Source organism: Phycicoccus sp. Soil803, from assembly GCF_001429685.1.
In the GTDB taxonomy this organism is placed as follows: Bacteria; Actinomycetota; Actinomycetes; order Actinomycetales; family Dermatophilaceae; genus Pedococcus.
In genome coordinates this window covers 4,081,193-4,137,667 of record NZ_LMST01000001.1, presented here as the reverse complement: position 1 = coordinate 4,137,667, position 56,475 = coordinate 4,081,193, and the positions used below count along the sequence as shown (strand labels likewise).

The following is a 56,475-nucleotide window of genomic DNA, read 5'->3' as shown; positions in this document are numbered from 1 at the left end:
CGAGGAGTACGCCTGGGACCGCATCGAGGTCGGCGGCACCGGTCACGACCACGCATTCGTGAAGCGGGGTGGCGAGGTACGCACGACCGTCGTCACCCGCGACCGCAGCGGTGCCGAGCCGCGCGCCTGGGTCGTCTCCGGCGTGAAGGACCTCGTCGTCCTCAAGTCCACCGGCTCGGAGTTCAAGGGCTACCTCAAGGACGAGTACACGACGCTGAAGGAGACCGACGACCGGATCCTCGCGACCTCGCTCGTGGCGCGGTGGCGTTACGAGACCAGCGAGGGCGTGGACTGGAACAAGTCGTTCGACGACGTGCGGTCCCTCCTCCTCGAGACGTTCGCGACCACCTACAGCCGCGCGCTGCAGGAGAGCCTCTACGCGATGGGCTCGGCCGTGTTGGCGGCCCACCCGGAGGTCGCCGAGATCAAGTTCTCCGCCCCCAACAAGCACCACTTCCTGGTCGACCTCGCCCCGTTCGGGCTGGACAACCCGGGTGAGGTGTTCATCGCCGCCGACCGTCCCTACGGGCTGATCGAGGCCACCGTCCAGCGCGAGAACGGCTCCGACGCCGGCGACGCCTGGCTCACCGTGCCCGGCTTCTGCTGACGCACCGCACTGAGCACTGACCTACTGACGTAGCACCGCACCCCGTCCTGACCGCCCGCGCCGCGTCACAGCCGCAGGGAACCCGACCGGCCGGTCACGAGGTCCAGCACGCCCTCTCCCGCACGCCCTCCTCCTGCACCCCCCTCCTCCCGGAGCCTCCCGAAAGGTGCCTGTCATGAGCGCAGCCACCGCAACACCCCAGTCCCAGCGCGCCTCCCGCCACCCGGTCGACGAGGTCCTGCCCATCCCGAAGCTCGCGATCTACGGCTTCCAGCACGTGCTGGCGTTCTACGCCGGCGCGGTCATCGTGCCGATCCTCCTGGCCAGCGCCATCGGCCTGTCGACCCAGGAGCTCATCCACCTGATCAACGCCGACCTCTTCACCTGCGGCATCGCCTCGATCATCCAGTCCGTCGGGTTCTGGAAGGTCGGCGTGAAACTGCCTCTCCTGCAAGGGGTCACGTTCACCGCCGTCTCGCCGATGATCGCCATCGGCATGGCCGCCGGGGGCGGCACCGACGGCCTCCTGGTGATCTACGGGGCGGTGATCGTGGCGGGGCTGTTCACCTTCCTCGTGGCTCCCTACTTCAGCCAGCTGATCCGCTACTTCCCGCCGGTGGTCACCGGTTCGGTGATCACGATCATCGGCCTGGCGCTGCTGCCGGTCGCCGCCGCCGATGCGGCTGGTGGCGCGGGCCCGACCCTCGACCCGTCGAGCGGACGGAACCTCGCCTACGCCCTCGGGACGCTGGCCCTCATCGTCGCGATCCAGCGGATCTTCAAGGGCTTCATGGCGACCGTGGCCGTCCTCATCGGACTGGTGGTCGGCACCGTCATCGCGTGGATCCTCGGCGACGCGCACTTCGACTCGGTGTCGGGCTCGGGCTGGGTCGGGGTCACCACGCCGTTCCACTTCGGCTGGCCCAAGTTCTCGGCGGCCGCGATCATCTCGATGATCGTCGTCATGCTCATCACCGCCGTCGAGACCACCGGTGACGTGTTCGCCACCGGAGAGATCGTCGAGAAGCGGGTCGGCAAGGAGGACATCGCCCGGGCCCTGCGCGCCGACGGCCTGGCCACCACGATCGGTGGCGTCTTCAACTCCTTCCCCTATACCTGCTTCGCCGAGAACGTCGGCCTGGTGCGACTGACCCGGGTCAAGAGCCGCTACGTCGTCGCCACCGCCGGGCTGATCATGATCATCATCGGCCTGATCCCCAAGGCCGGTGCCATCGTCGCGGGCATCCCGCACCCGGTGCTCGGCGGCGCCGCGCTGGCGATGTTCGCGACCGTCGCCGTGGTGGGCTTCCAGACCCTGTCGCGGGTCGACTTCCACGACCACCGCAACGTCGTCATCGTGGCGACCGCGGTCGGCCTCGCGATGTACGTCACCGCGCAGCCCGACGTCGCCAAGGCGGTGCCGGACTGGGCCCAGATCATCCTGGGCTCGGGCATCACGCTCGGCTCGATCACGGCCATCGTCCTCAACTTCCTGTTCCACCACGTCGGCTCGAGCCGTGGTCCGGCCGTGGCCGGTGCCCCCGGTGCGCTCGTGCGGCTCAACGAGGTCAACCAGATGTCCCGTGAGGACTTCGCCGACACCTTCGGCAGCCTCTTCCAGGGCCCGCGCTGGGTGGTCGAGCGCGCCTACGACTCGCGGCCGTTCAGCGATACCAGCGACCTGCGGCGGGCCTTCCAGGAGGCGCTGTTCTCGGCGAACGAGGACGAGCAGCGCCAGCTGATCGACTCCTACCCCGACCTCGGCGCCGACAGCGTGGCCGAGGGCGACGAGGGGCCCGACTCCCTGCGTGACCAGTCCTCGCTCGGGCTCACCCGGCTCGACGAGAAGGGCCACGGCGAGCTGGCCGAGCTCACCTCGCAGTACCGCGACCGGTTCGGCTTCCCCCTCGTGACGTGTGTGCGCGACCGCGACTCGTTCGACCAGGTCGTGCGCACGGGGTGGGAGCGGCTCAACAACTCCCAGGCCCAGGAACACGCCTCGGCCCTCGTCGAGATCGCCAAGATCGCCGGCTACCGGTTTGATGACCTCGTGGCCGACGCCAACCCGATCCACTCAGCCCGGACCCGCTTCGTGGAGGGTCGATGACCCTGGAGCGCCTCAACGCGCTGCCCGCGTCCGAGCTGGAGGAGCAGCTGACCGCGTGCCTCCCGGTGCCCAGGTGGGTGGCCGCCGTCCGCGACGGCCGACCGTATGCCGCGTGGCCGGACCTCGAAGCCACCGCTGGCGCCGCCGCCCAGCACCTCGACGACGAGGAGCTGGAGGCGGCGCTGGCCGGCCACCCGCGGATCGGCGAACGCGCCGCCGGCCCGCACCACAACGCGGCCGCCAGCGCGCGGGAGCAGGCCGGGGTGGACCCGGCCGACGCCGAGGTGGCGCAGGCTCTCGCGGCGGGCAACGCGGCATACGAAGCACGTTTCGACCGGGTGTTCCTCATCCGGGCGGCAGGTCGCTCCGCGCCCGAGATCCTCGCCGAGCTCGACCGGCGGCTCGGCAACGACGATGACACCGAGCGTGAAGAGACCGTGACCCAGCTGCGCGAGATCGCGCTGCTCCGACTCCGACAGGTGGCCTCCTGATGGGAACCCTCAGCACGCACGTCCTCGACACCAGTCTCGGGAAGCCGGCCGCCGGCATCACGGTCGTGCTGGAGTCCGTTGCGGGAACGGGCCTCTCGAACGACCTGCTCGGCGACGGCATCACCGACGGGGACGGCCGGGTCGGCAGCATCGGCCCTGAGCGCCTGGAAGCTGGCGACTACCGGCTCAGGTTCGCCTCGGGTGGCTACTTCTCGGCGCGTGGGGTCGAGGCGTTCTACCCCGAGGTGGTCGTGGTGTTCACGATCGCCGACGCCGACCAGCACTACCACGTGCCGGTGCTGCTCAACCCGTTCGGCTACTCCACCTACCGGGGGTCGTGACCATGTCGACCGTCCCCCGCAAGGTCCTGGACGGTTGCACGGTGGTGACGATGGACCCGGCCCGTACGGAGCACGCCGTCGGCCACCTCGTCGTCGAAGGGACGCGCATCGTCGCCGTCGCTGCGGGTCGCTACGTCGACGATGGCAGCGAAGCAGACGTGGTCGATGCCACGGGTTGCCTGGCCACCCCGGGCCTGGTCAACACCCACCACCACCTCTACCAGTGGGCCACGCGCGGGCTGGCGGTCGATGCCACGCTCTTCGGCTGGCTGACGGAGCTCTACCCGGTCTGGGGCGGCATCGACGAGGACGTCGTGGGTGCTGCTGCAGCAGCAGGCCTGGGCTGGCTCGCGCGCACCGGCTGCACGACGTCGATGGACCACCACTACGTCTTCCCCACCCACGGTGGTGACGTCCTGGGGGCCGAGGTGGAGGCTGCGCGGCGAATCGGCCTGCGGTTCCTGGCGACCCGGGGCTCGATGGACCTCGGTCAGAGCCAGGGCGGGCTGCCGCCCGACCACGTGGTCGAGGACCTCGACACGATCCTGGCCGCGACGGCGGCCGCGGTCGACGCCCACCACGACGCGTCACCCGACTCGATGCTGCGAATCGGGGTCGCCCCGTGCTCGCCCTTCTCGGTGACCGCAGACCTTCTCCGCGAGTCGGCGGCGCTGGCCCGCGACCGTGGGGTGCGGCTGCACACCCACCTGGCCGAGACGGTCGACGAGGGGCGCTACTGCGCGGAGCGGTTCGGGCTCAGCCCGCTGGCCTACCTGGAGTCGCTCGGCTGGCTCGGCGACGATGTGTGGCTCGCGCACGGCATCCACTTCGACGACCCGGCGATCGGCACGTTGGCGGCCACCGGCACCGGCGTCGCCCACTGCCCGTCGTCGAACGCCCGCCTCGGCGCCGGCATCGCCCGCACCCGCGACCTGCGTGACGCTGGAGTGCCGGTCGGGCTCGGGGTGGACGGCGCGGCATCGAACGAGGCGTCCTCGCTGGTCGAGGAGGCGCGTCACGCCTTGCTCTTCGCCCGCGCCAGGGGCGGCCCGGAGGCGCTCGGAGTGCGTGACGCACTCGAGCTCGCCACGATCGGTGGCGCCCGGGTGCTCGGCTGGGACGACCAGATCGGCTCCCTGGAGGTCGGCAAGCAGGCCGACATCGCCCTCTGGCGGCTCGACGGCCTGGGTCATGCCGGCATCGTCGACCCGGTGGCTGCCCTCGTGCTCGGCTCGCAGCCCCCACTGGAGCTGTTGCTCGTCGGCGGCAGATCCGTCGTGTCCCGCGACCGGCTCGTCACGGGCGATGAGGAATCGCTTGCGGCACAGGCGGTCTCGGCAGGGGAGCGGTTGCTCGCCCGGCACCGCGACTCGGCCGGATATATCTCCGCCACCCGCTGAGACGCCAGCCTGCCCGGTCTTGACGCCTCGACGGGATGAGTCTTACTCTCTCACTAGTTGGAAAATGACTTCCACAATACGGAATTACATGGAAAGCCAAAAGGAGATCATCGTGACGGACCACGGACTGCGCTACGAGGTGAACTGCTCGATCCTGTTCACCGAGCTGCCGCTCCTCGAGCGGCCCGCCGCCGCGAAGGCCGCAGGCTTCGACGCCGTCGAGTTCTGGTGGCCGTGGCCCGACCAACCGGTGCCCGGTGACCGCGAGCTCGACGCCTTCGCCGGCGCCGTCGAGGACGCCGGGGTGCAGCTGGTCGGCCTGAACTTCTTCGCCGGCGACCTGGCTGGGCCGGACTGTGGAGTCCTCTCCATCCCCGACCGCGTGCAGCAGTTCCGCGACAACGTCGACGTCACCGTGGGCATCGGCGAGCGACTGGGTGCCTCGGCCTTCAACGCCCTCTTCGGCAACCGGGTCGAGGGGGTGTCGGCGCAGGAGCAGGACGAGCTCGGCCGCGAGTCGATCGCGTTCGCCGCCAAGGCAGCCGACCGGATCGGGGCGACCGTCCTCGTCGAGTCGGTCAGCGGCCCCAAGCCCTACCCGTTGCGCACCGCGGCTGACGCCGTGGCTGTCGTCGACGACGTGCGGGCCACGGGAGCGAGCAACGTCGCCTTCCTGCTCGACCTCTACCACCTGGCCGCCAACGGCGACGACCTCGACGCGGCCATCGCGGCATACACCGGCCACACGGCTCACGTGCAGATCGCCGATGCGCCGGGCCGCGGCGAGCCGGGCTCGGGTGACCTCGACCTCCAGCGCCACCTCGGCGCCCTCGCCGCGAGCGGGTATGCCGGGTGGGTGGGTCTGGAGTACAAGCCCACCACCGCGACCACTCCAGAGAGCTTCGGCTGGCTGCCGCGCGAACGCCGCGGCGCCTGACCAAGCCACCACCCCCTCCCACGCGTTCGAGGTAATCAGCTACCGGATTCCGGTCCCCGAACACCTCGAACCGCACCACCAAGGAGCACGACATGACCACCATCGCCTTCATCGGACTCGGCATCATGGGCAGCCCCATGGCCGTCCACCTCCAGGACGCCGGGCACGACGTCATCGGCTACAACCTGCACCCCGACAAGACCCAGCCGCTCGTGGACGCCGGTGGCACCGCAGCCGCATCCGTCGCCGATGCCGTGCGCGACGCCCAGGTGGTCGCGGTCATGGTGCCCGACAGCCCCGACGTGCAGGACGTGCTGCTGGGCGAGGACGGCGTCTTCGCCAACGCCAAGGAGGGCACGCTGGTGATCGACTTCTCCAGCATCCGCCCGGACGTCACGGTCGAGCTCGCGAAGGCCGCGCAGGCCAAGGGGTTCCGGCTCCTCGACGCCCCGGTCTCCGGTGGCGAGGCGGGCGCCAAGAACGCCGCCCTGTCGATCATGGTCGGCGGCTCGGCCGAGGACTTCGCGGAGGCCAAGCCCCTCTTCGACGCGGTCGGCAAGACCATCGTCCACGTGGGTGGCAACGGCGCGGGACAGACCGTCAAGGCCGCCAACCAGCTCATCGTCGCGGCCAACATCCAGGCGCTGGCCGAGGCGGTGGTCTTCCTCGAGGCGTACGGCGTCGACCTCGGACCCGCCCTCGACGTGCTCGGCGGCGGTCTGGCCGGTTCCAAGGTGCTCGACCAGAAGCGCGACAACATGGCCAAGAAGTCGTTCGAGCCGGGGTTCCGGATCGACCTGCACCACAAGGACCTCGGGATCGTGACCAGCGCAGCGCGCGAGGCCGGGGTGGTCGTACCCCTCGGTGGGCTCGTCGCCCAGCTGATGGCCTCGGCCCGGGCGAACGGCGACGGCGGCCTCGACCACTCGGCCCTGCTGCGCGGGGTCCAGCGCCTCTCCGGTCAGACCCCCTGACCCTTCCCGAACTTCCTTTCCACTCCTCCCATTCGATGTAAACCTGCCGGGATTCACCGGCGCGTTTACATCGAACCGGGGACAGCAAACCCAGGAGCACCACCATGGCACGCATGACCGCGGCCCAAGCGGCCGTCGAGATCCTCAAGAAGGAAGGGGTGACGAACGTCTTCGGCCTGCCCGGAGCGGCGATCAACCCCTTCTACAAGGCGATGAAGACCAATGGCGGCCTGCACCACACGCTGGCCCGCCACGTCGAGGGCGCCTCCCACATGGCCGAGGGCTACACCCGAGCCAAGGCCGGCAACATCGGCGTCTGTGTCGGCACGAGCGGTCCCGCCGGCACCGACATGATCACCGGGCTGTACTCGGCCAGCGCCGACTCGATCCCGATCCTGTGCATCACCGGCCAGGCGCCGGTCGCCAAGCTGCACAAGGAGGACTTCCAGGCCGTCGACATCGCCTCGATCGCCAAGCCGCTCACCAAGATGGCGGTCACGGTCCTCGAGCCGGCCCAGGTCCCCGGCACCTTCCAGCAGGCCTTTCACCTGATGCGCTCGGGACGCCCGGGCCCGGTGCTGATCGACCTGCCCATCGACGTCCAGATGGCCGAGATCGAGTTCGACGTCGAGACCTACGAGCCGCTGTCGACCTACAAGCCGGCTGCCACCCGCCCCCAGGTCGAGAAGGCGCTCGACCTGCTGGCCGCCAGCGAGCGACCGCTGATCGTCGCCGGCGGTGGCATCATCAACGCCGACGCGGCTGACCTGCTGGTCGAGCTGGCCGAGCTGACCGGGGTGCCCGTCATCCCGACGCTCATGGGCTGGGGCACCATCCCCGACGACCACGAGCTCAACGCCGGCATGGTCGGACTGCAGACCAGCCACCGCTACGGCAACGCCACCATGCTCGAGTCGGACTTCGTCCTCGGCATCGGCAACCGCTGGGCCAACCGCCACACCGGTGACGTCGAGACCTACACGAAGGGCCGCACGTTCGTGCACGTCGACATCGAGCCGACCCAGATCGGCCGCGTCTTCGCGCCCGACTACGGGATCGTCTCCGACGCGAAGGCAGCCCTCCAGCTCTTCGTCGAGGTCGCCCGCGAGCGGCGCGAGGCCGGCCGCCTGGCCGACCGCACCGCGTGGGCGCAGTCCTGCCGCGACCGCAAGGCGACCATGTGGCGCAAGACCAACTTCGACGTCACACCGGTCAAGCCGCAGCGGGTCTACCAGGAGATGAACCGCGCGTTCGGCAAGGACGTCCGCTACGTCTCGACGATCGGCCTATCCCAGATCCAGGCGGCCCAGCTGCTGCACGTCTACAAGGACCGGCACTGGATCAACGCGGGGCAGGCCGGCCCGCTCGGCTGGACCGTCCCGGCCGCGCTGGGGGTCGCCACGGCGGTCCCGGACGAGACCGTCGTCGCCCTCTCCGGTGACTACGACTTCCAGTTCATGATCGAGGAGCTGGCGGTCGGGGCGCAGTTCAACATCCCTTACATCCACGTCCTGGTGAACAACGCCTACCTCGGCCTGATCCGGCAGTCGCAGCGCGGCTTCGACATGGACTACTGCGTCCAGCTGTCGTTCGACAACCTCACCAGCCCCGAGGTCGGCGGCTACGGCGTGGACCACGTCAAGGTCGTCGAAGGACTGGGCTGCAAGGCGATCCGCGTCTTCGACCCCGAGGAGATCGCGCCCGCGCTGGAGAAGGCCAAGGCCATGGCGCAGGAGTACCGCGTGCCGGTCGTCGTCGAGGTCATCCTCGAGCGGGTCACCAACGTCTCGATGGGCCTGTCCATCGACGGTGTGACCGAGTTCGAGGAGCTGGCCGCCGGCGGCGCCGACGCCCCGACCGCGCTCTTCGCCAACCTGGACTAGGGCCGCCGATGCCCCGCGTCCTGCTCGCCCCCGACAAGTTCAAGGGCACCCTGACGGCCGCTGAGGTCGCGGGGTACCTGTCGGACGGCCTGCGCTCGGTCCGCCCCGACGCCGAGGTGGTCGTCGTCCCCGTCGCCGACGGGGGCGACGGCACCCTCGCCGCGGCAGCGGCTGCCGGGTTCACGCGGGTGCCGGTGCAGGCCACCGGCCCGACGGGTATGCCGTGTGAGTCGGCCTACGGGGTCCGCGGCGCCGGGGCGGTGGTCGAGCTGGCGGAGGTCTCCGGGCTCGCGCAGCTGCCGGGTGGCCGGGCAGCCCCGCTCGAGGCCTCCAGCAGGGGGACCGGCGAGCTGATCGCCGCCGCCCTGGACGCCGGCGCCCGCCGCGTGGTCGTCGCCATCGGCGGGAGCGCGTGCACCGACGGTGGGGCCGGGTTGCTCCAGGCGCTCGGTGCCACCATCCACACCGCGACCGGGAGCGAGGTGCGCCCCGGGGGAGCCGGGCTGCTCGACGCCGCCCGGCTGGACCTGAGCGGGCTCCACCGCGGCCTGGCCGAGGCGGAGCTGGTCGTGGCGTGCGACGTCGACAACCCCCTCACGGGGAGTCGCGGTGCGGCCGCGGTCTACGGCCCGCAGAAGGGCGCCGGCCCCGAGGACGTCGAGCTGCTGGACTCCGCCCTGACCCGGTGGGCCGACCTGGTGGCGCGGGCCACCGGTCGCGACCAGCGCAACGCACCAGGAGCAGGAGCCGCAGGAGGGGTCGGCTTCGCGCTGTTGGCCGTGCTCGGCGCGACGACCCGACCAGGGGCCGAGCTCGTCTTCGAGCTGACCGGCCTCCGTGACGCCCTCGCCGGGGCCGACCTCGTCGTGACCGGCGAGGGATCGCTGGATGCCCAGACCCTGCACGGCAAGGCCCCAGCCGCCGTGGCCGCGCTGGCGCGCGACAAGGGCGTGCCGGCCGTGGCGGTGGCCGGTCAGGTCACGCTCACGCCTGCCGAGCTGGGAGCCGCAGGCCTGCACGCGGCATACGCACTCGTCGACGAAGGGGCCACGCGGCAGGAGGCGCTCGACGCACCGGGACCACTCCTCGAGCGGATCGGCGCGCGCATCGCGCGCGAGCACCTCGGAGGTGCGCTGTGAGGTTCGCCAGGGTCGGTCCACCTGGGGCCGAGAGTCCAGTGGTCGTCGCCGGCGACGGCTCTCTCCTCGACCTGTCCACTGTGACACCCGACATCGACGCCGCCTTCCTCGGCCGGCTCGACACCGTCGATACTGCTGCGCTGCCACGCCTTTCGCGCGGGGAGGACCTGCGGTTCGGTGCGCCCTTCACCCGCCCGGGCAAGGTGGTCGGCATCGGCCTCAACTACCGCGACCACGCTGCCGAGGCGAGGGTGCCGCTGCCCGCCGAGCCGGTCGTGTTCCTCAAGGCGCCGACGGCGGTCTGCGGCCACACCGACGACATCCGGCTGCTGCCCCAGTCGGTCACGACCGACTACGAGGTCGAGCTCGGTGTCGTCCTCGGTGCCCCGCTCACCCACGAGCGCGACCACGACCGCGCGCTGGAGGCGGTTGCCGGCTACGTGCTGGCCCACGACGTCTCCGACCGCGCGCTCCAGCTCGAGCGGGGCGGCACCTGGACCAAGGGCAAGTCGGCCGACACCTTCTGCCCGGTCGGCCCGTGGCTGGTCACGCCCGAGGAGCTGGGCGACCCCGCCGACGTCAGGCTGCGGTTGTCGGTCAACGGCAGCCCGCGCCAGGACGGGTCGACCGGCGACATGCTGTTCTCCGTCGGTGAGCTGCTCTGCTACGTCAGCGGCCTGATGACCCTCGAGCCAGGTGACCTGGTCATCACCGGCACCCCGGCCGGAGTGGCCATGGGCCAGCCCGAGCCGCGCCCCTACCTGCGCCACGGCGACGTCGTGGTCGTCGACGGAGGAGTCCTCGGGAGCCACCGGAGCCGGGTCGTCGACCACGCCCGTTCGGCCACACCGGCAGCGGCGAGCTGAGGCAGGGATTACGGTCATGACAGGTTCGGTGGACGGCTCCGGGAAGAGGTCGGGCGTGACGGCAGAGGTGGTCCTGCGGGCGAGGCGGGCGGTGGTCGACGGTGCAGAGGTCGCGGTCGCAGTCTCCGTCGCGGGCGGACGCATCGTCGCGATCGACCCCTACGACGCCGAGGTGCCCGGCGCCCGCATGGTCGAGCTGGCCGACGACGAGGTGCTGCTCCCCGGCCTCGTCGACGCCCACGTCCACGTGAACGAGCCGGGCCGCACCGACTGGGAGGGCTTCGCCAGCGCCACCCGGGCGGCGGCGGCCGGTGGCGTCACGACGATCATCGACATGCCGCTCAACTCGATCCCGCCGACGGTGAACGTGGCGGCCCTCGAGGAGAAGCGGGCCGTCGCCCGCGACCAGGCCTACGTCGACGTGGGGTTCTGGGGCGGTGCCGTGCCCGGCAACCTGCCCGACCTGCGACCGCTCCACGAGGCCGGCGTCTTCGGGTTCAAGTGCTTCCTGCTCCACTCCGGCGTCGACGAGTTCCCCCACCTGTCGGCGGCCGAGCTGCGCGAGGCGCTCGCCGAGACGGCGACCTTCGACGGCCTCGTCATCGTGCACGCCGAGGACGAGCAGACCATCGAGTCCGCACCGCAACCGCACGGCCAGGGGTATGCCGGGTTCCTGGGTTCACGTCCCAAGGAGGCCGAGGAGCGGGCCATCGCCGAGGTGATCGACGCGACGCGGGAGACCGGTGGCAGGGCGCACATCCTGCACCTGTCCGACGCCGACGCGATCCCGTTGATCGCCAAGGCCCAGGCGGAGGGGTTGCGGCTGTCGGTCGAGACCTGCCCGCACTACCTGACCCTCGACGCCGAGGAGATCCCCGACGGGGCGACGCAGTTCAAGTGCTGCCCGCCGATCCGTGAGCACGACAACCAGGACCGGCTCTGGGCCGGGCTCGAGGACGGCGTGATCCGCACCGTGGTCTCCGACCACTCGCCGTGCACCGAGGACCTCAAGCGGTTCGACTCCGGCGACTTCGGCGAGGCGTGGGGCGGGATCGCCGGCCTCCAGCTCGGCCTCCCGGCGGTCTGGACCGAGGCGCGCGAGCGAGGGCACTCGCTCGTCGACGTCGTGCGCTGGATGGGTGAGGGGCCGGCCGACCAGGTGGGCCTCACCGACCGCGGGCGGATCGCGGTCGGCGCCACAGCCGACCTCGTCGTCTTCGCACCCGACGAGTCGTTCACCGTCGACGTCGCGTCCCTGCGCCACAAGAACCCCGTGTCGGCGTATGCCGGCCGCACGCTCACCGGGGCGGTGCGCCAGACCTGGCTGCACGGCACACCGGTCGACATCGAGGCTGACCCGCGCGGTCGGCTGCTCACGAGAGGACAGCAATGACCACCCCCCGTTACTACGCCCCCGCCGGGGGTCTGCCGCCGCAGACCCAGCTCACCACGGACCGCGCGGTGTTCACCGAGGCGTACGCCGTCCTGCCACGGGGGACGATGACCGACATCGTCACGAGCAACCTGCCGTTCTGGGACGGCACACGGCTGTGGGTCATCGCCCGACCGCTCTCGGGGTTCGCGGAGACGTTCTCGCAGTACATCGTCGAGGTCTCCCCGGGCGGTGGCTCCGACCGGCCCGAGGCGGATCCGGGGGCCGAGGGGGTGCTCTTCGTCGTCGCGGGCGGGCTGACGCTGACGCTGGGGGAGCAGACGCACGAGCTGGCCACCGGCGGCTACGTGTTCCTCCCGCCGGGCCAGGCGTGGACGCTGCACAACCGCGGCGACGCGACCGCGACGTTCCACTGGATCCGCAAGGCCTACCAGGTCGTCGAGGGGGTCGACGTGCCCGAGGCGTTCGTGACCAACGAGTCCGACGTCGAGGGTGGCGAGATGCCGGGCACCGACGGGGTGTGGACCACGCAGCGGTTCGTGGACCCGACCGACGTGCGACACGACATGCACGTCAACATCGTGAACTTCGAGCCGGGCGGGGCGATCCCGTTCCCCGAGACCCACGTGATGGAGCACGGCCTCTACGTCCTCGAGGGCAAGGCGGTCTACCTGCTCAACAACGACTGGGTCGAGGTGCAGGAGGGTGACTTCATGTGGCTGCGGGCCTTCTGCCCGCAGGCCTGCTACGCCGGGGGGCCGGGCCGGTTCCGCTACCTGCTCTACAAGGACGTCAACCGGCACGCGGTCCTCAGCCGCCAGTTCGTGTAGGTGCACCATGGCGCAGCCGCGGCGGCAGTCGGGGATCGTCAGCCTCCTGACGCGTGAGGACGCCTACGTCTCCGGACCGCAGGTGCTCTCCGAGCTGCGCCGTGTCATCGCGTCCGGTGCTGTGCCGCCGGGGAGCCCGATCCCGCTCGACGATGTGGCTGCCTTCTTCGGCGTGAGCCTGATCCCCGTGCGCGAGGCGCTTAAGACCCTGCTGGGCGAAGGACTCCTCGAACACCAGCCGCGACTCGGCTACACCGTCACCGCGCTCTCGCAGGCAGAGCTGGACGAGCTCTACATCGTGCGCGGCGCCCTGGAGGCGGCCGCACTGGAGGCGGCCGTGCGCCAGGCGACTCCCACCGACGACGCCCGCGCCAGGGCCGTCCACCAAGGGCTGGGCGCGGCTGTGGCGGCCCAGGACGCCGCCGGCTTCCAGCGCGCCAGCCGCGAGTTCCACGAGGCCCTGCTCTCGCCGTGCCACATGCCGCGCCTGCTCCACATGCTCGAGATCGCGTGGAACCTCACCGAGCCGGTGCAGACGATGATGCGGGTCAGTGCCGAGGACAGGGCAGAGCTGCGCGCGGACCACGAGGAGATGCTCAACGCGTTCGTCGCTCGTGACGCCGCCTGGCTCACAGCCGTCGCGGCGGCACACCACAGCCGGCTCACCGCCTGCATCTCCAGCCTCAGCGACGACTGACCCGGCCCCCTGTGCGTCTGCATCCGCCACCCGCTGTGCGGGTGGGTCCGCGGCCTGTGCGCACCTGTCGACGTTAACGCAGTGTTGCCGGATATACGCAGATATACGGTTCAGGACATATGCCGGAAACCGTTGTCTCCCTAAGGTTCTCGTAACACAGAAAACTTGGAGGACCGATGGCCGGCATTGACACACCATTGACCGAGGAAGCTGCCGCAGAGGCAGGCTTCGCCACGCACCACGGTGAGCACGACCACGGGGCGGGCACGGGTCTGATCAAACCCAGCTACGACCGGCGGCTGACCAACGAGGACCTTGCGCCCCTGAAGGACCAGACCTGGTCCTGGTACAACATCTTCGCGTTCTGGATGTCCGACGTGCACAGCGTCGGTGGCTACATCACCGCCGGCAGCCTCTTCGCGCTGGGCCTCACCAGCTGGCAGGTGTTCGTGTGCCTGATCGTCGGCATCACGATCGTGCTGTTCTTCTGCAACCTCGTCGCGAAGCCCAGCCAGCGCACCGGCGTCCCCTACCCGGTGATCTGCCGGTCGGTGTTCGGGGTGCTCGGCGCCAACATCCCCGCCATCATCCGCGGGCTGATCGCGGTGGCCTGGTACGGCATCCAGACCTACCTCGCCTCGGCATCTCTCGACATCCTGCTGGTGCGGATGTGGCCCGGGCTCGAGCCGTACGCCGACGTGAGCCAGCACGGGTTCCTCGGCCTGTCGACGCTGGGCTACGCGACGTTCGCGCTGCTCTGGGTGGCGCAGGCGGCGGTCTTCTGGACCGGCATGAACACGATCCGCAAGTTCATCGACTTCGCCGGCCCGGCCGTCTACGTCGTGATGATCGCGCTCTGCGTCTACCTGCTGTCGAAGGCCGGCTGGAGCGTCAACCTCAACCTCTCCGACCACGAGCTGTCCGGCGGCAAGGTCTTCACGACGATGCTCGCGGCGACCGCCCTGGTGGTCTCGTACTTCTCCGGGCCGATGCTGAACTTCGGTGACTTCTCGCGCTACGGCCGCACCTTCCAGGCCGTGAAGAAGGGCAACTTCTGGGGCCTGCCGATCAACTTCGTCTTCTTCTCGCTGCTGACCGTGCTCACCGCCGCGGCCACCCTGCCGGTCTACGGCAAGCTGATCACCGACCCGGTGGAGACCGTCGGTCACATCGACAACACCTTCGCCCTCGTCCTCGCCGCCCTGACCTTCACGACGGCCACGATCGGGATCAACATCGTCGCCAACTTCGTCTCGCCCGCGTTCGACTTCTCCAACGTGAGCCCGCAGAAGATCAGCTGGCGGATGGGCGGCATGATCGCCGCGGTCGGCTCGGTCCTGCTGACGCCGTGGAACCTCTACAAGAGCCCTGAGACGATCCACTACACGCTCGACACCCTGGGCGCCTTCATCGGCCCGTTGTTCGGGGTCCTCATCGCGCACTACTACGTCGTGCACAAGCAGCGGGTGTGCGTCGACGACCTGTTCACCATGGACGAGGGCGGCGCCTACCACTACAAGCGGGGCTACAACCCGCCCGCGATCTGGGCGACCGCGATCGCTGCGGCCGGCGCCGTGGCGGCGGTGTTCGTCCCCGGCATCAACCGGTTCGACGACTACTCGTGGTTCATCGGCTGCGGCCTGGGCTTCGCGGCCTACGCCCTGCTCGCGCCGCGGATGGGTGTCAGCGACAGCCCGCTCGACGCGAAGACGTGTGTGAAGTGACCGTCCGTCTCACCGTCGTCAACCCCAACACCACGGAGTCGATGACCGCGCTCATCGAGGCCGAGGCGCGGCGGGTGGCCGGCCCCGACACCGTCGTCACGGCCCGCACACCGTCGATGGGGCCGGCCTCGATCGAGAGCCACTACGACGAGGCCCTCGCCGTGCCCGGGCTGCTCGAGGTCATCCGCGCAGACCAGCAGGCGGACGCCTTCGTCCTGGCCTGCTTCGGGGACCCCGGTCTGGACGCCGCCCGGGAGGCGGCGTCCAGGCCGGTCATCGGCATCGCCGAGGCGGCGATGAAGACCGCCTCGCTGTTGGGGCGGAGCTTCTCGGTCGTCACCACGATGAGCCGCACGGTGGGTCGCGCCCGGGACCTCACCCGCACCTACGGCCTGGAGCGCCAGTGCGCGGGCGTGCACGCGTGCGACATCCCCGTCCTCGAGCTCGAGGAGGACCGCGACCGCACGTATGCCGTGATCCTCGCCTTCGCGAAGAACGCCCTCGCGGCGGACGGCTCCGACGCGATCGTGCTCGGGTGCGCGGGGATGGCCGGCCTGCCCGAGCTGCTCACCGAGCAGCTGGGCGTGCCGGTCGTCGACGGCGTCGCGGCCGGGACCCTGCTGGCCGAGAGCGTCGTGCGGCTGGGCCTGCACGCCTCGACGCACGGCGAGCTCGCCCCGCCACCCCCGAAGGCCTACACCGGGGTGCTGCAGGGCTTCGGCCGCCGCTAACCAGTGGGTGAAACAGTCGCCCCGAACCCTTGATTCAACAGTTTGTTGAGAAGTATCGTGCTCAGGAACCAACGACAGGGCCGTCGTTCGGCATGGATAACCGGCGGACCCACTCCTGTCAGCAACCATGCCCCCTGGCGGTGACGCCTGGGGGATGATGGTCCCCAAGGACGGGGCGACGGGAGTAGAGATGGCGCCAGCCGACACCCACGCTGTTGACGAGCTTCACGCTATGGGAGAGCACCGGGTCACGGTGAACGGCGCGCCCCGCGCGCTCGACGGCACCGACCCGAGCACGACGACCCTCGACTGGCTCAGGGCCCAGGGCCTGACCGGCGCCAAGGAGGGCTGCGCCGAGGGGGAGTGCGGCGCCTGCTCGATCATGGTGGCTCGTCCCACCGAGGGGTCGGGCACCCAGTGGACGGCCATCAACGCGTGCCTGGTCCCGGTCGCCGCGCTCGACGGCCAGGAGGTCGTGACCTCCGAAGGGCTCGGCCGTCCCGACGCGCTCCACCCGGTGCAGCGCGAGATGGCGGTCCGCGGCGGGTCGCAGTGTGGCTACTGCACGCCGGGCTTCATCTGCAGCATGGCCGCTGAGTACTACCGCGAGGGTCGCTGCGCCGCTACTGCCGCGACTCCGGACCCGTCACAGAACGGCCACGAGCCTGCCGCCACGGCAAACGACCCCGGCAACGCACCGGACCACGAGCACGGACCCAACGGTTTCGACCTGCACGCCCTGTCGGGCAACCTCTGTCGCTGCACGGGCTACCGGCCGATCCGCGACGCCGCCTACGCCCTCGGCGCGCCCGCTGACGACGACCCGTATGCCGCGCGGCTGGCCGCCGCCCCGCCGGTAGCCCGTGCCACCCGGCTCGACGGCGCCACGGGCACCTACGCGCGCCCCGGGGACCTCACCGAGGCGCTCTCCCTCTTGGCCGACCACCCCGACGCCGTCCTCGTGGCCGGCGCCACCGACTGGGGCGTCGAGGTCAACATCCGGGGCGCGCGGACCCCGTTCGCGATCGGCATCGACCGGCTGCCCGAGCTCCGGACACTGTCGGTCGGTGACGACTCCGTCGAGATCGGCGCCGCCCTCAGCCTGAGCGAGGTCGAGCGCGGCCTGGCGGGGCGGGTCCCGTTGCTGGACAAGATGTTCCCGCAGTTCGCCTCTCGACTGATCCGCAATGGCGCGACCATCGGCGGCAACCTCGGCACCGGGTCTCCCATCGGCGACACCCCGCCCGCGCTGCTCGCGCTGGAAGCCCTGGTCGTGCTCGCGTCGGCCGACGGCGAGCGCGAGGTGCCCCTGGCCGACTACTTCACCGGCTACCGCCAGACCGTCAAGCGCGAGGGCGAGCTCATCCGCGCCGTGCGGATCCCGTTGCCGCTCAGTGAGGTCACCGCCTTCCACAAGATCGCCAAGCGCCGGTTCGACGACATCTCCAGCGTGGCGGTCGGCTTCGCGCTCGACCTCCGCGAGGGGGTCGTCACCAAGGCGCGCATCGGCCTCGGCGGCGTCGCCGCCACCCCCATCCGGGCGCTGGCCACCGAGGCCGCGCTCGAGGGCCGGGCGTGGAGCGCTGACGTCGTCCGAGAGGCGGCAGCGGTGATGCGCGCCGAAGGCACGCCCATGGACGACCACCGCGCCAGCGCGGCATACCGCACGGCGACGCTCGGCACCGCGCTCCTGAAGCTCCATGCCGAGACCGCGACGCAGCAGGAGGTCGGAGCATGAGCGCCCTGTCCGAACGCCCAGCCAATCCCGTGGTCGGGCAGGAGATCCCCCACGAGGCCGCGTCGCTGCACGTGACCGGCGAGGCGCTCTACACCGACGACCTCGCGGTCCGCACGCACGGCATCCTGCACGCCCACCCGGTGCAGGCCCCGCACGCCCATGCCCGCATCACGAGGCTCGACCCGTCGCCCGCGCTCGAGGTCCCGGGAGTCGTGCGGGTGCTCACCGCTGAGGACGTCCCCGGCGTGAACGACGCCGGGGTCAAGCACGACGAACCGCTGTTCCCGTCGGAGGTCATGTTCTTCGGTCACGCCGTGTGCTGGGTGCTCGGCGAGACGCTCGAGGCCGCCCGGCTGGGATCGCTCGCGGTCGAGGTCGACTACGAGCCGCTGCCGTCGCTGGTGACGGTGCACGAGGCGATCGAGGCGGGCAGCTTCCAGGGCGGGCAGCCGCACATGGAGCGCGGTGACATCGAGGCCGGGTTCGCCGGTGCGGCGCACGTCTACAGCGGCGAGTTCGAGTTCGCAGGGCAGGAGCACTTCTACCTCGAGACGCACTGCTCGATCGCGCTGGTCGACGAGAACGGCCAGATCTTCGTCCAGAGCTCGACGCAGCACCCGACCGAGACGCAGGACATCGTCGCCCACGTCCTCGGCCTGCACAGCCACGCCGTCACCGTCCAGTGCCTGCGGATGGGCGGCGGCTTCGGGGGCAAGGAGATGCAGCCCCACGGGTATGCCGCGATCGCGGCCCTCGGGTCGACGCTCACCGGGCGTCCGGTGCGGTTGCGGCTCAACCGCACCCAGGACATGACCATGTCGGGCAAGCGGCACGGGTTCCACGCCCAGTGGCGGGTCGCCTTCGACGACACCGGTCGGCTGCAGGCCCTCGATGCCACGCTCACCTCCGACGGTGGCTGGAGCCTCGACCTCTCCGAGCCCGTCCTGGCCCGGGCCCTCTGCCACATCGACAACGCCTACTGGATCCCCAACGTGCGGGTGAACGGCCGGATCGCCAAGACCCACAAGACGTCGCAGACCGCGTTCCGCGGATTCGGCGGGCCGCAGGGCATGCTCGTCATCGAGGACATCCTCGGCCGGTGCGCGCCCCAGCTGGGCATCGACCCGATCGAGCTGCGGTCCCGCAACTTCTACGTCGACGGGCAGTCGACTCCCTACGGCCAGCCGGTCCGCCACCCCGAGCGGGTCGCGATCTGCTGGGAGCAGGTGCTCACGACCGGTGACGTCGCGACGCGCAAGGCCGACATCGCGGCATACAACGCCTCGCACGAGCACTCCAAGCGCGCCCTGGCGATGACGCCCGTGAAGTTCGGGATCTCGTTCAACTTCACGTCGTTCAACCAGGCCGGCGCACTCGTCCACGTCTACAAGGACGGGTCGGTGCTGATCACCCACGGTGGCACCGAGATGGGCCAGGGGCTGCACACCAAGATGCTCCAGGTCGCGGCCACCACCCTGGGGGTGCCGCTGTCGACCGTCCGGCTCGCACCGACCCGCACCGACAAGGTCCCGAACACCTCGGCCACCGCGGCCAGCTCCGGGGCCGACCTCAACGGTGGGGCAGTCAAGGACGCCTGCGAGCAGATCATCGAGCGGCTGCGGGCTGTCGCCGCCGGTCGGCTCGGGGTGCACCCGGCCGACGTGCGGTTCAGCGACGGCCACGTCGGCAAGGTCGGCGGTGGCGCCACCGTGCCGTGGGCCGACCTCGTCAACCAGGCCTACTTCCAGCGGATCCAGCTGTGGGCGGCCGGCTTCTACCGCACGGAGGGACTGCACTGGGACTCGTCGGCCATGCACGGGTCGCCGTTCAAGTACTTCTCCTACGGCGTGGCAGCCAGCGAGGTCGAGGTCGACGAGTTCACCGGCGCCTACCGGCTGCGGCGGGTCGACATCGTGCACGACGTCGGCGACTCGCTCTCGCCGCTGGTCGACATCGGCCAGGTCGAGGGCGCGTTCGTCCAGGGTGCCGGCTGGCTGACGCTGGAGGACCTGCGCTGGGACGAGTCGGACCGGCCGTCGCGTGGTCGGCTGGCCACCCAGGCGGCGAGCACCTACAAGCTGCCGAGCTTCTCCGAGATGCCCGAGGTCTTCAACGTGGCGCTGCTGGAGCGGGCCCACGAGGACGGCGCGGTCTACGGCTCCAAGGCGGTGGGCGAGCCGCCGCTGATGCTGGCGTTCTCGGTGCGCGAGGCGTTGCGCGAGGCCGCGGCCGCGTTCGGTCCGGCCGGGACGTCCGTCGACCTGGCCTCGCCGGCGACCCCGGAGGCGGTCTTCTGGGCCGTCCAGGAGGCGCGGGGCGGCGCCGAACCGCCGCACATGACCGCCATGGTCGAAGGTGCCCCTGGCGTCGTGCCCGACCAGCCCGGCGCCGACGCCGCGCCCTTGCGACCGCGCTCCGAGCAGGCCGCCCAGCCGGCGAGGGCGGGGACGTGACCATGGAGTGGCTGTCTGCCGTCGAGCGGTTGCGCCGTGAGCGCCGACCCGGTGTCCTGGTGACGCTGACGTCGGTGCGAGGGCACTCGCCGCGCGAGGCGGGGGCCAAGATGGTCGTCGGCGTGGGTGCGACGTGGGGCAGCATCGGCGGGGGCAACCTCGAGGCCACCGCGGTCACCAGAGCTCGCGCGATGCTCGCCGAGGGGGCGGCCGCGCCCGAGCAGATCTCGTTGTCCCTCAACGACAAGGCGCCGGCCGAGCACGGCCAACAGTGCTGCGGCGGCGAGGTGCAGATCCTGCTCGAACCGCTCGCGGTGGTGCCTGCGGTCGCGATCTTCGGGATCGGCCACGTCGGTCTCGAGCTCGCCCGCATCCTCGCCCGTCACGACCTCGAGCTCCACCTGGTCGACTCCCGCGCCGACCAGCTGGGTCACGACCGGCTCGGCGTGCTCGACGACTCGACGGCCCGGGTGCACGTCCACCACGCGCCGGTCCCCGAGCTCGTCCTCGGCCAGGTGCCCCAGGGCACGCACGTCCTGGTGATGACGCACGACCACGCGGAAGATGCGGCCCTGTGCGACGGCGCCCTGCGCTGCGCGCACCTCGGGTCGATCGGGCTCATCGGCTCGTCAGCCAAGTGGTCGCGTTTCCGTCAGCGCCTTGCGGCAGAGGGACATTCGGACGCCGACCTCTCGCGCATCCAGACCCCCATCGGGCTCCCCGACCTCACTGGCAAGGACCCGGCCACGATCGCGCTGGGTGTCGCTGCCGACCTGGTCCGCGTGTTCGAGTCGGAGACGTCGAAGGTCGCCCGATGACGCTCTTCCGGGCCACCGTGCTCGACACCCCGGACGACCCCTTCGAGGGTGGGTCGCTCCGGGCCCAGGACGACTGCGGGCTGCTCGTCGAGCGTGGCGTGATCGTCGCTCGCGGCGACTTCGTGACGCTACGGGCAGAGCACCCCGACGAGGACGTCCTCGACCTGCGTGAGGGCATGGTCCTGCCCGGACTGGTCGACACCCACGTCCACTTCCCGCAGGTGCGGGTCATCGGTGGCCTCGGGATGCCGCTGCTCGACTGGCTCGACCAGTGCGCCCTCCCCGAGGAGATGCGGCTGGCCGACGTCGACATGGCCCGTGGAGTGGCCCGGGACTTCGTCACCGGGCTCGTCGACGCAGGCACCACCACGGCCCTCGTGTTCGGGTCGCACTTCGCCTCCGCGGTCGACGTGATGTTCGAGGCGGCCGACCTGTGGGGTCTGCGGGTCACCACCGGGCTGGTCACCTCCGACCGGATCCTGCCCGAGCCGCTGCTCACCACACCCGAGCGGGCCTACCAGGAGTCCCGTGACCTCGCCTCACGCTGGCACGGCAAGGGTCGCCTCCGGTATGCCGTGACACCTCGCTTCTCGTTGTCTGCGAGCGACGCGATCCTCGAGTCCTGCGCCGCGACGTTCGGCGAGGTCGACGGCTCCTGGTTCACCTCCCACGTCAACGAGAACACCGCCGAGGTGAAGGAGGTCGCCGAGCTGTTCGGCGGCGCCTCCTACGTCGACACCTACGACCGCCACGGACTCGTGACGCCGCGCTCGGTGCTGGCCCACAACGTGCACCCGACCGACCCCGAGCTGGCCACCCTCGCCGCGCGAGGGGCCTCCGTCGCGCACTGCCCGACCAGCAACTCCGCCCTCGGCAGCGGGCTCTTCCCCCTGCGCCGTCACGTCGAGGCGGGCGTGCAGGTCGCCATGGGGTCGGATGTCGGTGCGGGCACCGGTTTCTCGATGCTCAAGGAGGGTCTGCAGGCCTACTTCATGCAGCGCCTGCTGGGTGACGAAGGACTGCCCCTCACCTCGGCGCACCTGCTCTGGCTGTGCACCTCGGCCGGGGCTCGTGCGCTCGGGCTCGACCACGAGGTGGGCGACCTGTCGGTGGGCAAGCAGTTCGACGCGATCTGGCTGCTGCCCGAGGCCGGCGACCCGCTGGCCGTCGGGCTCGGGAACGCCAAGTCGGCCGACGACGCGCTCTCGAAGGTCTTCGCGCTCGGCACCACCTCCGACATCGGCGGCGTGTGGGTCGGGGGCGACCAGATCGCCGCCGGTCGCTGGCGGATGCCCCGCCGCACCTGACGATCCTGCTTCCCGTTCGATGTGAACACGCCGGGGAACCCCGGCGTGTTCACATCGAACCGGTCAGGCGCGCTCGGCCTTGAGGACCTCGGCGTAGGCCGGGAGCGTCAGGAAGTCGGGGAAGTCGGGGTCCAACGCGCACTCGACGAACAGCCGCCGCGCCGTCTCCAACGCACCCCGAACGGTCTCGTCGTCGCCGACGGCCTCGACCAGGGCGGCATACTCGCTCTCGACCACCTCGTCGACGAGCTCGCGGGTGACGGTCTCGCCCGTGGCGAGGGTGGCTCCGGAGTTGAGCCACTGCCAGATCTGGCTGCGCGAGATCTCAGCCGTCGCAGCGTCCTCCATGAGGTTGTGGATCGCGACCGCGCCATTGCCGAGCAGCCACGCCTGGAGGTACTGGATGCCGACGGAGACGTTGCCCCGCAAGCCATCCAGCGTCCGGTCGCCCGGCGTCGAGGCCGCGTCGAGCAGGTCGTCGCCGCTGACCGAGACCTCGTCGCGCTGCTTGGCGAGCTGGTTGGGGGAGTCACCGAGGACGCCGGTGAAGATCTCCTTGCACAGGTCGACCATGCCGGGGTGCGCGACCCACGACCCGTCGAACCCGGCACCCACCTCGCGCTCCTTGTCGGCCCGCACCTTGGCGAAGGCGGCCTCGTTGACCGCCGGGTCCTTGCTCGGGATGAACGCCGCCATGCCGCCGATCGCGAACGCCCCGCGCTTGTGGCAGGTCTGCACCAGCAGGTCGCTGTAGGCCTTCATCATCGGCGCGTTCATCGTCACGGCGTTGCGGTCGGGGAGGGTGAACGACGGCCCGGAGTCCCGGAAGTACTTGATGATCGAGAACAGGTAGTCCCAGCGCCCGGCGTTGAGCCCGGCCGCGTGGTCGCGCAGCTCGTAGAGGATCTCGTCCATCTCGAAGGCTGCGGGGATCGTCTCGATCAGCACCGTCGCGCGGACCGTGCCGTGCGGGATGCCCAACGACTCCTGCGCGAACGTGAAGACGTCGTTCCAGAGCCGGGCCTCGAGGTGGGACTCCATCTTGGGGAGGTAGAAGTAGGGGCCACTGCCGCGCGCGATGAGCTCGGCGGCGTTGTGGAAGACGTAGAGGCCGAAGTCGACCAGGGCGCCGACCAGCGGCCGCCCGTCGAGGGTCAGGTGCTCCTCGTCGAAGTGCCAGCCGCGGGGTCGCGGCACGATGACGGGTATGCCGCCCGGGTCCTTGAGCTCGTAGTGCTTGCCGTTCGGGGCGGTGAGCTCGATGGTGCGGCGGACCGCGTCGTATAGGCTGACCTGGCCGCCGATCACGTTGTCCCAGTGGGGGGTGTTGGCGTCCTCGAGGTCGGCGAGCCACACCTTGGCGCCGGAGTTGAGGGCGTTGATCGCCATCTTGCGCTCGGTCGGCCCGGTGATCTCCACCCGGCGGTCGGCGAAGTCGGCGGGCGCCGGGGCGACGGTCCAGTCACCCTCGCGCACCGCGCGGGTCTCCTCGAGGAAGTCGAGCCGTCCGGTCCGGGACACCTCCGCGCGACGCGACCGCCGGGCCTGGAGCAGCTCGTCGCGGCGGGGCCCGAACCGCACCTGCAGCTCACCGAGGAAGGCCAGCGCCTCCGGACTCAGGATGTAAGCGCTCCGCTCGACCTCGTGGGGGGCGTCGACGACGACGCTGGGCGCGGACTGCCTGGTGGGCGTGCTGGACTCGGACATGCGCATCCTCGGGAGAAGTCAGTGGTGTCGCGTGCCGCGGTGGCGGCTCACGGACTAGGATTGTTCCATGATACGAAATCTTCTTCTCATTCGGGAAGGACTGGGGAGAGATATATGAGCACCGAACCGACCGTCGAGGACGCCTCGACGCCTGCCCCCAGGACCGGCGGTGGCGTCCAGTCGCTCGAGCGCGCGTTCGCCATCCTCGAGACGATGGCCGACGCCGGCGGCGTCATCAGCCTGTCGCAGCTCGCGAACGACGCGCAGCTGCCCCTGCCGACCATCCACCGCCTCGTGCGGACCCTCGTCGACCTCGGTTACGTCCGGCAGGAGGCCTCGCGCCAGTACTCGCTCGGACCGCGCCTGATCCGCCTCGGGGAGACGACCTCGCGGATGGTCAGCCGGTGGGCGCGGCCCCACATGGAGCGGCTGGCCCACGAGCTCGGTGAGTCGGTCAACCTCGCGATGCTCGACGGTGACCAGGTGGTCTACATCGGCCAGGTGATGGCCAGCCGCAACTCGATGCGCATGTTCACCGAGGTCGGTCGCCGGGTGCTGCCGCACTCCACCGGGGTCGGCAAGGCGATCATGGCCGGCATGGACCCTGAGGCGGTGCAGGCGATCCTCGCCCGCACCGGTATGCCGGCCCGTACCGAGCACACGATCACCGACCCCGAGGCCTTCGCGGCCGAGCTGGGGCGCACCCGCGAGCGCGGCTATGCCCTCGACGAGGGCGAGCAGGAGGTCGGCGTGCGCTGCGTCGCCGTCGCCATCCCGGGCTCGCCGCAGCCGTTGGCCCTGTCGGTGTCCGGTCCGCTGCCGCGGATGACCGACTCGTTCGTCGAGGGCGCGGCCGGCCCGATGCACGCCGTGGCGGCAGCGATCTCGGCGGAGATGCGGGGCGCGACGGCCTAGCCCCGACCGCTCCCGCCCTGTTGGTAGCGAAACACCCGGATTTCGGGAAGTTTCGCTACCAACAGGGCGGTCGGTGACCGGAGGTCAGCATCGGGCGAACGGTTGCCTTCCGTGGGGTGAACAGTGGTGCCAGAGGCCGTTTTCCGCGCTTCTGGCCTCCCGCACCCGGCACGCTGGTGTCATGGCCTACGGCTCCGAGCTCGGACCCATCGCCCTCGCCCACCGCGGAGGTGCCGCCCTCGCGCCCGAGAACACGCTGACCGCCTTTGGTCTGGCGACCGCCCTCGGCATCCGCTACCTCGAGACCGACGTCCGCATCACCGCCGACGGTCAGCTCGCCTGCTTCCACGACGCGACCCTCGACCGGGTCACGGACGGACGTGGCCCGGTCGCGCGGCATACCCTCGCGCAGCTGCGGCAGCTGCGCGTCCTGGAGCGCGAACCGATCCCGACGCTGACCGAGGCCCTCGAAGCCTTCCCCGACGCCAGGTTCACGGTCGACCTCAAGGAGCGGTCCGCCGTTGGCGCACTCACGAAGGTGTTGCAGCACAAGGACTTCCGTGAGCGGGTCTGCATTGCGGGCGCCTGGGACGGCTGCCTCGACGTCGTGCGCGCGCAGGTGCCGGGCGTGCGGACCGCCCTGGGCTGGCGCGCGCTGGCCGCAGTGGTCACCTGCGCGCGTGCCGGTATGCCGCCCGCTCGCCGGTTCGCGACCGCAGAGTTCCTGCACGTGCCGGACCGGCTGGGGCGGGTGCAGGTGTTCGTCGAACGCCTGGTGACGGGCGCGCACGGGATCGGGGTCAAGGTCGTGGTCTGGACGGTCAACGACCAGCCCTCGATGGTGCGGCTCCTCGATGCCGGGGTGGACGGGATCATCACCGACCGACCGGACCTGCTGCGCGAGGTGCTCGTCGCGCGCGGCGAGTGGATCCCGATGCCGGTCTCACCCACCACCTCCGCCGCCCGGGGCTCGCTGGCCGGCTGAGGCCGCAACGCCCGAGCGCCCGTCCCACTGGTGGGACGAGCGCTCGGAGCAATGCTGGACCTCGCTCAGGTCAGGCGCTGGAGGGCCTTGACCTCGTCGCGCGCGGTCACGATCGCCGCGTGCTGCTGCTGGACCACGGCGCGGAAGCCGTCGCTGAGGTCGTCCTCCGCGAGCGCCTTCTCGTACTCCGACACTGCGTGGTCCTCGCCCGTGACAGCGGCCCCGAGGACGCCGGAGGCATCGTCGCCGGTCAGCGCGTCCTTGAGTGCGAGCCACCCACGGTGCAGGGTGCCGGCAACCGAGCCGCTCTCGTCGACGTCCTCACCGTAGGCGTGACCCATGGCCACGATGTCGCGGGCGAAGGCGGCGCGCTGCTCGGAGAGACGCTCCAACGTCGCGGCGACCTCGGGGCTGTCGCTGTCACGCAGCTTCTCGGCTGCGGACGCGAAGCCCTTCCGGCCGTCCTTGAGGGTCTCCACGAGGTCCTTGGCGACCTTCTCGTCAGCAGACATGGTTCGTTCTCCTTTGATCGGTGATGGCACTTCACCGGGGGCCTACCCGCACCGTCCCCTCCCAAACCCCACGGGGCAGGGACGCGACGGGCGCGGAGCCGATCAGGACGGGGATCGTCCGCAACCGCCGGTAGCGTGCGAGGCATGGCCATCGCACGCTTCCCCAGCATCGTCCTCGACTGTCCCGACCCGTTGGCGCTCGCCACCTTCTACGGAGCGATGCTCGACTGGGCGGTCGACACCGCCAACTTCGACGCGTCGGACGGGTGGATCGACGTGAAGGCCGACTACGGCCAGTGCCTGTCGTTCCAGGGCGTCGAGGACTACAAGGCGCCGATCTGGCCGGGTCAGGACGTGCCGCAGCAGATGCACCTCGACGTCGTCGTCGACGACCTCGACACCGCCGAGGCGGCCGTGATCGCCCTCGGCGCGACGAAGCACGCGCAGCAGCCGGGCACGACCTTCCGGGTCATGCTCGACCCGGCCGGCCACCCGTTCTGCCTCTGCACCAGCTGACGGCCGCACCCGAGCCGACGGCCGCCTGCCGCCTGCCGCCGAACGATCAGCTCGGTCGGTCAGGCGCCAGGGCCGTGCTCACCGCCGCCGGACGACGCGCGACCTGATCGTCCGGCGGTCAGCAGCTAGTCCTCCTTGGCGGTGGACATGCCCTCCTTGATGAGGTTCATGACCGAGGAGTCGGCCAGCGTCGTGACGTCGCCGACCTCGCGGTTCTCGGCGACGTCGCGCAGCAGGCGGCGCATGATCTTGCCCGAGCGGGTCTTGGGCAGCTCGGAGACCACCATGATCGAGCGCGGCTTGGCGATCGGCCCGATCTCCTTGGCCACGTGGTTGCGCAGCTCCTGCACTGTGTCGTCGCCGTGGTCCTCGGCGCCCCCGCGCAGGATGACGAAGGCCACGACGGCCTGGCCGGTGGTCTCGTCGGTGGCGCCCACGACGGCCGCCTCGGCCACCGTCGGGTGGNGAGGGCGGACTCGATCTCGGCGGTGGAGAGCCGGTGGCCGGAGACGTTCATGACGTCGTCGACGCGGCCCAGCAGCCAGATGTTGCCCTTGGCGTCGTACTTCGCGCCGTCGCCGGCGAAGTAGTACTTCTCGCCGAACCGGCTCCAGTAGGTTTCCTTGTAGCGCTCCGGGTCGCCCCAGATGCCGCGCAGCATGCCCGGCCACGGCTTGGTCAGCACGAGGTAGCCGACCGCCTCGGGGTCGTGCAGCGGCTGNCTCGAGGTCGGTGACGCCGGGCAGCGGGCTGATCATGATGCCGCCGGTCTCGGTCTGCCACCACGTGTCGACGATCGGGGCGCTGCCGCCGCCGATGTTCTTGCGGTACCAGAGCCACGCCTCGGGGTTGATCGGCTCGCCGACCGAGCCGAGCAGCCGCAGCGACGACAGGTCGAACTTCGCGGGGATGTCGTCGCCCCACTTCATGAAGGTCCGGATCGCGGTGGGTGCGGTGTAGAGGATCGAGACCTTGTATTTCTCGACGATCTCCCACCAGCGGCCCTGGTGCGGGGTGTCGGGAGTGCCTTCGTAGATGACCTGGGTCGCGCCGTTGGCCAAGGGTCCGTAGACGATGTAGGAGTGCCCGGTCACCCAGCCGATGTCGGCGGTGCACCAGTAGACGTCGGTCTCGGGGTGCACGTCGTGCACGACCGAGTTCGTGTAGGCCGCCTGCGTCAGGTAGCCGCCGGTCGTGTGGAAGATGCCCTTCGGCTTCCCCGTGGTCCCCGAGGTGTAGAGGATGAACAGCGGGTGCTCGCTCTCGTGGGCGACGGCCTCGTGCTGGTCGCTGGCCGAGTCGACGACGTCGTGCCACCAGACGTCGCGGTCGTCGTTCCAGTCGACTGCGTCCTTGGTCCGCTGCACGACCAGGACCTTCTCCACGGTGGTCTCGCCCTCGACCGCGGCGTCGACCGCGGGCTTGAGCGGGGCGCTCTTGCCGCGACGGAACTGACCGTCGGCGGTGATGACGACCTTGGCCTCCGCATCGGCGATGCGGGTGCGCAGGGCGTCGGCCGAGAACCCGCCGAACACCACTGAGTGCGGTGCACCGATCCGGGCGCAGGCCAGCATCGCCGCGACCGCCTCGGGGATCATCGGCAGGTAGATGGCGACCCGGTCGCCCTTGGCGACCCCGAGGGACTCCAGCGCGTTGGCGGCCTTGGCGACGTCACGCTGCAGGTCGGCATACGTGACCGTGCGGGTGTCGCCACCCTCGCCCTCGAAGTGGATCGCGACCCGGTCGCCGTTCCCGGCCTCGACGTGTCGGTCGACGCAGTTGTAGGCCGCGTTGACCTCGCCGCCGACGAACCACTTGGCGAACGGCGCCCCGCTCCAGTCCAGCGTCTGGTCGAAGTCCTTGGCCCAGCTCAGGCGCTGCCGGGCCTGGTCGGCCCAGAACCCCTCGAAGTCGGCGGCGGCCGCGTCGTAGAGGTCGGCCTTGCCGTTGGCCTGTGCGGCGAACTCGGGGGTGGGGGCGAGGTCCAGACCCTCGGTGTGGCTCGTCGTCGTGGGCTCGGACACGGTGGTTCCTCCTGGCGGCATCGGCAGGCAACTCTCGCGGCAGTGCGTTCGAGGTCGCGGTGACCACCCCAGCCAACCTGCATCCGGCCCGCGCATCAAGGGGAGTGGTCGCGATGATCGGTCGGCGGACGCTGCGAGCGGCCAACGGCTAGCCTTGGGCGCCGTGAGCACCCCCACGAGCGCCACCCCGGCTGCCGGTTCCGGCGCCCCGTCCCAGCACCCCCTCGACCGGGGGCGGGCCCTGGCCGGCAAGGTCTGGCCCGAGGTGGCGCTGCTGCTCGCGGCCCTGCTTTGGTGGCCGGTCGGGTTCGCGGGAGTGACCTCGTGGCTGCACCTGCCGCTCAGCGTCTTCGACGGTGACGTGCTCTTCCTGGGCGCGACCGCTGCGGCAGCCTCGGTCTCGCTGTTGGTGCGCTCGCCGTGGCCCCGCTTCGCGATCGTGGTCGTGCTCAGCGGTCTCGGGTGGTTGCTCGACGCCCCGGCGGCTGACGAGTACCCGCACGAGAGGGTGGTCCTCGCGGTGCTGCTCGGGGCAGCCGCGTTCCTCGGCGTCGTGCTCGGCGCTCGTGGGTCCAAAGGCCCCGTGGCTGCTGCCACCGTGCTGGTCGTGGTCGCTGGCCTGTCGCCGGCCTCCTGGCCGACCGAGGCGGCCGTCGCCGTGGCGCTCGCCCTTCCCTTCGCCGTCGCCACGTGGCAGCGGGTCGCCCCCACCATCCTCTCGGTGGCCCGGCTGGTCGTGACCTGGCTGCTCTTCGCCCTGCTCGCCCGTGCCCTGCAGCACGGCTGGGACGTGCTCCGCCCCGGGACCGGCGGTGGGCTGACCCTGCGCGAGCAGGCCAGGCGCGTCGCCGAACCTGCCTGGGACTTCGTCCGCACCCAGTGGTGGACCTACTCCCAGGCGCGGCTGCAGGACCTGCTGCCCTGGCTCTGGCTCGCCTTGGGGGTGGCGGTCGTGCTCGTCGTCGTGCGGGTCGTGACCGCCCGTCTCGTGGCCGACCGCAAGCGGAAGGCCGCGGCACTGGACGAGGAGCGGATCGCCCGCCGGAGCTGACCGGCCGGCCCGCGTGGGTGTCCAACCGATCGACGTGGCTGAGCGGCCGGACCCGTTCGGACCCGACCGCTCACCCCGCTCGGCTCACCAGTGGTGGGCCACGTCGATGACGAGTCGGCTCGTCGTGGCGTCCTGGATCGTGAAGACGCGGAAGGGGAGCCGCGCCCGGACGCCCAGGCCCAGGCTGGTGTAGCCCTCGAAGCTGCTGTCCCACTTGACCTGGCGGAAGGTGGTGTAGCCCGTGACGTTGACCATCTCGTTCGGGTTCCGCGGGGTGTAGGTAGGAGCCCCGGTGGCCGGGTTGTAGGCGGGGGAGTTGACCGTGACCTGCAGCTTGCCGGCGCCGCGCAGCGAGATCGGCAGCCCGGACGCCTGCCCGGTGAACGTCTTGACGTACCTGACGGTGTAGCCGGGCGACTTGCCCTTGAGGTCGATGACCAGGCGGTCGAAGCAGGCGTGCCGGCCGGAGCGGACGCCCGTGACGGAGCCTGTCGGGGCCAACGCCTTCGTCTTGGCGAGCGAACCCCAGGTGATGCCGCAGTACGGAGCGGCCTGCGCCGAGGTGGTGGCCGTGGTGGCCGGGACGGCCCCGACGAGTGCGGCGACGAGGAGCGATCGGACGATCGCGGTGCGGGTGATGTTCATGGCGTCCTCCTTCCGGACACCGCACTGACGTGCACCGCGACCGCCGGGTTGACCTCGGCCGTGAACGTGACCGTGTCGTCACGAAAGGTCGGCTGTGTCACCGAAAAGCCCGCGCCACACGAATTGCTCCCGGGCCGGAACGGCACGGTGCCGTGCCCCCTCCTGCAGGGACACGGCACCGTGGTTCCGGGGTATGCCGGGTGGTGGCCTAGTGCGCGACCGCCTTCTCGGCGCCGTGGCCGGTCAGCGACCGCACCTCCATCTCGGCGTACTTGGCGGCGTTGAACTCCTTGCTCGTCACGGTGCCCAGCCAGCCGAGGATGAAGGCCAGCGGGATCGAGATGATGCCGGGGTTGTCCAACGGGAACCAGTGGAAGTCGGTGCCCTGCAGCATCGACAGCGACTTGCCGGTGGCCGGGTCGACCGGCTTGCCGGAGACGACCGGGCTGAAGACGATCAACGTCAGCGCCGTGATGAGCCCGCCGTAGATGGACCACAGCGCACCGCGGGTGTTGAACCGCTTCCAGAACAACGAGTAGAGGATCGTCGGGAGGTTCGCCGACGCCGCGATGGCGAAGGCGAGGGCGACGAGGAACGCGATGTTCTGCCCGTTGGCGAGGATGCCACCGAGGATGGCGAAGATGCCGATCACGACCGCAGTGATGCGGGCGACCCGGACCTCGTCCTCCGGGGAGGCGGTGCCCTCCTTGATGACGGAGTTGTAGATGTCGTGCGAGAGGCTGGCGCTCGCCGTGATGGTGAGGCCGGCGACGACCGCGAGGATCGTCGCGAACGCCACCGCCGAGATGAGTCCCAGCAGCAGCTCTCCGCCGAGCTCATAGGCGAGCAGTGGTGCAGCGGAGTTGGCCTTGCCGGGGGCGGCGGCGATCACCTTGGGTCCGACGAGGGCGGCGGCGCCGTAGCCGAGGACCAGGGTGAAGAGGTAGAAGATGCCGATCAGCCAGATGGCCCACTCGACCGACTTCCGGGCCTCCTTCGACGACGGCACCGTGTAGAACCGCATCAGCACGTGCGGCAGGCCGGCGGTGCCGAGCACCAGGGCCAGCGACAGCGAGATGAAGTCGATCTTGGTGGTGCCGGTCTTGCCGTACTGCAGCCCGGGGTCGAGCACCTTCTTGCCACCCGAGGCCTCGACGGCGTCACCGAGCAGCGAGCTGAGGTTGAGCCCGAACTTGCCGAGCACCCACAGGAACATCACGCCGGCCCCGAGGATGAGCAGGACGGCCTTGATGATCTGCACCCAGGTGGTGCCCTTCATGCCACCGATGAGCACGTAGGTGATCATGATGACGCCGACGACGGCGATGACGACGGACTGCCCGGCCTTGTCGTCGATCCCCAGCAGCAGGGCCACCAGGCCACCGGCTCCGGCCATCTGAGCCAGCAGGTAGAAGAAGCAGACCGCGAGGGTCGAGATGGCGGCAGCCATGCGGACCGGGCGTTGCTTCAGCCGGAACGACAGGACGTCGGCCATCGTGTACTTGCCGGCGTTGCGCAGCAGCTCGGCGACCAGGAGCAGCGCCACCAGCCAGGCGACGAGGAACCCGATCGAGTAGAGGAAGCCGTCATAGCCGTTGAGCGCGATGGCTCCGGCGATGCCGAGGAAGCTGGCCGCCGAGAGGTAGTCACCGGCGATGGCGATGCCGTTCTGGCGTCCGGTGAAGGCGCGGCCACCGGCGTAGAAGTCGGCGGCGCTGCGGTTGTTGCGCGACGCCCGGATGACGATCGCGAGCGTGATCAGGACGAAGACGCCGAAGATGCTGATGTTGAGCGCCGGGCTGCCGACCTCGGTGGCAGCGGGGGCGAGGGTGGGCAGGCTCATCGGTGGTCCTCCCCGATCGTCGTGGCGAGTGCGGCGGCGCGCGGGTCGAACTCACGGTCGGCCCAGCGCACGTAGATGATCGTGATGACGAAGGTCGACACGAACTGGCCGAGGCCGAGCAGGAGGCCGATGTTGATGTTGCCGAACACCTTGGTGCTCATGAAGTCCGAGGCGTAGACGGACAGCAGCACGTAGAGGAAGTACCAGGCGAGGAAGAGGCCGGTCATCGGGAAGACGAACCTGCGGAACCGGGACCTGAGGTCTGCGAAGTCCGCGGAGTCTTGGAGTGCGACGTACGGGTCGTGCTCCGTGCGAGCGTCGTTGCTCACGGGACACCTCCAGTGATGGCGCGGGCTTGTCCCGCGGTCGTCGCCACTGTGCTCCCGCAGCCCCCTGAGCAGCAGGTATGCCGCGTGGTCGCGCGCCGTGTGGAGGGGTGCGGTCGCCGGGTGGCCGGGTTTGCTGCGGTGAACGGTCGCCCTCGTGCGCCCAGCGGCAGTCGCCCCACCAGAGGCCCTTCCGGCCACTGGTATCGGACTGGTATCATCGTGGCCATGGCTCTGACACTTCGCACGGACAGCGAGCTCGAGAAGGCCCTCGATGCCCTGGTTGCCGCTGAGGGCGCCTCCCGTCAGGAGGTCATTCGCCGTGCTGTGATCGATCGCTACCACCGACAGGAGCACGTCGAGCTCGTCGCGAGTAGCAGCGCGAAGCTGCGTGAGCGCTGGGGTGACGTCCTCGACCGCCTCGGTTCGGTGTGATGGCGGATCCGCGCTTCCTCGACGTCGAGGACCTCTTGGCGTTGATCCGTGATCTTGGCGCAGGCCCGGTCCGCGACCTCGGTCTGCTCGATGCTGCGGCCGCGCGCCCCCGGGCCTCCCTCTACGGCGAGGACGCCTACGGCCCCCTTGAGCTCAAGGGGGCCGCGTTGCTGCAGTCCCTGGTGCGCAACCACGCCCTGGTCGACGGCAACAAGCGCATCGGGTTCCTCGCCTGCTTGGTCCTCCTCGACATCAACGGCGTGGAGGTCGACGTCACTGACGACGAGGCCTTCGCCCTGGTGATGGACGTCGCGACGGGCGATGCTGACCTCGCGGAGATCGTCGAACGGCTCGGGCTGGAGTCCGGCTAGCTCCGGTCGAGGGCGAGGTCCTCGGGCGTGTGCAGCCGGACCATGGTGCGGGCCGTGTGCCGCGGGATCCGGCCGGGCGTGGCCAGGGACACGAGGACCGCCGTGGCGAACGAGATCGGGATCGTCCACGCCGCCGGCTGGCCGAGCAGCGCCCCCGGCCACCCGGGGATCGGGCCGGCGAAGATCGTCAAGGCGACCGCGGTGGCCGCGAGGCCGCCGCCGACCACGAGCCCGGCGGCCGCGCCGACGGTGCTCAGTCCGCGCCACCACGACCCCAGCACCAGCAGCGGGCAGAACGTCGACGCGGCGACCGCGAAGGCCAGGCTCACCATCGTCGCGAGGCCGACGGGCTCGATGAGTCTCGACGCGGCATACGGGACGATCACGGACAGCACGGTCGCGAGCCGGAAGCCTTGCGCCACGGTGAAGTCGTCACCGGTCATCCGGCCCAGCCGACGGCGCAGCAGGTCCTGGTCGATGACCCCTGCCACCGACATGGTGAGCCCGGAGGCCGTCGACAGGAAGGCGGCGAAGGCACCACCCGCGAGCACCGCCGACAGCGTCTCGCCGAGCTGGTCCGGCACCATGGCGCCGGGCAGCCTGAGCACGAGCGTGTCGGCGGTTCCGCTCGCCAGGTCGGGCAGGTAGACGCGGCCGAGCACGCCGTAGACGGGCGGGAAGAGGTAGAAGGCGCCGAGCAGGGCGACGACGGTGACGGTCGTCCGCCGGGCAGCCCTGCCGTCAGGGTTCGTGTAGAAGCGGACCAGCACGTGGGGCAGGCCCATCGTGCCGAGGCCGAGGGCGAGCAGCAGGCTGTAGGTGGCGTAGACCGGATGTCCTTGTCCCGCCAGTCCGTTCAGCGGCTCGATCCACTTGGTCTCCTGGGCGGCGGCCGGGCCCGGAGCGCCGTCGCCGACCCACGCGCCGAGCAGGACGAAGGCGGGGACGGCGATGGCGGTGAGCTTCACCCAGTACTGCACGGACTGCACCAGGGTGATCGAACGCATCCCGCCGGCGGCGACGTTCGCGACGACCACCACCGCCACGATCAGCCCACCGACCCACGTCGGCGCCCCGGTCACCGTGCCCAGGGCCAGACCCGCGCCCTGCAGCTGGGGGAGGAGGTAGAGCCACCCGATGCCGACCACGAGCACCGAGCAGAGCCGCCGGATCACGGTGCTCTCGAGCCTCGCCTCCGCGAAGTCGGGCAGCGTGTAGGCGCCGGAGCGCCGCAGTGGCGCGGCGACCAGGACCAGCAGGACGACGTAGCCGACGGTGTAGCCCACCGGGAACCACAGCATGTCCAGGCCGTTGGTGTAGACCAGCCCCGCGATGCCGAGAAAGCTTGCGGCGGAAAGGTACTCACCGCCGATGGCGCTGGCGTTGCGGTAGGGGGTGACCGTGCGCCCGGCCACGTAGAAGTCGCTGGTCGTGCGTGACAGCCGGAGCCCGAACGCGCCGATCGCGAGCGTCACCGTGCAGACCAGGACGATGGCGACGACGCCGTAGGCCGGGTTCACCGGCGACGCACCGTGTCGGAGAACTTGGCCTCGATCCGCTCGGAGGCCCGGACGTAGACGCGCGCCACGATGATCGCGACCGGGTAGACGACCACGGCGAGCACGATCCACGGGAGCGGGAACCGCCCGATCTCCATCGTCCGCGTGGCGGGCACCAGCAGGAACAGCAGCGGCAGTCCGCCCAGACCCACGGCCCCGAAGGCGAGCACCCGCAGGGCGAGTCGCAGCTGGGCGGACATCAACCCCGCCATGTAGACCTCGCCGAGCGTGCTCTGCTCGTCGAGGTCACGGGTGAGCGGGCGCAGGTCGCGCCGGGTGGCGGCATCACGGCGGGTGCTCGTGACCCTGACCCGCGAAGGGACCGGCGGCGTGGGTTCGTGCGGCTCGCCGGGCGGGCCGGTGCCGGAGCTCACCACGTCGAGCTCACGACGAGGTGCGCAGGGTCGCGCGCAGCAGGCGGTCGCGCAGCTCCCGGGTGTGGCGTCGGCTCACCTGGAGCTCGGTGTCGTCGAGCATGACACTGCACCGACCGTGCTCCATGCGCACCTCCCTGACGTGCGTGAGCGACACCAGCGTGCTCCGGTGGATCCGCACGAATCCCGCTGCGGCCCACCGTTCTTCGAGGGTGCTGAGCGGGATGCGGACGAGGTGGCTGCCGGTGGCCGTGTGCAGCCGTGCGTAGTCGCCCTGGGCCTGGGCGTAGCGGACCTGGCTGCGCGTGATGAACCGCGTGACGCCGGCGAGCTCCACCGGGATCGTCTCGTCCTCGGGCTCTCCCGCCGCCTGCGGCGCGGCCCCTCCCGGCTCCACGGCGGCGACCACCCTGCGCACCGCCTCAGCGAGGCGGTCCTTGCGCACCGGCTTCATCACGTAGTCGGTGGCGTCGACGGCGAACGCGTCGACGGCGTGCTGGTCGTGGGCGGTCACGAAGACGACCTGGGGGCGCTCCACGAAGCGGGCGATGACGCGGGCCAGCTCCATGCCGTCGAGGCCGGGCATCGAGATGTCCGAGAAGACGACGTCGATGTCGCCGCTGTCGAGCGACCGCAGGGCGTCTGCGCCGCTCGACGCCGTCACGACCTCCGCGATCCGCTCGTCCTGGCGCAGCAGCCAGCTGAGCTCCTCGAGGGCCGGCGCCTCGTCGTCCACGACGAGGGCACGCAGGGCTGCACCCGTGGAGCCGCCGGTGGCGTCCTGCGGGCGGCGGTGCTCCGGGTCGCCGGAGAGGGCGCCAGCCATGGGGGAGAGACTACGTCGTCGCGTGGACGCCGGGGGCGTACTTGGGCACCCGGAAAGTCACCCTGGTGCCCGCCCCGGGAGCGGTCTCGACGACCAGCCCGAAGTCGTCGCCGTAGACCTGGCGGAGCCGGGCGTCGACATTGCCGAGGCCGACGTTGTCGCCGTCGGCATGGCCGTCGAGGATGGTGCGGATCGCGGCGGGGTCCGACCCGACCCCGTCGTCCTCGACCGTGATCACGGCTTCGGCCCCTTCGTCGCTGGCGGTGATGCTCACGTGGCCACCGCCCTCCTTGGTCGCCAGCCCGTGCCGGACGGCGTTCTCGACCAGGGGCTGGATGGCCAGGTAGGGGACCGTGACCGGCAGGACCTCCGGCGCGATGAGGAGAGAGATCTGCAGCCGGTCGCCGAACCGCGCCTGCTCGAGCACGAGGTAGCGCTCGACGTTGCGGAGCTCCTCGGCCAAGGTCGTGAAGACCCCGCCGCGGCGCAGCGCGTAGCGGGTGAAGTCCGCGAACTCCAGGAGCAGGTCGCGGGCCCGGTCGGGGTCGGTGCGCACGAACGAGGCGATGGCGGCCAGGGAGTTGTAGATGAAGTGCGGGCTGATCTGCGCGCGCAGGGCGCGCAGCTCGGCCTCCATCGTGCGGGTGCGCTGGTGGCCGAGGTCGGCGAGCTCGGCCTGGGTGGCCATCCACCCCGCGACCTCCTCCGTCGCGCGGGCGAGCCCCGCCGAGGCGTTGGGACCGTATGCCGCGAGCGCCGCGACCACGCGGTCATCGGTCACCACCGGGGCGATCACCACCGAGCGGACCGGGCAGTCGGGGTCCGGGCACTGGACCTGACCAGCGCGCAGGACGATCGTCCGCCCCGTGCGCAGCACCTCCTGGGCGTGCCCGGGGGCATCCGCCGCGTGGTGGTCGGCCGCGCCGTCCCAGGCGAGCAGCCCGCCCCCGTCGCAGATCGCCACCGCCGACGAGCCGAGCAGCTCGCGCAGGTGCTTGGCGGCCCGGGCCGTGCCGTCCTCGGTCAGCCCGTCCTGGAGGTGCCGGGCCGCGAGCGACGCGGTGTGGAGCGTGGCGTGCGTGGCCTGGTCGACCTCGGAGACGAAGCCTCGCGAGGCGCTGCGACCGTGCCGGACCAGCCGGACGAGGGCATAGAGGAGTCCCAGGGACCCCGCGACCAGGATCGCGGTGGGGAGGTGGAAGCTGCCCGACACAGGGCGAACTCTAGGCTGCACTGCGTGGTCGACGTCATCGCTTCGCTGAGCGCCCTTGCCGAGCTGCCGGGCGTGCCCGAGCGGATCGCCGCCGCCCGCGATGCGTGCGAGCAGCTGCGCTGGCACGAGGCGTTGCGCCGCCGCATCCCCGAGGCGTCCGCGGAGTCCCGGGTGCGGGGTGCGCAGGCGAGCGCCGCCCTCGAGGGGGCGACGGTCCCCCTCGACCTGGTCCGCGACGTGATGCGCGGGGCTGCCGAGTGGCCCTTGCAACCCGACCCGGTCGAGCTCGTCGCGCGGGGAGCCGTCACGGCCACGGCCGAGAGCGAGCACGTCAGGGGTCTCGTGACGAAGGCTCCCCTGCAGGCGCTGGCGCGGCTGCACGTGGCCGCCGCCGCCGAGCTGCTGCCGGCCGAGCAGGTCGGGCGACCCAGGGTGGCCGGCGAGACCAGCGCCGAGTTCCGCGACCTCGGCGAGGCCCCGGTGTCGGACGCCCTGCGCGAGCGGCTCGACCTCCTGGTCACCGTGATGACCGCGGGCTCTGCCGTGCCCGGCCTCGTCGTGGCTGCCGTGGCGCACGCCGAGATCGCGACGGCCCGGCCCTTCGTGCGGGCCAACGGGGTGGTCGCGCGAGCTGTCGAGCGGGCCCTGGTGCAGGCCATCGGGCTCGACCCGACGGGGGTCGTGGTGACCGAGGCCGGGCACGCCACCCAGGGTGGGCCGGCCTACCTCGGCGCGCTCGCGGCATACGGGACGGGCACGCCCGAAGGGCTGGGGCTCTGGATCGGGCACTGTGCCGACGCGGTGGTCGCGGGCGCGGCGCAGGGGGTCCAGATCTGCGACGCGGTGCGTGCCGGCCGGCTCACCTGACCCAATCTCCTCCAGGTGTCGAGGGAAACGCCGGACGCCCACCTGCGGCTCAAAGTCAAGGGTTTCCTTTGCTCCCGAGCGGGGGTAGACATGGGGGCAAGTCGACGTACGAGAGTCCGACGGCCACCGTGACCCCATCGGGCACCCACGCGCGGGCAGTCCACTGGTGGACCGATCGTGACGGGCTTGTCCCGGTGCGACAACTACAGAATGCACGCCTGGTAACCCGTGGCGGATCACGGCCGATGGCACCCCGCAACGCGGGGTGCCATCCCCCTGCGGCGGCGGTTTGTCCGGAATGGACGGCCATGTCCGCGGAAATACTCGAATCTCGTGGGCAAAACGCGTCACGAACGAGTTGCGGTTGAACACTTAATGGTCCACGATGAAGGCGTCCGCTCCCCCTTGTGGGTAGAGCGGATCGGCGCACCGGCTCCTCCCCCCCGGAGCTTGGCGCGTCGACGGCCCCGGTTGTCCCCCCGACCGGGGCCGTCCCCTTTCTCCAGCCAGGTTCTCGTGGCTGCTCCCCCGGTTCGAGGTATTCGGCGACCGGATCCTGGTAGGCGAATACCTCGACCCGCCGTTCCCGCATCGCCGTCGTGCCGCACTGGTCCCGATGCGGTGTCCGTCGTCCACAGCTCCGTGATCGGCTGACCCCGCTCCACAGGCGTGGCGTCGGCCGCTCGCCCAGCGCCGTGGGCCACCGCAGGCTTGGCGGCATGGACCATCGCGTGCTGGGAGTGATCGGGGCGTCGGGCGGCCTGGGGGTGTCGACCCTCGCCGTCGCCCTCGCCGTGCGCGCCGTGGGCCGGGTGGGCGCCACGGTGGCGGTCGACGGCGCGCCTGGCGGGGGCGCGCTCGACGTCACGGCCTGCGTCGAGCACGTCACGGGGCTGCGCTGGGCGGACCTGGTCGAGGCCGAGGGCAACATCGACGGTGCGGCGCTGCTCCGGGAGCTTCCCGCCGAAGGCTCGGCACGGGTCCTGGCCGGACGAGGGCCGGCGCCTCCGGACGAGGTCGTGCGTGCGGCCGTGTCCGGGTTGTCCAGGGTGTGTGGGCTGACCGTCGTCGACCTGGGGTGTTCGACGTGGTTGGCGGAGCAGTGCAGCGACCTGCTGCTCGTGGTCGGGTCGAGCGCCCGCCAGCTGGCCGACGGCGCCGGGGCGGCTGAGCGTCTCCACGACCTCGGGGTGCCGGCCGCCCTCGTGCTGCGCCCCCACCGGGGCGACGCACTGGGTCCGGAGGAGGTCGCTGCGCACCTCGACCTCCCACTGGCCGGCATCATGCGCGACGACCCCCGGGTGCCCGTCGACGCGGACCGTGGGCGACCACCGGGCAGCCGTGGGTCGGGGGCCCTGGCCGGGGCTGTCGACTCGCTGCTGTCCGCACCGCCGCCGTGGCTGGTCCGACGATGAGGCGCGACGCCCTCATCGTCGACCGGATCCGCCGGGGCGAGGCGCCCGATCCCGGCGCGGTGCGGGAGATCGCGGCTGCCGACGCCGCTCGGCTCGGGGAGGCCGGCGTCGAGTCGGCCCGCGCCCTCCTGGCCTCAGAGGTGCTCGGGCTGGGTCCGCTCGAGCCGTGTGTGCGCGACCCGCGGGTGACCGACGTCCTGGTCAACGGCGACGGGTCCGTCTGGGTGGACCGCGGCGAGGGAGCGCTGGCTCCGGGCGGCCTCGCCTTGGAGCCGTCGGAGGCGCGACGACTGGCGGTCCGGTTGGCGGCTCTGGCCGGCCGCCGGCTCGACGAGAGCCAGGCCTGGGTGGACGGGCTGCTCCCCGGGGGGATCCGGCTCCACGCGATCCTTCCCCCGTTGGTCGACGGCGGTGCCCACCTGAGCCTTCGGGTCCCTCGGGCTGTCGGCACCGGGCTGGCCGGGCTGGGGTCCCGGGGGATGTTCGGACCGAGGGTCGAGGAGCTGCTCCGCGCGTTGGTGCGTCGCCGCCGCTCGTTCGTGGTCACCGGTGGCACGGGCACCGGCAAGACGACCCTGCTCGCGGCAATGCTGTCCGAGGTGACGGGCGGCGAGCGCATCGTCGTCGTGGAGGACGTTCGCGAGCTCGCCATCGACCATCCCCACGTGGTTCGACTGCAGGGCAGGGGCGCCAACGTGGAGGGTCAGGGAGCTGTCGGGCTGGTCGACCTCGTCCGTCAGGCGCTTCGCATGCGGCCCGACCGGCTCGTCGTCGGCGAGGTGCGTGGCGCCGAGGTCCGCGAGATGCTCGCGGCGCTCAACACCGGGCACGACGGTGGCTGCGGCACGCTCCACGCGAATGCGCCTGCCGACGTGCCCCGCCGGTTCGACGCGCTGGGCGCCCTGGCCGGGCTGCCTCGCGACGCGATCCAGACCCAGCTGGCCAGTGCCGTCGAAGCCGTCGTGCACCTCGGGCGCGAGGGCGGGGGGCGGCGGGTGGCCTCGATCTCGGTGCTGCGGTGGACCGGTTCCGAGACCGCCTGCGACCTCGCCCTCGACGCTGCCGCCGACATCGTCGGCCCGGGCTGGCCGGCGCTCACTGCCCTGGCCGGGGTCGACCAGTGACGCTTGCCGGCCCGCCGACCTCTGCGGCCCTGCTCGTCGCGGTGCTGGTCCTGGTGGTGGCGGCCGCGGCCCTGTGGCCAGCGGGCACTGAACGGCTGCCCGGTGCCGGCGGTGGCTCGGTCTCCGCTCGGCCGGTGGGTCGGGTGCGGGACGGCGCCGGCTCACGGCCCACGGTCGCGCCGCGACGTACGGTGGGCGCCTCCGGACGACGAGCGGCTCGCGAGCGCGCTCTCGCCGACCTGGTTGCGGCACTCGCCGCACCGCTTCGAGCCGGGGTGCCGCCAGCCGTCGCGGTGGCTGCGGCTGCGCCGATGTTTCCTGCCGACCAGGCGCTCGGTCCGCTCCTCGACGACCTCTCGGCGGCTGCCGTTCGCGGTGCTCCGCTCGCCGACGTGTGGCGCTGGCACGCCCGGATCCACGAGAGTCCCGATCTGTCCTTCGTGGCCCAGGCGTGGGCCCTGAGCGAGCTGACCGGCGCGCCCCTGGCCGACGCCCTGGCCTGTGGTGAGCAGGTGCTGCGCGACCGGGCCAGGTCGCGCGAGCGGTTGTCGGCGGCAGCGGCTGGCCCCAAGGCGTCGATGGCGGTCCTGTGCCTCCTGCCGGCCTCGGGCCCTGTCGTGGGGACCCTGATGGGTGTGGACCCGGTGACGCTCTACCTCTCCTCGTCCGTGGCCACTGCCAGCCTCGTCCTGGGCATCGGTCTCGGGCTGAGCGCGTGGCTGTGGAGCTGGCGCATCCTCCGGAGGGCCGCGTGACGACCCTGCTGGTCTGCATGCTGGCGGGTCTGGTCCCCGTCCTGTGGCCGGCCAGGGTGCCACCCGGGCCGATGCTCGTTCGCCCTGGAAGGACCCGAGCGTGGGGGAGGGCCCTGGGTGGCTGGGTGCCTTGGCGTGGCCGTCGGCAGGACCAGGCAGCCGATGGTGACGTCGCCGATGCCCTCGTCCTCGTCGCACTCTGCCTTCGTGCCGGGTTGCCGCTGACCACCGCGCTGCACCACGTCCAGTCGGGGGCCACCGGCGTGGTGCGCGACGACCTCGCGTCCGTCGTGGCTGCCCTGCGGTGGGGGTTGTCGGCGCAGGAGGCCTGGGCCCATGCGGGTGCCCGGTGGCGGCAGGCGGCGACCGCGACCCACCTGTCCGAGCAGACCGGTGCGGCGGCGGCCGAGCTCCTCGAGGGTGCGGCGGCCCGGATGCGTGAGCAGGGTGAGCGAGCCCGCGAACGCGCTGCCGCGCGGGCTGGGGTGCTGCTGGTGCTGCCGCTGGGGTTGGGCTTCCTCCCGGCCTTCGCCTGCACCGCGGTCGTACCGGTGGTGGTCACCCTCGCCTCGGGGATCCTCGCGGGGGCTTCGTGAGCCGTAAGGCTCGTCGGGAGGGTCGCCTGGCTGCGTCAACGGCGGCTACCGGCTGTTGAACCTCACAACAGGGGCCACCGTCCTGCCGTGGGGGCGGACCGCATCCGCACCACGATCCCGGCCGCCCAGCTCGGTAAAAATTCGGTGTGCGGGGCCGCGACACCCGGTTCGACGTGCGCAGCTCCGACTTCGCCGTGCTGAATCAGGCCTTCACCGGGGCGGCCAACGAGCTGGACCTGACCGGCGGCCGGTTCACTCCGGTCCATGCCAGCAAGGTGCCCGACTACCGCGGCCTGAGGCTGAGCAGTGGGGTCGCCGTGGCGCTGAAGGAGGAGGTCTTGAGCCTGCAGCGCACAGAACCAGGTGCAGGGACGTCTGGCCACCCTCGGCTTTCCCTTCCCGGTGCCAGCCGGAAGTCGGTTGACCCCGCGCACGTCCCCCTGACCGTGCGCTGACCGGGCTCGGGCCCTCACCATTCCCTCAGGTGAGGGCCCGAGTTCTGTGTGGGCGGCGGGTGCGTTGCCGGAACCGCCCACGCAGGCTGGCCCTTCGTCCACACGCACCCCCTGCCTCCGTGGTCGTCCACAGGCCGGCCGGAGTGGCATGGCGACCCCGCGCGAGGTCCGGTGGACTCAGGGGCGAACCGGGCCGAGCGCCCGTCACCCATTCGAGGAGCACAGCGTGAAATGCACACTGGTCACAAGGTTTTCGACGATCCGACGCAGGGCCGAGGCCGGCATGACGACAGCGGAGTATGCCGTGGGCACGCTGGCCGCGTGCGCGTTCGCCGCCGTCCTGCTCACCATCGTCCGGTCCGGCACCGTCAAGTCGGCACTGGCGTCCGTCATCACCGCCGCGCTGGGCTCGGTCGGCTAGCCGGCGAGGGCGGGATGGCGACGGCGGAGCTCGCCGTCGCCATCCCCACGCTGGTCCTGGTGCTGTTCGTGGCCCTGTCGGCGGTCGCGACCGTCACCGACCAGGTGCGCTGCGTCGACGCTGCGAGGGCGACGGCCCGGGCCCTGGCTCGAGGCGACGACCAGGCGTCGGCCCTGGCCGTAGGCAAGCCGCTGGCACCACCGGGCGCCGCGTTCGCGGTCTCGGCCGCCGGATCAGGCTCGGGGGTGGAGGTCACGGTAGTGGTGCGAGGGCGGCCGGCGCCGGGGCTCGGGTGGCTCGGGTCGCGGGCGACTCCGACAGGTCGCGCGGTGGCCGCCATGGAGACGGTGGGATCCGGTGACCCGGCGCGGTGACAGAGGGGCGGCGACAGTGCTGGTGCTGGCGGCGCTCGGAGTGCTGCTCGTGGTCCTCGTCGCGGGCCTGGCCCTGGGCAGCGCCGTGGTCGCGACCCACCGGGCCCGGTCAGCGGCGGACCTCGCTGCCCTCGCTGCGGCCCAAGCCCTCCAACGGGGCGTCGACCCGACCGCGGCGTCCGCGTCAGGCGTCTCGGTGGCCTCGCGGAACGGCGCTGAGTCCGCTCGGTGCGCCGTGGGGCAAGACGGTTCGGTGACGTGCCGGGCGGTGGCGCGGCCGTCGTTCATCCTGCCGGGGACCGGGCGTCGGACCACAACGGCGACGGCCCGAGCCGGGCCGTCGCCGTGATGGAGCTGCTGCCGAGCGAGTCGGCGCCAGCGGTTCAGTCGCGGGTCACTCGCGGACGGAGCGGTCGCCCCGTTCGGTCCGGTCGGCCTCGACGTCATCGACACCGTCGGTGCGGTCGCCCGTGCCAGCCGTCTCGGGGTCGTCGGTCGCGTCGCCAGAGTCGGCAGAGCCAGCGGGGTCGCGACCCATGATCTTGTCGGCAACGGTCCGGTAGCCCGGGTGGTTCGGGTCGTCAGAGGCGTCGCCGTCGGTCGGGGTGGCCGAGTCGTCAGCCGCCATCACGCGGGTCGAGTCACCGGTGGTCGCGCCGTCAGAGGCGCCGTCGGAGGCGTCGTCGGTGGTCGCGTCGTCCGTGGTCGCCGAGTCGTCAGCGGTGGTCGTGCCAGCGGTGGCGCCGGAGTCGGCTGGTGCGTCCGCTGAGTGGCGAGCGGCAAAGTCGTCTCCGGTCGCGTGGCGCTCGTCGGTGTCGTCGCCCTGGCTGGCGGCGATCCCGGCTCCGGCCCCTGCTCCCGCGCCGACGGCGGCAGCGGTCGCAGTCTCGCCCGAGGTCGAGCGTCGGGCTGCGTACTCCCCCTCGAGCCGGCTGCGCTCGTAGGCGCGGGCCCGCTCCTCGGCCTCCTGCTGCCGCGTGGCGAACTCGGTCTCGCGCTCGCGGTCGCGCTCGGCCTGGCGGGCCTCGAACTCCTCGTCACGCACCCGGTCGCGCTCGGCCAGGGCGCTGTGGTGCGACTCCTCGGCGCGGGCGCGCTCGTCGGCGCGGATGCTCTCCTCGATCTTGGCCTGGCGCTCGGCCTCTTTGGCCTCGCGGGCCGGGCGCCGTCGGCGCTTGGCCGAGCCGCGGATCATCGCCAGCCCGAGCCACAGGATCAGCAGCACGGCGGCACCGGTGATGAGCAGGGCGAGCGGGGTCATTCCCCAGCTGTAGCCGGCGAACTCGAGGTCGACCGGCGTGGTGAGCGAATCAGTGGTGAGGAACAGGATGACACCTGCTCCCACGGCGAGCAGGACGAGAATCAGGCCGAGCACGATCACGGAAGAAACCTCCGACGATGAGGGGTGCGTGGTGCACCGTCCGCCTTCGACCCTAGCCGCTGGCCTGCGCGTTTGCCCCATTCGTCACCATCGGAAACGGCGACGGACCCGTGGGTGTCGCCGCACCGGCGGGCTGGTGCGGAGCACCCGCGAGCACCGCTCGCAGCAGCCGGATCGCGCCCGATTTGTCCAGCGGCTCGTTCCCGTTGCCGCACTTGGGTGACTGCACGCACGCCGGGCAGCCGCTCTCGCAGCGACAGGCCCCCACCGTCTCCAGCGTCGAGCGCAGCCACTCCTCGAACGACTCGTAGGCCCGCTCGGCGAAGCCGGCGCCGCCGGGGTGGCCGTCGTAGACCATGATCGTGGGCAGCCCGGTGTCGGGGTGCAGCGCCGTCGACACGCCGCCGATGTCCCACCGGTCGCACGTCGCCACCAGCGGTAGCATGCCGATCCCCGCGTGCTCGGCCGCGTGGGCCGAGCCGGGGATGTCGACCTCCGCCACGCCGGCCGCCGCCAGCCAATCCACCGGCATGGTCCACCAGACGGCCCGCGTGTTCAGCGTGCGCTGGGGGAGGTCGAGCGGGTGCGTGCCGATCACCTCGCCGCTGGGCAGCCGTCGCAGGAAGGACGTGACCTGGGTGTGCACGTGGACCGTCCCGAACGACACCTGCACCGGCCCCCAGGCCATGCTGCGCTGCGCCCCGATGATGTCGAACGCGCTCACCGACTGCGCGAACGTGCTCCATCCGGGGTCACCGCGCACGGCTGTCGCGGTGCCGTGCTCGAGGTCGAGCTCGGTCACCACGTAGGTGTCGCCCTGGTGGACGTGCACCGCACCGGTGTGGACCTGGGTGTGCGCCGACGCCTCGTCGATGGTGCCCAGCACCCGTCCGGTCCGCTGCTCCACGATGCCGACGACCTCACCGGCGCCGCGGAGCGAGACGTGGTCGGAGGCTCGGTCGGTGCGCGCCCAGTACCACCCGGTCGGCCGGCGTCGCAGGATCCCGCGGGCGACCAGGGCGTCGACGAGCGGGCGGGCCTGGTCACCGAACAGCGCGAGGTCGTCCTCCTTCAGCGGCAGCTCGGCCGCCGCGGCGGCCAGGTGCGGGCCCAGCACGTGGGGGTTGTCCGGGTCGAGCACGGTGGCCTCGACGGGCTGCCCGAAGACCACCTCGGGGTGGTGCACGACGTAGGTGTCGAGCGGGTCGTCCGCCGCGACGAACACCGCCAGCGACCGCGTGCCGGCACGACCCGCGCGGCCGGCCTGCTGCCACAACGAGGCACGGGTGCCCGGCCAGCCGGCCAGCAGCACCGCATCGAGCCCGCTGATGTCGATGCCCAGCTCGAGGGCGTTGGTGGCCGCCAGCCCGATGATCGACCCGGCCCTCAGGGAGCGTTCGAGCTCGCGGCGCTCCTCGGGCAGATAACCGCCCCGGTATGCCGCGACGGCACCGGCCAGCCCCGGCGACACCTCGGTGAGCGTGCGGCGAGCGCTGGTGGCCAGGGCCTCGACCCCGGCGCGCGACTTGGCGAAGGCCACCGTCTGGACGCGCTGGGTGACCAGCTCGGCCAGCAGGTCGGCCGCCTCGGACGTGGCCGAGCGACGGCCGTCGCCCTCCCCGAGCAGGCCCGGCTCCCACATCGCGAAGGTCATCGCCTCCCGAGGCGAGCCGTCGTCGGTGACCGGCACGACCGGCATACCGACGAGGCGGGCGGCGTGCAGGCCCGGGTCGCGCACGGTCGCAGAGGCGAGGATGAAGGTCGGGTGTGCGCCGTAGCGGGCGCAGACTCGGCGCAGGCGGCGCAGCAGCGCCGCGAGGTGCGAGCCGAACACGCCACGGTAGGTGTGGCACTCGTCGATGACCACGTAGCGCAGCGCCCGCAGGAACGGTGCCCACCGCTCGTGCAGGGGCAGCAGCGAGTGGTGGACCAGCTCCGGGTTGGTGAGGATCAGCTGGGCGTGGTCGCGGATCCAGCGGCGTTCCTCGGTGGCCGTGTCGCCGTCGTAGGTCGCCGCCCGCACGCCCGGCACGGCCATCGCCTGCACCCGGGCCAGCTGGTCGGCCGCCAAGGCCTTCGTCGGGGACAGGTAGAGGGCTGTCGCGCCGCGGCCGGAGGGGGCGGCGGACCCCTCCACGAGGGCCGACAGCACCGGCAGGAGGTAGCCGAGGCTCTTGCCCGACGCGGTGCCGGTGGCCATCACCACGTGTGACCCGTCGTGGGCGAGGTCGGCTGCCGCGCGCTGGTGGGACCACAGGGAGGTGACCCCGGCACCGGCACACGCGGCATACACGGTCGGATCGACCCAGGTGGGCCACGGGACGAGCGCCGCAGCGCGGGCCGGCACCTCGTGGACGTGCAACAGCCGCTCGCTCCTGGTCCCCGTTGCGAGGCCCGCCAGCGCCGTGACCGGGTCGAACGCGACGCGGCGAGACCCCGCGGAACCGGGTGGGGTGGGGCCGGAGGTGGACATTGCCGCTACCGTAATCCCGAGAGCAGACGGTCCGACCGCCTGCTCACCGGTGTACGCAGGTGAAAGGGTGGACGTGGACCTCTCGGTCTCCAGCAGTGAGCAGGGTGCGGTGACGATCGTGCACGTCGCGGGCGAGATCGACGTCTACACCGCCCCGTTGCTGCGCGAGGTCCTCGACAAGCAGGTGGCCGCAGGCCGGACCGACCTCGTCGTCGACCTCGAGAAAGTCACCTTCATGGACTCGACCGGTCTGGGCGTGCTCGTGGGCCGCCTCAAGCTGGTGCGCGGCCAGAACGGCACGCTGCGCATCGTCAGCGCCCAGGAGCGGATCCTCAAGGTCTTCAAGATCACCGGCCTGGACAAGGTGTTCCACATCTACCCCACGGTCGACGAGGCTGCTGCAGCATCGAACGCCTGACGAATTCTCTGTGACGATCCTCACCCGGCGTCACAAACCCTGTGACGTGCATTACCCTCGCACGCAACGTCCCCTCTGCGGTGCGCCATCGTGGCGCGCCCGTGGGCGGTCCTGAATGTTTCCCCATCGAGGAGGATGGAATGTCGCGCCTCGCGCCTGCCGCCACAGCTGCTGACCTGCAGCTGGACGGCACCAATCTCACCCTGGTCTATGCGGTGCTGGCCATTGCCATCATCGCGCTGGTCATGGGTGCGTTCTTCCGCCGGGAGGTCCTGGCGGCCGACCCCGGCACCGACAAGATGCAGGAGATCGGCGCTGCCGTCGAAGAGGGCGCCCAGGCCTACCTCGCTCGGCAGTTCAAGACGCTCGGCGTCTTCGTCGTGCTGGTCTTCGGCCTGCTCCTCCTGCTCCCGGCCGACACCACCGAGGTCCGCTGGGGGCGGTCCGCCTTCTTCGTCGTCGGCGCGCTGTTCTCCGCCGCGATCGGCTACTTCGGCATGAGCCTGGCCGTGAAGGCCAACGTCCGCGTGGCGTCCGCCGCGCGCGGCGGTGACCGTGACCTCGGCATGCGGATCGCGTTCCGCACCGGTGGCACCGTCGGCATGGCGACCGTGGGCCTCGGCCTGCTCGGCGCCTCCGTCGTCGTCCTGCTCTACAAGGGCGACGCTCCGAAGGTGCTCGAGGGCTTCGGCTTCGGCGCTGCGCTGCTCGCGATGTTCATGCGTGTCGGTGGCGGCATCTTCACCAAGGCCGCCGACGTCGGCGCCGACCTCGTCGGCAAGGTCGAGGCCGGCATCCCCGAGGACGACCCGCGCAACGCCGCGACGATCGCCGACAACGTGGGCGACAACGTCGGCGACTGCGCCGGCATGGCCGCCGACCTCTTCGAGTCGTATGCCGTGATGCTGGTGGCCGCGCTGATCCTCGGCTCCGCCGCGTTCGGCGAGTACGGCCTGGTGTTCCCGCTGATCGTCCCGGCCATCGGTGCGGTGACCGCGCTGATCGGTGTCTTCATCACCCGGGTCAAGCCCGGCGAGAACGCGCTGTCCGCCATCAACCGCGGCTTCTACATCTCGGCCGGCATCGCGGCCGTCCTCTCCGGCGTGGCCGCGTACGTCTACCTGCCCGACACCTTCGCGGCCCTCAAGTCGACCGACGCGGGCATCACCGCCCTGTCGGGCGACCCGCGCCGCGTCGCCGTGCTGGCGGTCATCATCGGCATCGTGCTGGCTGCGGTCATCCTCTGGCTGACCGGCTACTTCACCGGCACCGACAAGCGCCCGACCAAGGACGTCGCCCGCACGTCGCTCACCGGTGCGGCGACCGTCGTGCTCTCGGGCATCGGCGTCGGCCTCGAGTCGGCCGTCTACACCGCGGTCATCATCGGCGCGGCCGTCTACGCGGCGTTCCTGCTCGGTGGCGGCTCAGTGATCCTGTCGCTCTTCCTCATCGCGCTGGCCGGCTGTGGCCTGCTGACCACGGTGGGCGTCATCGTGGCGATGGACACCTTCGGCCCGGTCTCCGACAACGCCCAGGGCATCGCCGAGATGTCCGGCGACGTCGACGGCGAGGGCGCGCAGATCCTCACCGACCTCGACGCGGTGGGCAACACCACCAAGGCGATCACCAAGGGCATCGCGATCGCGACGGCCGTCCTCGCGGCGACCGCGCTGTTCGGCTCCTACTCCGACGCGTGGAAGGCGAAGTTCGAGCCGATCATCCAGGCTCTGGCCAAGTCCACCGAGGCGGACCTGGTGGCCAAGATCCAGAGCGGCAGCCTGACGCAGGAGGCGGCGCAGGCGCAGTACACCGCGATCCTGCAGAAGGCCAACGCGCCGTTCGACCTCCAGATCGTCACGCCGAGCGTGCTCGTCGGACTGCTGCTGGGTGCGGCCGTGGTCTTCCTGTTCTCCGGTCTGGCCATCAACGCGGTGACCCGCGCGGCCGGCGCCATCGTCTTCGAGGTGCGTCGCCAGTTCCGCGAGCACCCCGGGATCATGGACTACACCGAGAAGCCCGAGTACGGCCGCGTGGTCGACATCTGCACCAAGGACTCGCTGCGTGAGCTCGCGACGCCTGGTCTGCTGGCCGCCCTCACCCCGGTCGCCGTCGGCTTCGGCCTCGGCATCGGTCCGCTCGCAGGCTTCCTCGCCGGCGCCATCGGCACGGGCTGCCTGATGGCGGTGTTCCTCGCCAACTCCGGTGGCTCGTGGGACAACGCCAAGAAGATCGTCGAGGACGGCACCCACGGTGGCAAGGGCAGTGAGGCCCACGCCGCGACCGTCATCGGTGACACCGTCGGTGACCCGTTCAAGGACACCGCCGGCCCGGCCATCAACCCGCTGATCAAGGTGATGAACCTCGTCTCGGTGCTCATCGCCCCGGCGATCGTGACCCTGTCGATCGGTGGCGACAAGAACAACGTCGCCCGCTACGGCATCGCTGCCGCAGCGATCATCATCGTGATCGCCGCGGTCGCCGTCTCCAAGGCGCGTGACCTGGCCATCGGTGGCGACGAGGACGGCCAGAGCGCAGCTCGCGTGGACGCGGTCGCGCCCGACGCCGGCGAGGCCGAGACCGCCCCCGGTCAGGCCGTCGACGAGGCGACCGACGTCGTCGAGGAGCCCGTGNCGGGCCGGCTCACCCACACGGGTGAGCCGGCCCGCTCCGCGTTCGGGGGTATGCCGCGGCCCCCACCTCCGCGCGTAGGGTCACGCCATGGGCGATGCGGCGGTGAAGGTCACGCGGGTCACGGCGGACGACCTGCCGGACCTGCTGGTCCTGATGCGGGCCTACTGCACGTTCTACGACAGCGACCCGGCTGACGACGAGCTCCGTGCCCTGGCGACCGCGTTCCTCGACGAGGGGTCGGGCGGCACGCAGCTGATCGCCCGGGACGACTCCGGACGGGCCCTCGGCCACGCGACCCTGCTCTCGAGCTGGGACACCACCCTGGGCCAGCGGCTGGCCGTGATGGAGGACCTCTTCGTCACGGAGGCCGCCCGTGGACGGGGCGTGGGTGCGGCGCTGGTCGAGGCCTGCCGGCAGCTGGCGGCCGAGCGCGGCATCGAGGCGCTGGCCTGGGAGACCGCGCCGGACAACGAGACCGCCCAGCGGCTGTACGACGGGCTGGCCGACCGGGCCGGGACCTGGTTGGCCTATCGCCTGCCCACCGGTGGCCCGGCGACCTAGGCTGGAGCCATGCAGAGTCCGCTCTTTGACCAGGCCAACCTCGAAGTCCAGGCGCAGCAGCGGTTCGCGCTGCAGAACCCGCAGATGCTCCGCGTCCACCTCGGCGGCGACGTGCTGGCCGTCAAGGGCGCGATGGTCTCCTACCAGGGCCAGATCCGCTTCGACCACGAGAAGGCCGGCAGTGTCGGCAAGCTCTTCAAGAAGGTCGTGACGGGTGAGGACGTCTCGCTGATGCGGGTCTCCGGCGAGGGCGACGTCTTCTTCGCGTCCGAGGCCGGGTTCGTCTTCCTCGTCGAGCTGACCGGCGACGCCCTGAGCGTCAACGCCCGCAACCTGCTGGCCTTCGACTCCACCATCGACTGGGACATCAAGCGGGTGCAGGGCGCCGGCATGCTCAGCGGCGGCCTGTTCAACACGACCCTGCAGGGCACCGGCACCGTCGCGATCCACACCGTCGGGCAGCCGGTGATCCTCGACTGCAGCCAGCAGCCCACCTACGTCGACGTGCAGGCCTGCGTGGGCTGGTCGGCCAACCTCGTACCCCAGGTGGTGTCGAGCATGAACGTCCGGTCGATGCTCCGCGGCGGCTCGGGCGAGGCTTTCCAGTACGCCTTCTCCGGCCCCGGTTTCGTCATCGTCCAGCCCAGTGAGTGGACCCCGCCGGCCGCGGGTGGCAGTGGCGGCGGGGGTGGCGGCTTCAACCTCGGCGGCCTGCTCGACGGATGAGTGCTCCCACCCCGGCAGCCGACCCCGAGCTCGTCGCCCGCCTGCGCGCGGACCTCGAGGCCGCGGCATACACGGTCGAGGCGGTGGCTGCGCTCCTCGGACCCCTGGCCGCTGCGGCGCTCGGCCGCGAGCAGGTGATCCCGGCCCAGCGCGTGACGGCCGGCGCCGACGGGCCGCTGGCCACCCTGGTGCGGCTGTTCGGACTCGGCGACGCGGTCGACACGGAGGAGGCGGCGGCCGCGCTGCCCACCCTCGGCCTCGACGGCGCCAGTGCGCTGCGGCTCGTGCGCGAGCAGGGCCCCGGCGTGGTCGCGACCTGCGACCTGCGCCCCTACGGCGAGGAGGGCCACGCCTGGTGGGTCGCCTCCGACCTCACCGAGCTCGCCACCCGTGCACCCCTGCGCGAGGACCACGTCCTCGGCATCGGCGGGGCGTCGACCACGCTGGCCTCGTGGACGCCGCGCCCGGCCGTCGAGCGAGCCCTCGACGTCGGCACCGGCTGCGGGGTGCAGGCGCTGCACCTGGGTGCCCACGCCAAGCACGTCACGGTCACCGACATCTCGACGCGGGCCCTTGATTTCGCCCGGTTCAACGCCGCCCTCAACGGCCTCGAATGGGAGGTGGTGGAGGGGTCGATGCTGGATCCCGTTGCGGGACAACAGTTCGGGCTGATCGTGAGCAACCCGCCCTTCGTCATCACGCCACGCACCCCCGATGTCCCGCTCTTCGAGTACCGCGACGGCGGACAGGCGGGCGACAGCATCGTCGCCGACCTCGTGCGGTCGATCGGCGACCACCTCGAGCCGGGTGGCGTGGCCCAGTTCCTCGGCAACTGGGAGGTCGTCGGCGACCGCGACTGGCGCGAGCGGGTGCGCGGCTGGGTGGCCGGCACCGGCCTCGACGCCTGGATCGTGCAGCGCGACCTGCAGGACCCTGCCGAGTACGCCGAGACCTGGTCGCGCGACGGCGGTCACCACAGTGCGACGACCGAGTTCACGACGATGTATGCCGCGTGGCTCGACGACTTCGCGTCGCGCGGCGTGAGCGCGATCGGGTTCGGGGTGATCACCCTCCAGAAGCCGGTGGGGGAGCGGGAGCCCTTCGTCGACCTCACCGAGGTGACCGGTCCGGTCACGGCACCGATGGGGCCGCACGTGCTGTCGGGACTGCGCGCCCGGACCTGGCTGGCCGAGCACGACGACGCCGAGCTGCTCGCGGTGGCCTGGCGGTGTGCCGACGACGTGGTGGAGGAGCGACACGGGCGACCGGGTGACGAAGAGCCTGCCGTGATCCAGCTGCGCCAGGGCGTGGGCCTGGGACGCACGATCCGGCTCGACACGGTCGGCGCCGCGCTGGTCAGCGTGTGCGACGGGACGCTGCCTGCAGGGCTGGCCCTGGATGCGATCGCGGAGCTGCTAGGCGAGGACGCGGCGGCCGTCCGCGACTCGGCCGTTCCGCTGCTCCGGGGACTGGTGGCCGACGGCCTGCTCGTCTGAGTCGTCTTCTCCATCCGGTTCGATGTAAACCCGCCGGCGAATCCCGGCGGGTTTACATCGAACCGAGTGGGGTGGCGGCCTCGAACCGAGTGAGTGACCGCCGGGACATCTGTCATGAGTGGGTCCGTTTGTGCAGGTGGAAAACGTGGTTGTGAGTGAGTGCTCACTCACTCATACTGATTCCCATGTCACCCCGCGCTCCCGCGATGGCCCCCGACGACCGGCGGGCCTCGATCATCGCCGCCACGATCCCGCTGCTGCGGGACAAGGGCCGCGGCATCAGCACCAAGGAGATCGCCAAGGCGGCCGGCATCGCCGAGGGCACGATCTTCCGGGTGTTCGACAGCAAGGACGAGATCATCCACGCCTGCGTCCACGAGGCGTTCGACACCGCGGCGGTCAAGGCCGAGCTGGCGGCCGTGGACCGCGACCTGCCGCTGCGTGACCGCCTGGCTGCGGCGGTCACCGTGATGCAGAAGCACCTCCAGGGGATCTTCGCGCTGATGAGCGTGCTGCAGTCGTCCGGCCAGCCGTTGCACCGTCCGATGGACGCCAAGGCGCTGCGCCGTCGCCAGGAGGGGACCGCCGAGCTCGACCAGGCCTTCACCGACCTGATCGGCGACGACGCGCAGCGGCTGCGGATCCCGGTGCTCAACTTCATCGGCTACCTGCGGATGCTCACGCTCTCCAGCGTGCACCCCATGCTCGACGGCCAGGACTCGACGGCCTCCGAGCTCGTCGACGTCGTGCTCGAGGGCGCGCTGGCCCGACCAACCACCACGAGGGGGAAGAACTAGTGCTCATCCGGATCATCCGCGACTACCTCAGGCCATACAGCGGTCTGGTCGCCGTGCTCGTCGGGCTGCAGCTCATCGGGACGATGGCCTCGCTCTACCTGCCCAGCCTGAACGGCACAATCATCGACGAGGGCGTGGCCAAGGGCGACACCGGCTTCATCGTGCGCACCGGCGGGTGGATGCTCGCGGTGTCGCTCGTGCAGATCGTCGCCACCGTCGCCGCCACCTACCTCGGGGCCAAGTCGGCTGCCGGCCTGGGCCGCGACCTGCGGGCCGGCATCTTCGCGCGGGTCGGCGACTTCTCCGCGCAGGAGGTCTCGAGGTTCGGGGCCCCCACCCTGATCTCCCGCAACACCAACGACGTCACCCAGGTGCAGACGGTCGTCTTCATGGGCGCGGCGATGATGGTGTCGGCGCCGATCATGATGGTCGGCGGCATCATCATGGCGCTGCGCGAGGACGTCGGGCTGTCCTGGCTCGTGGCCGTCGCCGTGCCCGCGCTGGCGCTGTCGGTCGCGCTGGTGATCCGCAAGATGATCCCGCAGTTCCGGCTCATGCAGGAGTCGGTCGACTGGGTGAACCGCGTGCTGCGGGAGCAGATCACCGGCATCCGCGTCGTGCGCGCCTTCGTCCGCGAGGAGCACGAGCAGGATCGCTTCGCCGAGGCCAACACGCAGTACACCGGCACCGCGCTGGCCGTCGGCCGGCTGATGGCGATGATCTTCCCGATCGTCATGCTGATCTTCAACGCCTCGACCGTGGCCGTGCTGTGGTTCGGCTCGCACCGCGTGGAGAACGGTCAGATGCAGATCGGCGAGCTCACCGCCTTCATGAGCTACCTGATGCAGATCCTCATGTCGGTCATGATGGCGACCTTCATGTCGATGATGATCCCGCGCGCGACGGTTTCCGCCGGGCGGATCACCGAGGTTCTCGACACCGACTCCACGGTCGTCCAGCCGTCTGCGCCCGTGGCGATCCCGCGCACCGGCACCACGGTGGAGCTGCGTGACGTCGAGTTCTGCTACCCGGGGGCGGACGTGCCTGTCCTGCAAGGGGTTTCGATGACCGCCGAGCCGGGCCGCACCACCGCCATCATCGGAAGCACGGGCGCAGGCAAGTCCACGCTGGTGTCCCTCATCCCGCGCCTCTACGACGTGACCGGCGGGTCGGTGCGCCTGGGCGGGGTGGACGTGCGCGATGCGGCCCTCGAGGACGTCTGGTCGCGGATCGGGCTGGTGCCGCAGAAGCCCTACCTGTTCACCGGCACGGTCGCGTCCAACCTGAGGTACGGCGACTCCGAGGCGACCGACGACGAGCTCTGGGACGCCCTGCGGATCGCGCAGGCCGAGGACTTCGTGCGCGCCATGCCGCTGGGCCTCGACTCGCCCATCGCCCAGGGTGGCACCAACGTCTCGGGCGGTCAGCGGCAAAGGCTCGCCATCGCCCGAGCCCTGGTGGCCAAGCCCGAGGTGTTCCTCTTCGACGACAGCTTCTCGGCCCTCGACCTGTCCACGGACGCGAGGCTCCGGTCCGCGCTGCGGCCGGTCACGCGGCATACCGCAGTCATCGTCGTGGCCCAACGGGTCTCGACGATCATCGACGCCGACCACATCGTCGTCCTCGACGACGGCAAGGTGGTCGGCGCAGGCCGCCACGACGAGCTGCTGGAGACGTGTCCGACGTATGTCGAGATCGTCGAGTCGCAGCGATCTGCAGAGGAGGCCGCGGCATGACTGCCGAAGGTGTGAAGACCGAGGAGGAGAAGGCCGCCGAGGCCCGTCGTGGCCCGGGTGCGAATGCTGCCCAGCGGCGCGGTCCGATGTCGCTGGGCATGCCGACCGAGAAGTCGCAGAACTTCGGGCCGTCGGCCAAGCGGCTGCTCTCGCTGCTCCAGCCCGAGCGGACGTCGCTGTATGCCGTGCTGTCACTGGCCGTGGCCAGCGTCGCCCTCAACGCCGTGGGGCCCAAGATCCTGGGGCGGGCGACCGACCTGATCTTCGCCGGGTTCGTCGGGAAGCAGCTGCCGTCCACCGCCACGCGTGACCAGGTCGTCCAGGGACTGCGCGCCCAGGGGCAGGACAAGCAGGCCGACCTGATCGCGAAGATGGACCACCTCAGGCCCGGTTTCGGCATCGACTTCGGTGCCGTGGGGCGGGTGCTGCTGTTCGTGCTCGCCCTCTACGCCGTCGCGAGCGTGCTGTCGTGGGCGATGGGCTGGATCCTCACCGGCGCCGTCAACCGCAC

General features: G+C 71.3%; 52 protein-coding genes and 4 pseudogenes (2 of these 56 only partly in view). 42 read left to right on the top strand and 14 right to left on the bottom strand.

Translation table 11 applies throughout. The features are described from left to right. From pucL to ASG95_RS19125, 19 genes and pseudogenes are all read left to right on the top strand, one after another. Positions 1 to 607, top strand: the 3' portion of a protein-coding gene (gene pucL / locus ASG95_RS19215) for a factor-independent urate hydroxylase (protein WP_057378486.1). 302 nt of this gene lie to the left of the window's left edge; the window shows 607 of its 909 coding nt (coding positions 303–909); its start codon lies off the left edge, out of view; its stop codon occupies positions 605 to 607. Between the two features lie 175 nt (positions 608 to 782). After that, positions 783 to 2,714 (top strand): 2-oxo-4-hydroxy-4-carboxy-5-ureidoimidazoline decarboxylase, encoded by a 1,932-nt coding sequence (gene uraD / locus ASG95_RS19210; protein WP_057378485.1) that lies wholly within the window; start codon positions 783 to 785, stop codon positions 2,712 to 2,714. After that, positions 2,711 to 3,205, top strand: coding sequence for a 2-oxo-4-hydroxy-4-carboxy-5-ureidoimidazoline decarboxylase (uraD, locus tag ASG95_RS19205; protein WP_057378484.1), 495 nt, complete (start codon positions 2,711 to 2,713; stop codon positions 3,203 to 3,205). Before uraD (ASG95_RS19210) ends, uraD (ASG95_RS19205) begins: the two co-directional genes overlap by 4 nt. Then, positions 3,205 to 3,546: a hydroxyisourate hydrolase gene (gene uraH, locus ASG95_RS19200; protein ID WP_057378483.1), complete on the top strand. Its 342-nt coding sequence runs from the start codon at positions 3,205 to 3,207 to the stop codon at positions 3,544 to 3,546. Before uraD (ASG95_RS19205) ends, uraH begins: the two co-directional genes overlap by 1 nt. Before the next feature lie 2 nt (positions 3,547 to 3,548). Beyond that, entirely contained in the window at positions 3,549 to 4,946 is a 1,398-nt protein-coding gene (locus ASG95_RS19195) for an 8-oxoguanine deaminase (RefSeq protein WP_057378482.1), read from the top strand. A gap of 127 nt (positions 4,947 to 5,073) precedes the next feature. Next, positions 5,074 to 5,883, top strand: coding sequence for a hydroxypyruvate isomerase family protein (locus ASG95_RS19190; RefSeq protein ID WP_200962015.1), 810 nt, complete (start codon positions 5,074 to 5,076; stop codon positions 5,881 to 5,883). An 80-nt stretch (positions 5,884 to 5,963) separates the two neighbouring features. Then, positions 5,964 to 6,857: pseudogene (locus ASG95_RS19185) on the top strand (2-hydroxy-3-oxopropionate reductase); the annotation flags it as partial. 104 nt (positions 6,858 to 6,961) lie between these two features. Then, positions 6,962 to 8,740 (top strand): glyoxylate carboligase, encoded by a 1,779-nt coding sequence (gcl, locus tag ASG95_RS19180; RefSeq protein WP_057378479.1) that lies wholly within the window; start codon positions 6,962 to 6,964, stop codon positions 8,738 to 8,740. Positions 8,741 to 8,748: 8 nt separating this feature from the next. Next, positions 8,749 to 9,879, top strand: coding sequence for a glycerate kinase (locus ASG95_RS19175; protein WP_057378478.1), 1,131 nt, complete (start codon positions 8,749 to 8,751; stop codon positions 9,877 to 9,879). Positions 9,880 to 9,917: 38 nt separating this feature from the next. Then, positions 9,918 to 10,745 (top strand): fumarylacetoacetate hydrolase family protein, encoded by an 828-nt coding sequence (locus tag ASG95_RS19170; protein WP_235544058.1) that lies wholly within the window; start codon positions 9,918 to 9,920, stop codon positions 10,743 to 10,745. Positions 10,746 to 10,761: 16 nt separating this feature from the next. Then, complete coding sequence (gene allB, locus ASG95_RS19165) at positions 10,762 to 12,138, top strand: allantoinase AllB (protein WP_057378476.1); 1,377 nt, start codon at positions 10,762 to 10,764, stop codon at positions 12,136 to 12,138. Further along, positions 12,135 to 12,968, top strand: coding sequence for a bifunctional allantoicase/(S)-ureidoglycine aminohydrolase (locus ASG95_RS19160; protein ID WP_057378475.1), 834 nt, complete (start codon positions 12,135 to 12,137; stop codon positions 12,966 to 12,968). Before allB ends, ASG95_RS19160 begins: the two co-directional genes overlap by 4 nt. Before the next feature lie 7 nt (positions 12,969 to 12,975). Further along, positions 12,976 to 13,665, top strand: a complete 690-nt coding sequence (locus ASG95_RS19155) for a GntR family transcriptional regulator (protein ID WP_057378474.1) — start codon at positions 12,976 to 12,978, stop codon at positions 13,663 to 13,665. A gap of 176 nt (positions 13,666 to 13,841) precedes the next feature. Beyond that, positions 13,842 to 15,389: an NCS1 family nucleobase:cation symporter-1 gene (locus tag ASG95_RS19150; protein WP_082592888.1), complete on the top strand. Its 1,548-nt coding sequence runs from the start codon at positions 13,842 to 13,844 to the stop codon at positions 15,387 to 15,389. Then, on the top strand, positions 15,386 to 16,120 hold the full coding sequence (locus ASG95_RS19145; protein ID WP_235544056.1) for an aspartate/glutamate racemase family protein: 735 nt from the start codon (positions 15,386 to 15,388) through the stop codon (positions 16,118 to 16,120). Before ASG95_RS19150 ends, ASG95_RS19145 begins: the two co-directional genes overlap by 4 nt. Before the next feature lie 232 nt (positions 16,121 to 16,352). Then, a complete protein-coding gene (locus ASG95_RS19140; protein ID WP_057378473.1) occupies positions 16,353 to 17,858 on the top strand; it encodes a xanthine dehydrogenase small subunit in 1,506 nt (501 codons plus the stop codon). Further along, entirely contained in the window at positions 17,855 to 20,311 is a 2,457-nt protein-coding gene (xdhB, locus tag ASG95_RS19135) for a xanthine dehydrogenase molybdopterin binding subunit (RefSeq protein WP_057378472.1), read from the top strand. The genes ASG95_RS19140 and xdhB overlap by 4 nt, the downstream gene beginning before the upstream one ends. A gap of 2 nt (positions 20,312 to 20,313) precedes the next feature. Beyond that, positions 20,314 to 21,129 carry a xanthine dehydrogenase accessory protein XdhC gene (gene xdhC, locus ASG95_RS19130; RefSeq protein WP_056921826.1) on the top strand — a complete coding sequence of 272 codons (816 nt, stop codon included), beginning with the start codon at positions 20,314 to 20,316 and terminating at the stop codon, positions 21,127 to 21,129. Next, positions 21,126 to 22,436, top strand: a complete 1,311-nt coding sequence (locus tag ASG95_RS19125; protein ID WP_056921668.1) for a guanine deaminase — start codon at positions 21,126 to 21,128, stop codon at positions 22,434 to 22,436. The genes xdhC and ASG95_RS19125 overlap by 4 nt, the downstream gene beginning before the upstream one ends. A 63-nt stretch (positions 22,437 to 22,499) precedes the next feature. Here the strand turns inward: ASG95_RS19125 and aceB are convergent, their stop codons facing one another. Continuing rightward, positions 22,500 to 24,149 carry a malate synthase A gene (gene aceB, locus ASG95_RS19120; protein WP_369820400.1) on the bottom strand — a complete coding sequence of 550 codons (1,650 nt, stop codon included), beginning with the start codon at positions 24,147 to 24,149 and terminating at the stop codon, positions 22,500 to 22,502. A gap of 108 nt (positions 24,150 to 24,257) precedes the next feature. Here aceB and ASG95_RS19115 point away from each other — a divergent pair, with 108 nt between their 5' ends. Both ASG95_RS19115 and ASG95_RS19110 read left to right on the top strand, forming a co-directional pair. Continuing rightward, complete coding sequence (locus tag ASG95_RS19115; RefSeq protein ID WP_056921669.1) at positions 24,258 to 25,058, top strand: IclR family transcriptional regulator; 801 nt, start codon at positions 24,258 to 24,260, stop codon at positions 25,056 to 25,058. A 181-nt stretch (positions 25,059 to 25,239) separates the two neighbouring features. Then, positions 25,240 to 26,043: a glycerophosphodiester phosphodiesterase family protein gene (locus ASG95_RS19110; RefSeq protein ID WP_056921670.1), complete on the top strand. Its 804-nt coding sequence runs from the start codon at positions 25,240 to 25,242 to the stop codon at positions 26,041 to 26,043. A 65-nt stretch (positions 26,044 to 26,108) separates the two neighbouring features. Here ASG95_RS19110 and ASG95_RS19105 read toward each other — a convergent pair whose 3' ends face one another. Next, on the bottom strand, positions 26,109 to 26,555 hold the full coding sequence (locus ASG95_RS19105; protein WP_056921671.1) for a PA2169 family four-helix-bundle protein: 447 nt from the start codon (positions 26,553 to 26,555) through the stop codon (positions 26,109 to 26,111). A 144-nt stretch (positions 26,556 to 26,699) separates the two neighbouring features. On the opposite strand from ASG95_RS19105, the gene ASG95_RS19100 reads away from it, so the two are divergent. Further along, positions 26,700 to 27,071, top strand: coding sequence for a VOC family protein (locus ASG95_RS19100; protein WP_056921672.1), 372 nt, complete (start codon positions 26,700 to 26,702; stop codon positions 27,069 to 27,071). Between the two features lie 125 nt (positions 27,072 to 27,196). Here ASG95_RS19100 and ASG95_RS22150 read toward each other — a convergent pair. From ASG95_RS22150 to ASG95_RS19095, 3 genes and pseudogenes are all read right to left on the bottom strand, one after another. Next, a pseudogene (locus ASG95_RS22150) lies at positions 27,197 to 27,536 on the bottom strand (acetyl-coenzyme A synthetase); the annotation flags it as partial. A gap of 1 nt (position 27,537) precedes the next feature. Continuing rightward, a pseudogene (locus ASG95_RS22145) lies at positions 27,538 to 27,792 on the bottom strand (acetyl-coenzyme A synthetase); the annotation flags it as partial. Between the two features lies 1 nt (position 27,793). Next, positions 27,794 to 29,116 (bottom strand): acetate--CoA ligase (locus tag ASG95_RS19095; protein WP_369820399.1); only part of this gene is annotated, 1,323 nt, incomplete at its 3' end. Positions 29,117 to 29,258: 142 nt separating this feature from the next. On the opposite strand from ASG95_RS19095, the gene ASG95_RS19090 reads away from it, so the two are divergent. Next, positions 29,259 to 30,146, top strand: a complete 888-nt coding sequence (locus ASG95_RS19090; protein WP_056921674.1) for a hypothetical protein — start codon at positions 29,259 to 29,261, stop codon at positions 30,144 to 30,146. Positions 30,147 to 30,230: 84 nt separating this feature from the next. Here ASG95_RS19090 and ASG95_RS19085 read toward each other — a convergent pair whose 3' ends face one another. The 3 genes from ASG95_RS19085 to ASG95_RS19075 all read right to left on the bottom strand — a co-directional run bounded on the left by ASG95_RS19085 (position 30,231) and on the right by ASG95_RS19075 (position 32,963). Continuing rightward, positions 30,231 to 30,791: a hypothetical protein gene (locus ASG95_RS19085; RefSeq protein WP_056921675.1), complete on the bottom strand. Its 561-nt coding sequence runs from the start codon at positions 30,789 to 30,791 to the stop codon at positions 30,231 to 30,233. A 208-nt stretch (positions 30,792 to 30,999) separates the two neighbouring features. Next, positions 31,000 to 32,634 (bottom strand): cation acetate symporter, encoded by a 1,635-nt coding sequence (locus ASG95_RS19080; protein ID WP_056921676.1) that lies wholly within the window; start codon positions 32,632 to 32,634, stop codon positions 31,000 to 31,002. Then, positions 32,631 to 32,963, bottom strand: a complete 333-nt coding sequence (locus ASG95_RS19075) for a DUF485 domain-containing protein (protein ID WP_056921677.1) — start codon at positions 32,961 to 32,963, stop codon at positions 32,631 to 32,633. Before ASG95_RS19075 ends, ASG95_RS19080 begins: the two co-directional genes overlap by 4 nt. 225 nt (positions 32,964 to 33,188) lie before the next feature. Here ASG95_RS19075 and ASG95_RS19070 point away from each other — a divergent pair, with 225 nt between their 5' ends. Both ASG95_RS19070 and ASG95_RS19065 read left to right on the top strand, forming a co-directional pair. Further along, entirely contained in the window at positions 33,189 to 33,395 is a 207-nt protein-coding gene (locus ASG95_RS19070; protein WP_057379007.1) for a ribbon-helix-helix protein, CopG family, read from the top strand. Beyond that, entirely contained in the window at positions 33,395 to 33,766 is a 372-nt protein-coding gene (locus ASG95_RS19065) for a type II toxin-antitoxin system death-on-curing family toxin (RefSeq protein WP_057378471.1), read from the top strand. Before ASG95_RS19070 ends, ASG95_RS19065 begins: the two co-directional genes overlap by 1 nt. Here the strand turns inward: ASG95_RS19065 and ASG95_RS19060 are convergent. From ASG95_RS19060 to ASG95_RS21500, 4 genes are read right to left on the bottom strand one after another with little or no spacing between them, the layout of a single operon-like run. Then, positions 33,763 to 35,286 (bottom strand): cation acetate symporter, encoded by a 1,524-nt coding sequence (locus ASG95_RS19060; RefSeq protein ID WP_057378470.1) that lies wholly within the window; start codon positions 35,284 to 35,286, stop codon positions 33,763 to 33,765. The genes ASG95_RS19065 and ASG95_RS19060 overlap by 4 nt on opposite strands. Next, positions 35,283 to 35,699 (bottom strand): hypothetical protein, encoded by a 417-nt coding sequence (locus tag ASG95_RS19055; RefSeq protein ID WP_056921829.1) that lies wholly within the window; start codon positions 35,697 to 35,699, stop codon positions 35,283 to 35,285. Before ASG95_RS19055 ends, ASG95_RS19060 begins: the two co-directional genes overlap by 4 nt. Positions 35,700 to 35,709: 10 nt before the next feature. Continuing rightward, positions 35,710 to 36,525, bottom strand: a complete 816-nt coding sequence (locus ASG95_RS19050; protein ID WP_082592884.1) for a LytTR family DNA-binding domain-containing protein — start codon at positions 36,523 to 36,525, stop codon at positions 35,710 to 35,712. Positions 36,526 to 36,535: 10 nt separating this feature from the next. Continuing rightward, positions 36,536 to 37,738 carry a histidine kinase gene (locus ASG95_RS21500; protein ID WP_157582267.1) on the bottom strand — a complete coding sequence of 401 codons (1,203 nt, stop codon included), beginning with the start codon at positions 37,736 to 37,738 and terminating at the stop codon, positions 36,536 to 36,538. Positions 37,739 to 37,762: 24 nt separating this feature from the next. On the opposite strand from ASG95_RS21500, the gene ASG95_RS21495 reads away from it, so the two are divergent. The 9 genes from ASG95_RS21495 to ASG95_RS19005 all read left to right on the top strand — a co-directional run bounded on the left by ASG95_RS21495 (position 37,763) and on the right by ASG95_RS19005 (position 44,094). Then, a complete protein-coding gene (locus ASG95_RS21495) occupies positions 37,763 to 38,605 on the top strand; it encodes a hypothetical protein (RefSeq protein ID WP_056921680.1) in 843 nt (280 codons plus the stop codon). Positions 38,606 to 39,324: 719 nt separating this feature from the next. Beyond that, on the top strand, positions 39,325 to 40,020 hold the full coding sequence (locus ASG95_RS19035) for a hypothetical protein (protein ID WP_157582264.1): 696 nt from the start codon (positions 39,325 to 39,327) through the stop codon (positions 40,018 to 40,020). Continuing rightward, complete coding sequence (locus ASG95_RS19030; protein ID WP_056921682.1) at positions 40,017 to 41,144, top strand: TadA family conjugal transfer-associated ATPase; 1,128 nt, start codon at positions 40,017 to 40,019, stop codon at positions 41,142 to 41,144. Before ASG95_RS19035 ends, ASG95_RS19030 begins: the two co-directional genes overlap by 4 nt. Next, positions 41,141 to 41,899: a type II secretion system F family protein gene (locus ASG95_RS19025; protein ID WP_056921683.1), complete on the top strand. Its 759-nt coding sequence runs from the start codon at positions 41,141 to 41,143 to the stop codon at positions 41,897 to 41,899. Before ASG95_RS19030 ends, ASG95_RS19025 begins: the two co-directional genes overlap by 4 nt. Before the next feature lie 125 nt (positions 41,900 to 42,024). Beyond that, positions 42,025 to 42,495 carry a type II secretion system F family protein gene (locus tag ASG95_RS19020; RefSeq protein ID WP_056921684.1) on the top strand — a complete coding sequence of 157 codons (471 nt, stop codon included), beginning with the start codon at positions 42,025 to 42,027 and terminating at the stop codon, positions 42,493 to 42,495. Between the two features lie 146 nt (positions 42,496 to 42,641). Next, the gene (locus ASG95_RS19015; protein WP_056921685.1) at positions 42,642 to 42,950 is read left to right on the top strand and encodes a hypothetical protein; all 309 of its coding nucleotides are present in this window, start codon (positions 42,642 to 42,644) and stop codon (positions 42,948 to 42,950) included. Positions 42,951 to 43,233: 283 nt separating this feature from the next. After that, positions 43,234 to 43,371: a DUF4244 domain-containing protein gene (locus tag ASG95_RS22140; protein WP_235544038.1), complete on the top strand. Its 138-nt coding sequence runs from the start codon at positions 43,234 to 43,236 to the stop codon at positions 43,369 to 43,371. Positions 43,372 to 43,385: 14 nt separating this feature from the next. Then, positions 43,386 to 43,745 (top strand): TadE family type IV pilus minor pilin, encoded by a 360-nt coding sequence (locus tag ASG95_RS19010; RefSeq protein WP_056921686.1) that lies wholly within the window; start codon positions 43,386 to 43,388, stop codon positions 43,743 to 43,745. Then, complete coding sequence (locus ASG95_RS19005) at positions 43,729 to 44,094, top strand: Rv3654c family TadE-like protein (protein ID WP_056921687.1); 366 nt, start codon at positions 43,729 to 43,731, stop codon at positions 44,092 to 44,094. The genes ASG95_RS19010 and ASG95_RS19005 overlap by 17 nt, the downstream gene beginning before the upstream one ends. Positions 44,095 to 44,139: 45 nt before the next feature. Here the strand turns inward: ASG95_RS19005 and ASG95_RS19000 are convergent, their stop codons facing one another. Further along, on the bottom strand, positions 44,140 to 45,126 hold the full coding sequence (locus ASG95_RS19000; RefSeq protein ID WP_057378469.1) for a hypothetical protein: 987 nt from the start codon (positions 45,124 to 45,126) through the stop codon (positions 44,140 to 44,142). A gap of 52 nt (positions 45,127 to 45,178) precedes the next feature. Further along, positions 45,179 to 47,599, bottom strand: coding sequence for a DEAD/DEAH box helicase (locus ASG95_RS18995; RefSeq protein ID WP_082592876.1), 2,421 nt, complete (start codon positions 47,597 to 47,599; stop codon positions 45,179 to 45,181). 73 nt (positions 47,600 to 47,672) lie between these two features. Between ASG95_RS18995 and ASG95_RS18990 the strand changes: the two genes are divergently transcribed. From ASG95_RS18990 to ASG95_RS18955, 8 genes and pseudogenes are all read left to right on the top strand, one after another. Continuing rightward, on the top strand, positions 47,673 to 48,017 hold the full coding sequence (locus ASG95_RS18990; RefSeq protein ID WP_056921833.1) for an anti-sigma factor antagonist: 345 nt from the start codon (positions 47,673 to 47,675) through the stop codon (positions 48,015 to 48,017). Between the two features lie 140 nt (positions 48,018 to 48,157). After that, a pseudogene (locus ASG95_RS18985) lies at positions 48,158 to 50,647 on the top strand (sodium-translocating pyrophosphatase); the annotation flags it as partial. An 88-nt stretch (positions 50,648 to 50,735) separates the two neighbouring features. Continuing rightward, positions 50,736 to 51,209, top strand: coding sequence for a GNAT family N-acetyltransferase (locus tag ASG95_RS18980; RefSeq protein ID WP_057378468.1), 474 nt, complete (start codon positions 50,736 to 50,738; stop codon positions 51,207 to 51,209). Positions 51,210 to 51,218: 9 nt separating this feature from the next. Continuing rightward, on the top strand, positions 51,219 to 51,935 hold the full coding sequence (locus tag ASG95_RS18975; protein ID WP_057378467.1) for an AIM24 family protein: 717 nt from the start codon (positions 51,219 to 51,221) through the stop codon (positions 51,933 to 51,935). Next, positions 51,932 to 53,431, top strand: coding sequence for a class I SAM-dependent methyltransferase (locus ASG95_RS18970; protein ID WP_056921692.1), 1,500 nt, complete (start codon positions 51,932 to 51,934; stop codon positions 53,429 to 53,431). Before ASG95_RS18975 ends, ASG95_RS18970 begins: the two co-directional genes overlap by 4 nt. Before the next feature lie 185 nt (positions 53,432 to 53,616). Further along, positions 53,617 to 54,228, top strand: a complete 612-nt coding sequence (locus tag ASG95_RS18965) for a TetR/AcrR family transcriptional regulator (RefSeq protein WP_082592874.1) — start codon at positions 53,617 to 53,619, stop codon at positions 54,226 to 54,228. Continuing rightward, positions 54,228 to 55,964 (top strand): ABC transporter ATP-binding protein, encoded by a 1,737-nt coding sequence (locus ASG95_RS18960; RefSeq protein ID WP_056921694.1) that lies wholly within the window; start codon positions 54,228 to 54,230, stop codon positions 55,962 to 55,964. The genes ASG95_RS18965 and ASG95_RS18960 overlap by 1 nt, the downstream gene beginning before the upstream one ends. Further along, positions 55,961 to 56,475, top strand: the beginning of a protein-coding gene (locus tag ASG95_RS18955) for an ABC transporter ATP-binding protein (RefSeq protein ID WP_057378466.1). 1,522 nt of this gene lie beyond the right edge of the window; the window shows 515 of its 2,037 coding nt (coding positions 1–515); the start codon lies at positions 55,961 to 55,963; the stop codon falls past the right edge of the window. Before ASG95_RS18960 ends, ASG95_RS18955 begins: the two co-directional genes overlap by 4 nt.

Bases quoted from the DNA above. Each gene is read 5' to 3' on its own strand.
- uraD (WP_057378485.1), top strand. From the start codon at position 783: ATGAGCGCAGCCACCGCAACACCCCAGTCCCAGCGCGCCTCCCGCCAC.
- uraD (WP_057378484.1), top strand. From the start codon at position 2,711: ATGACCCTGGAGCGCCTCAACGCGCTGCCCGCGTCCGAGCTGGAGGAG.
- uraH (WP_057378483.1), top strand. From the start codon at position 3,205: ATGGGAACCCTCAGCACGCACGTCCTCGACACCAGTCTCGGGAAGCCG.
- ASG95_RS19195 (WP_057378482.1), top strand. From the start codon at position 3,549: ATGTCGACCGTCCCCCGCAAGGTCCTGGACGGTTGCACGGTGGTGACG.
- gcl (WP_057378479.1), top strand. From the start codon at position 6,962: ATGGCACGCATGACCGCGGCCCAAGCGGCCGTCGAGATCCTCAAGAAG.
- ASG95_RS19175 (WP_057378478.1), top strand. From the start codon at position 8,749: ATGCCCCGCGTCCTGCTCGCCCCCGACAAGTTCAAGGGCACCCTGACG.
- allB (WP_057378476.1), top strand. From the start codon at position 10,762: ATGACAGGTTCGGTGGACGGCTCCGGGAAGAGGTCGGGCGTGACGGCA.
- ASG95_RS19160 (WP_057378475.1), top strand. From the start codon at position 12,135: ATGACCACCCCCCGTTACTACGCCCCCGCCGGGGGTCTGCCGCCGCAG.
- ASG95_RS19155 (WP_057378474.1), top strand. From the start codon at position 12,976: ATGGCGCAGCCGCGGCGGCAGTCGGGGATCGTCAGCCTCCTGACGCGT.
- ASG95_RS19150 (WP_082592888.1), top strand. From the start codon at position 13,842: ATGGCCGGCATTGACACACCATTGACCGAGGAAGCTGCCGCAGAGGCA.
- ASG95_RS19140 (WP_057378473.1), top strand. From the start codon at position 16,353: ATGGGAGAGCACCGGGTCACGGTGAACGGCGCGCCCCGCGCGCTCGAC.
- xdhB (WP_057378472.1), top strand. From the start codon at position 17,855: ATGAGCGCCCTGTCCGAACGCCCAGCCAATCCCGTGGTCGGGCAGGAG.
- xdhC (WP_056921826.1), top strand. From the start codon at position 20,314: ATGGAGTGGCTGTCTGCCGTCGAGCGGTTGCGCCGTGAGCGCCGACCC.
- ASG95_RS19125 (WP_056921668.1), top strand. From the start codon at position 21,126: ATGACGCTCTTCCGGGCCACCGTGCTCGACACCCCGGACGACCCCTTC.
- aceB (WP_369820400.1), bottom strand. From the start codon at position 24,149: ATGCGCATGTCCGAGTCCAGCACGCCCACCAGGCAGTCCGCGCCCAGC.
- ASG95_RS19115 (WP_056921669.1), top strand. From the start codon at position 24,258: ATGAGCACCGAACCGACCGTCGAGGACGCCTCGACGCCTGCCCCCAGG.
- ASG95_RS19110 (WP_056921670.1), top strand. From the start codon at position 25,240: ATGGCCTACGGCTCCGAGCTCGGACCCATCGCCCTCGCCCACCGCGGA.
- ASG95_RS19105 (WP_056921671.1), bottom strand. From the start codon at position 26,555: ATGTCTGCTGACGAGAAGGTCGCCAAGGACCTCGTGGAGACCCTCAAG.
- ASG95_RS19100 (WP_056921672.1), top strand. From the start codon at position 26,700: ATGGCCATCGCACGCTTCCCCAGCATCGTCCTCGACTGTCCCGACCCG.
- ASG95_RS19085 (WP_056921675.1), bottom strand. From the start codon at position 30,791: ATGAACATCACCCGCACCGCGATCGTCCGATCGCTCCTCGTCGCCGCA.
- ASG95_RS19080 (WP_056921676.1), bottom strand. From the start codon at position 32,634: ATGAGCCTGCCCACCCTCGCCCCCGCTGCCACCGAGGTCGGCAGCCCG.
- ASG95_RS19070 (WP_057379007.1), top strand. From the start codon at position 33,189: ATGGCTCTGACACTTCGCACGGACAGCGAGCTCGAGAAGGCCCTCGAT.
- ASG95_RS19065 (WP_057378471.1), top strand. From the start codon at position 33,395: ATGGCGGATCCGCGCTTCCTCGACGTCGAGGACCTCTTGGCGTTGATC.
- ASG95_RS19050 (WP_082592884.1), bottom strand. From the start codon at position 36,525: ATGGCTGGCGCCCTCTCCGGCGACCCGGAGCACCGCCGCCCGCAGGAC.
- ASG95_RS19035 (WP_157582264.1), top strand. From the start codon at position 39,325: ATGGACCATCGCGTGCTGGGAGTGATCGGGGCGTCGGGCGGCCTGGGG.
- ASG95_RS19030 (WP_056921682.1), top strand. From the start codon at position 40,017: ATGAGGCGCGACGCCCTCATCGTCGACCGGATCCGCCGGGGCGAGGCG.
- ASG95_RS22140 (WP_235544038.1), top strand. From the start codon at position 43,234: ATGACGACAGCGGAGTATGCCGTGGGCACGCTGGCCGCGTGCGCGTTC.
- ASG95_RS19010 (WP_056921686.1), top strand. From the start codon at position 43,386: ATGGCGACGGCGGAGCTCGCCGTCGCCATCCCCACGCTGGTCCTGGTG.
- ASG95_RS18995 (WP_082592876.1), bottom strand. From the start codon at position 47,599: ATGTCCACCTCCGGCCCCACCCCACCCGGTTCCGCGGGGTCTCGCCGC.
- ASG95_RS18980 (WP_057378468.1), top strand. From the start codon at position 50,736: ATGGGCGATGCGGCGGTGAAGGTCACGCGGGTCACGGCGGACGACCTG.
- ASG95_RS18975 (WP_057378467.1), top strand. From the start codon at position 51,219: ATGCAGAGTCCGCTCTTTGACCAGGCCAACCTCGAAGTCCAGGCGCAG.
- ASG95_RS18970 (WP_056921692.1), top strand. From the start codon at position 51,932: ATGAGTGCTCCCACCCCGGCAGCCGACCCCGAGCTCGTCGCCCGCCTG.
- ASG95_RS18965 (WP_082592874.1), top strand. From the start codon at position 53,617: ATGTCACCCCGCGCTCCCGCGATGGCCCCCGACGACCGGCGGGCCTCG.